Here is a 50,374-nt window from a genome sequence, read left to right as displayed (position 1 = left end):
CATTTGGGGGGGTTTGCGTGGTTTTGTGGGGTTGGGTCCGGGGCAGGGGCAGGGGTAGACAGGGCAGCGGCCCGGGAAACGCGGTGGCGGGCACTGTTGGGATCAGGAGCGGACTGCGCCTGTGCAGTCTCGACAGTGACGGCCAGTGCGGAAACGGAAAAGAGCCCCATCAGGACAGACCGCAGGTGTTCGGAACGGATTCGGGGAGAAGTCCGGGCGAAGGAAGCGAGTACAGTCATGAAGCGGGGATGGCCTTTTCAATGGGGTTGAGGAAACGGGAAACGGGCGGTCGTCCAGATCTCCGGAAGACGGTGAAGCCTTAGGAGAAACCACGGATATCGATATGCATTTCGTACGCGCAGACGGACCCGCAGCGCCAGTATCGAACGAAATGGATCGAACGAGAAGGTGCGCCAGGGCTTGGAAGTACTGAACGCATTGCGCCGGAAGATGTTCCTCCGACATGGCTCTAGGAGAGGATTTGCCAAAGCCGGTAAGTCCTGTAGCGTAAAAATCAGAGATTTTCTCATTTTTTTCATTACAGGAGATTGCCAGATGTCCCTTCGCTCCCTGTTGGTTCCCGGTTTCCTTGGCGTTTCGCTCGCCGCGGCAACTTTCACCGGACTGATTACCACCGGGCAGGCGCTTGCTGCCATCCCGGCGCCTACTGTTCCGCTAAAGTTGATGACGGTGGCCGTTCAGGGCAATCATCAGGTTCCGACGGCGGATATCCTGCAGGCTTTCGGTTATCATGCCGGTGAGACCGTCACGCGCAATGATCTGGCCGAAGCACAGAAGCGGGTGGGGGCCCTTTATTCGTCGCGGAATGTCGGGGCGAGTCTGGGGGAGCAGATGAAGATTGCCGGCAAGGGTGTTTCCGTCAAACTGATCCTTGAGGAACAGGCTGCGGCTGCTCCGGCCCAGCCAGTCGCTCTGGTGCTGGACAAGGTGGAGTTCCACGGAAACAGAAAGGTCTCGACCGCTGATCTGGAAGCGGCGACGAAGCTCCGCGCGGGTGGCCCTGTCTCGAACGAACTGCTTTCTGCTGACCAGCAGGCCATTCAGGCTCTGTACAAGGACAAGAAGGTGGGCGGTTCGATCCAGCCGCAGGCAACCTATCCCAACCATGACCAGCATGTGCTGCTGGTCTGGGAGATCCACGAGGAGGATAAGTCAGCGAACTGAAGGCACGCCCGCCATTGCCCGTAGCATCGCTCAGTCCAGCAAGTCCGGATCGAGCGGCTGCGGCGTGAGGACGGAGGGCAGATAGAGCGGATGCTCGGGGCGTCCGCTCTTGCTCAGGCGCAGGGCCGTAACCCTGATGCCGTGATGAGCAAGCATCCGGGCGACTTCGGTTCCGCGTGCGCGCAGTCCTCTGGCCTGTGGGGATCCATAAGCCAGCACGACCAGATCGGCCTGCCGGGCCATGCCCAGCAGATGGGCATCGTTTTCCGGACCGACGGGATCAGCAACCTCAAGGAGACGTTTCTGGTCCGTGCAGCGATAGGCGAAGCTGTTGCCGACGAACATGCCGCCGTAGCCCCAGGCGCGTGCATAGCGCTGGCATTTGGCGACTGTCCGGTCGTCGCCGAACTCGGTTGCCACGGAGGGATTCATCATCAGCCACATAATCATGGGGCGGCTGTCGTCCCAGACACGGCGCAGGGTGTAACGGTAACAGTCCTGCGGGCCGCCATAGATCGCGGTGCTGATGATGTCTTCAGCCAGCTTCAGGGGACGTGAATCGCCGACATGATGCTGTCCGAACAGGTCCGGACCTGCGGAGTGGGAACGTGTGCTCACGGGGTCTGCTTCAGGGCTTTCACTGCCGCAAGCGCACGTGCGACATGCTCGTCGGGAGACATTGAGGCATAGCTCATGGCGATATGGCCGTCCTTCGCGATGACGTAGGAAGTACGGCTGGCCATGTGAAGCAGGGGCATCTTGGCGGCATAGCTGCGGGTGATCTTGCCGGACGGATCAGCAGCAACGGCAAAGGTGCTGCGGCATTCGCTGACCGAGAAGCGGTCCAGCTTGTCGATCGGGTCCATGGAAACGCCGATGACGGTTGCGCCCTGGGCCTTGAACTCCGGAATCGCATCCGCAAATTCGTGGGCTTCGATCGTGCAGCCCTTGGTGAAGGCTGCCGGGTAGAAATAGAGGACGACAGGGCCGGTCTTGAGGGCATCGGCCAGATGGTAGGTGAACTCGTGTCCTCCGAGGCTGGCAGGCGCGGAGAAATCCGGGGCATGGGTTCCGGTTTCAAGAGCGGCATGCGCCGGAGAGAGCGTCAGGGCGCCGGAGAGGGCGACAGCACAGAAAGCGGTCGTTGCAGGAAAGCGGCGCATCGGGGTCTTGTATCCCTGTCAGAACAGCGGGCCCAACAGAGAGGCCCGACAAACGGATCAATATGCGCCGGGAGGAACCACGACGCAGGGGGAACCGTGCGACAGACGGCGGCACGCTGCAACCGCATTTTCATGCGTCAGGCCGGTCAGGCGGGCGCGATAGAGATGCGAACGGCCTCCCTTGACGCTTTCCACCTGCGGTTTTGCCGATGCCACCACGATGCCCCCCTTGCTGTGGGCGGCAGAGGTCGCGACGTTTGCCTGGCGGGCATTGGCGAAAGCGCCGACCTGAATGGCCCAGTTTCCTGTTGTCGCTGTGATTCGGGACGGGGTGGATGTCGCCGGAAGGGACATGTGATACTGCGGCCGGCCTGCAGGCATGACGGCCATGATCGGCTGGGGCTGCAGATGATGCCCGATCGGGATTTGCTGAGCCGTCACGCGGTTATCCGCAACCTCGTCGGCCGGAACGGATGTCTGCCGTACGGGAGGGCGGACGGGCGTCGGCGTATAGCCCCGCGCCGCCCAGGCTGCGCTGATGCTTGTCGGCGCGTCGGTGCCGGTTGCGGAGGCGATCTGGATAGGAGTGGTCTGGGTCGTCGACGGCGGTGTCTCGGTGTCTGAATTGTCCGACGAGGCTTCCGCTGCTTCCCGATGGTTCCAGGCCGCGCTGACAGCCTGTCGTTCGGAAGGCGAGGTAACCGGGGTCACGTCTGCGGATGCTGTGTTCTGGGCCAGCATGACCTGGGAGTTGGGATCGTGCTGGGCGACGAGAAGGTCAGCGGCCGAGCGGTTGTGCGGTGTAATGCCAGCGATATGGGGACCGATGGCCGCTACATAGCGGCGTGTTTCGCGGGGCAGCGCGCGTCCGCGACGGAGATAGCGGTCGAGGCTGCCGGGGCCATCGTTATAGGCTGCAAGGAAACCCGGTGAGCCGTAGATGTCGTACATCTGGCGCAGATAGGCCGTGCCAGCGAGGATGTTGTCGTGCGGATCGTAAGGGTCTTCACCCAGGCCGTACTGCTGGCGCATGTCGTCATAGGTCGGAGGCATGAGCTGAAGAAGGCCCATGGCGCCCGGAACCGATGTGATGAAATTGCCGTTATGATCGAACAGGTGTCCGCCGGATTCCTGCTGCATGACGGCCCGGATCCAGGCTTCGGGCACATCGAAGCGGCTGGAGGCTTCCTGAATGTAAGGCCCCCAGGGATCGCTGGGTGGGCCGGGAGGGGCGTAATAGGATTTCGCGTGGGCGCGGTAGTTGGCCGCTTCCTGTGACACCGGGAGTTCCGAAGAGGAGCCCATATCGGCATTGCCACCCGCGCAGGCGGCAAGCAGTCCAACCATACCGAGCGCAGCACCCGCACGGATGAAAGACAGCGTGCGGGGGATGGTCCGGGACGGAAAGACGGGTCTGGGCATCGGGTCTGGGCACCTGAGGAAAACTTGTCTCAATGAATCAAGCATACACGGGGATTACGGCGAAACTAGGAAAAAGGGTTCCGGAAGACAGATTTTCTGACGGAGAATTGTGCATATCAGGCAGTGTAGCGAAGATTCATTTCCCGAATATGAACTTCACGGTTACGCCTTCTTGCCGGAGTAGGGGGGATCGGGTAGGCGAACGATATGAGTATACCTTCTCCAGCTTCAGATGCCCTGCGGGACGAAGCGCCGCGCAGGCATACCAGTCGTGACAGTCCCCGCGGCAGTCCCGCTGCCAGGGCCTGGGCTGACTGGAAGGAAACGCGACGTCTGTGGCGGCTTGGAGTCAGGCTGGGATGGCTCGATATCCGTCTTCGGTATCGGGGATCCGCGCTGGGGCCGTTCTGGCTGACCATCACGTCCGCCCTGATGGTGGCCTCCATGGGTGTGCTCTACAGCAGGCTGTTCCATATGCAGCTTGCGACCTATCTGCCATTTCTGTCGCTGTCGCTTACGCTCTGGAGCGTCGGGCTTTCGAGCCTGATCCAGGAATCCTGTTCCTGTTTCCTTGATGCCGAGGCCATGGTGCGATCCGTCCAGCTACCGCTTCTGCTGTATGCGGTCCGGGTCGTGGTGCGCAATGCGATCGTGTTTGCCCATAATATCGTCGTGCCGCTCGGCGTGTTTGTCATCTATCATCTGTGGCCGGGGATAAATGCCATTCTGGCGATTCCGGCGCTTCTGCTCTGGGCGCTCGACGGGTTTGCCGCCTGCATGCTGTTCGGATCGCTCTGCGCCCGTTTCAGGGATGTGACGCCGATCGTGGCGGCGCTGTTGCAGATCGTGTTTTATGTGACACCCATCATCTGGATGCCGGAGCAGCTTGGAGCGAAGGCGTCCTTCCTGCTGTACAATCCATTCTATCCCCTGCTGGAAATCGTGCGCGAGCCTCTGCTGGGGCATGTGCCTGCCTTGCACATATGGGGAATTGCTCTGGCAACCAGCGCAGTATTCTGGGCGATTGCCGTACGGTCATTTATCCGGACGCGGGCGCGTCTAGTTTTCTGGATCTGACATCATGGCCCATATCCATCTTGAAGATCTTTCCCTGTCTTTCCCCGTCCTTCATGGCAGTTCCCGCTCTCTGAAAAAGACGCTTCTGGCGCGGGCCAAGAGCACCGTCGCCGCGAAGACAGGGGCCGTGGGCGGCAGAATGCGGATCAGTGGCGATACCTCCCAGGTCGTGGAAGTTCAGGCCCTCTCCAATGTCAGCTGCACGATTTCGGAAGGAGAAAGGGTCGGTCTGGTCGGGCATAACGGCGCTGGAAAATCGACATTGCTGCGTGTCCTGGCCGGTATTTATGAAACGGGTGAAGGAACGCTGGACATCGAGGGCGACACCCATGCCCTCATTGACCCGAACGCGGGTATGAACAGTGAACTGACAGGGCGGGAAAACATCCAGCTTTTTGCCTGCCGGATGGGAATGGGCCGGGCTGCGACGCAGGAACTGGAAAAGGATGTGGAGGCGTTCTCTGATCTGGGAGCGTTCTTCGATCTTCCGGTACGGCTTTATTCTTCGGGCATGTCCGTCCGGCTGGGGTTTGCGCTGGCAACGGTGCCGCGTCCGCGGATTCTGCTGATGGACGAATGGTTCATGGCGGGGGACCAGAAGTTTCAGGACAAGGCCAAGGCACGGCTGGAAGGTATGGTGGATGCCGCGGAAATTCTGATCGTGACATCCCATGCCCTGTCGGTCCTGCGGCAGTGGTGCACACGCATCATCTGGATGGAAAGCGGGGAAATCCGGATGGATGGTCCGACTGAGGACGTTCTGGATGCCTATGAGGCGGCAGTGGCGGTCATTCCGGTCTAGCCGGACAGCTTTCGGCTGGCGGAGTTGGTATCGAGGCGGGGGTGGAGTAGGCTCGCTACCGGTTTTTACATTCAGGGAGACAGTTCATGTCTTATGCCGCCATTGATGCCGCGCGTGTCGCCAAAGCGTCGGAGTCTGCCCTGCAGACCTTGTCGACCGTGAAGGAAACGTCCGAAGCGCATCAGCGCAAGACGATCATGATCGAACGCATCCATGCCCTTGCCAAGGCTGCCGCCGAGACGAAGGACTGCAACGCCATTACGCTGACCTCAGAAGAGTTCTGGCTGATTTCCAAAAACTGGTGATGCAGCGGGGCGGTGGAGCGTCTGCTTTGCCGTCCTTCAGCCGTTATAGGAGGCCAGTTCGATCAGATTGCCATCCGGGTCGCGGCAATAGACGGATGTAATCGGGCCAAGGGCACCCAGACGGGCAACGGGCCCCTCCACGATTTCCACCCCGCATTTTTCCAGATGCCGGATGATGTGTTCGCTGGCGATGGCTGTCGTGAAGCACAGATCCGAAGTTCCGGGAGCCGCATCGCCGGCCGTGTCCCAGCCTTCCGAGCCTTCGGGGCGCAGATTGATCTTCTGGCCGCCAAAGCTGAGGGCCACACGATTGTTGCGGCCGTATTCCTCGATATCCATGCCCAGAACACGCTGATACCAGGATGCGGACAGGGTCCGGTCCCGGACGGTCAGCACGATATGGTCAAGTCGATCGACGGTAAAGCGCATGGGGATCCCTCATGAGAGCGACATTGCGGTCAGTATAGGCCGGAAAAATCCTGTCTGGCCAATCCGATTTGTGAAATCCCCGAAGAACGGAAATCAGGTCGGGGGACGCTTGCGGAATGCTGCCAGACTGACGACTTCCGCATCTTTCTTCACATCGTCGGACGAGGCCGTTTCGGGCTGGACGTCCGGATGATGGGCCGGATCGATATCGTCGGGTTCCACGGCACCCTCGGGGATCTCGATGTCTTCGTCATCGTCGAGCGACGAGTGGTTGAAGCGCAGGGCCATGCGGATATGGGGGTCGGCAAAGGCCGTAATGGCATTGACAGGGATGCACAGGATGCTGCCAACGCCGCCAAAGGACAGACCTACAGAGATCACGTTCTTCTCACGGTCCAGCGCCAGATCCCAGAACTGGTGCTGCAGGACGATGGTCATCTCTTCCGGGTACTGCGCGCGCAGACGGGCAGGGATGATCACATCCGGACGGTTCGTGCGGAATGTCAGATAGAAATGATGGGCGCCCGGCAGACCTTCCGCCGCGACATGCTCGATCGCACGGAGCATGACTTCGCGGTAGGCGTCTTCCACCCAGTCATCATAGGGGAGAAGGCTCTCGGGAAGGTCGTGCTCGAAGCCGTCCTGGCCGTTGTGATCGTCGTCGCTCATGGTCGCAAGCCTGATGTTTCGGTCAACTTGCTCAAGGGATGCGACAGACGGGCGCATATGGCAAGCCGTCTTTGCAGAATGTCGGGGACATGATGAGGTGGGAGGGCTTCTGTTGCCCGGTGCCCTCCCGAACCGCGCTTATCGCTTATGCAGCGACAGCGAGCACCTCTGAGTTATCGTTGGCACTTGTAAGTTTAGCCCGATGACGGTGGTACAATGCCGGGCAAAAGATAAGTCTTTACCATGCGTGTCGAGCCTGTTTCGTCCCCACAGACCCCTTTTACGAGGGGTTGGTCTTGGTGGAGACGCCGGGCACTGCCCCCGGGTCCACAACACTTATTTCACTTACCGTTTATCGCCATAGCCGGGGACGAACCCCTTGCACTGCTGAACATAGGAGCGCCCATGCGGGACCGCAAGGGAAAAGGCGGTCGTGAAAAAAATTAAGCCTCCGGAATCGTGTCAATCCGATTCATTCGGATGACGGCGGGCGAAAGCGCATGCTAAAGCCGCCGCCATGGCACTGACATCCGAACAGCGCGCCGAGATCGAAGCGCAGCGTAGCGAACCCCAACTTACGTCCCGTCCGACCGTGGCGGCGATGGAAAACCTGCTTTTCACGCCTTTCGAGGTGCTGGATCATGGATTCCTGCGGGTTGTCGACTATATGGGCGACGATGGTGCGGTCGTGCAGGCGGCCCGGGTGTCTTATGGGCGCGGGACGAAGAAGGTGTCCGAGGATGCGGGGCTGATTCGCTATCTGATGCGTCACCGTCATTCGACGCCGTTCGAGATGTGTGAAATCAAGTTTCATGTGAAGCTGCCCGTCTTCGTGGCGCGTCAGTGGATCCGTCATCGCATGGCGAGCGTGAATGAGTATTCGGCGCGCTATTCCATTCTGGATCGGGAATTCTATCTGCCGGCGCTGGATCAGGTTGCTGCCCAGAGCAGTTCGAACCGGCAGGGACGGAGCGAGGCGCTTGATCCTGAAACGGCGCATCAGGTTCTGAAGATCCTGCGTCGCGATGCCAGCCAGTGCTACGACGACTACGAAAGCCTCCTGAATCCGGAAGGAACAGGTCTGGCGCGTGAACTAGCTCGGATGAACCTGACGCTGAACACCTATACCCAGTGGTACTGGAAGATCGATCTGCACAATCTGATGCACTTCCTTGCCCTGCGCGCTGATCCGCATGCGCAATACGAAATCCGCGTCTATGCAGAAAAGATGATTGAAATCCTCAAGGCCTGGGTCCCGGCGACTGCGGCCGCTTTCGAGGAATATCGGCTCGGTGCCTTCACGCTTTCAGCCGGAATGCTGAAGGTGGTGCGCCGGCGACTGGTGGGCGAAACCGTCACGCAGGAAAATTCCGGACTGACCAAACGTGAGTGGTCGGAGATGGCGGCGGTTCTGGATGGCGCATCCTGACTCCGGCCCCGGACCGGCCGGAAACGACCTTGAGCGTCTGATGCTTGAGGCGCGTGAAGCGCAGTCTGCCAATCCTGTTGAAGATATACCTGAAAAGGCGCCCAGTCTTCTGGTATGGGCTGGAATAGCCGTGGGACTTGTTCTGACGTCTATTGCCATTCATTTTTTATGGCCTGCTTCATAGAATATTCAATTTTGCAAACAGCAGGTAAAGGCAGGAATCTTTTCCTGTGTTTACTTGTGTGGGCTTTGTGAGAGATTCGGACCGAATGGGTGTGAATTTCGTCACAACGATCGCGGGTTTTTTTACGAACAGAGTTATCCACAAGGCTGAGGCCTCTGTTTAGAGCCCTCCGATTCGTGTTCTTGTTCGCGTATTTTCGGGTAAGTTATTGATTAAATTATGTAATTTAAATTCTCACCTTTGCGGCTGAACGGGATTTCAGTGGAAGGCTGTCAAGGAAATTTTTGGAATACCCACATTCCACCGCTCGCATATGCAATACTTGTGCATTATTCATTTCAGGTGGCGGATCCCTCTTTCAGAGGAGGGGTGAGCGGAAGATTTCGCCTGCAAGTCGCGGTTTGAACGGCATTTTCCGGCTCATATCGGAGACGAGCAGACATATCCGTCGGCGGGCGCTGCAATTTCTTGCTCGCCCATAATACGACTGCGCTTTGAGAGAATCTGGTGCCGGGTGAGGGATTTGAACCCCCGGCCTTCGGTTTACAAAACCGCTGCACTACCACTGTGCTAACCCGGCATCAGCAGTGCGGCTTTTTCCATGGCTGGGCCTGTCAGGTCAAGCGTCGGAAAACGATTCTCTGTTTCTGGTCGGGATTTTAGTGGGGAATGGGCGTGATCAGGTCAGCAGGGGGAGGAAGGTGCTGCGAATCCTGTGTGAAGCCGTAGCCGTCCTGAGAGAGGCCGCGATGCGTGACGGTCTGGGAGCAGGCCGTCAGCGTCAGGCAGGCACCGATGAGAAGAATACGGATCATGACGGCTCTTTCGGACTGTGTTCGGATGACAGGGCGCGGGCGACGGCCTGTGCGAGCCTCGTATAGGCGTGTGCGGCTTCGCTGCCGGGCGCGGAAAGGATGATCGGGGTTCCTTCATCGCCACTTGCGCGGATGTCGGCCAGGAGCGGGATTTCCGCCAGGAACGGAACACCCATCTTTTCCGCTTCCGCTTTGGCGCCACCATGTCCGAACAGTTCCGTACGGTGGTTGCAGTTCGGGCAGCAGAAATAGGACATGTTCTCCACGACGCCGAGGATCGGGGTTTTCATCCGCTCGAACATGGCCACGCCCCTGCGGGCATCCAGCAGCGCGATATCCTGCGGCGTGGATACGATGACCGCTCCCCCCGCCGCGAGCTTTGGTCCGAGCTTCTGGGCCAGCGTCAACTGGGCGTCTCCGGTGCCTGGCGGCATGTCGATCACGAGAACGTCGAGTTCGCCCCATTCAACTTCGCCCAGAAACTGCGTCAGTGCTCCCATGACCATGGGACCACGCCAGATCATGGCCTGGTTTTCATCCACCAGATAACCGATGGACATGCTTTTCAGGCCCCAGGCTTCGATCGGCAGGATCGTGCCATCCACGACTTCAGGACGGGTGTTCCGCCCCAGCATCCGGGGCAGGGAGGGCCCGTAGATATCGGCGTCCAGCAGGCCGGTTTTCAGTCCCTGCCGCGCGAGACCGACCGCAAGATTGACGGCCGTGGTGGACTTGCCGACGCCTCCCTTGCCTGACGCAACGGCAATGACGGCCCTGACACCGGGCAGCAGCGTGTCAGGGGCATGTCTGCTGGCGGCATTGCGGGGTTTTTTGTCTCCCAGATTGAAAGGACGGTGGCCTCCGCCCTGCGCAGGCGCATTGGCCGCAGCCGGCGTGGCGGGACGGTGAGATGTAAAGGACAGGGTCGCGCCTGTGATGCCCGGCAGACTTGCAATGGCGGCCTCGACGCGTGCCCGCAGCGGCTCTACGCGCGAGGCATTGTCGCGCGATGTGGCCAGTGAGACATGCGCATGACCATTCTGCACCGACACGCTCTCCAGAGACGCGAAAGACAGGACGTTCGAGCCCTGAGCATCCTGTTCGGATTTCAGGATGTCGGTGATGTGCGTTTCTGCACTGGAGGACGTTTCGGTGGGGCCAGGCGGCATGTCGTTCGGGGGCGTGGTGTCAGTCATGCCGGGCTCTCATCAGGGGAAATATCATGTCGGAAAGGACTCTGACCCTAGCATGGTCGGGTCGAAAACGCATCCTGAACGGCGGGATGGTGACGAAGGGCCACGTTCTGCGTTAGCGTGCGGGTATGAAAAACCTGTTCGTCCGTTCCAGCGCCCGTCGTATGGCCTGTCTTGCTGTTTCCGGTCTGGCTGTCTCCCTTGCCGGGGGATGGGGTGTGAGTGCCGTTCCGGCCTTTGCACAGAATGTACCGCCTGTTTCGAGCCAGCCGTCTTCGGTGCCGACACCGACCCCACGTTCCGTGCCGTCGAGTTTTGCGGATCTGGCGAACAGGCTGCTGCCGTCGGTGGTCAATGTTTCGACCTCCGCCGTGCTCAAGCCTGCGAAGACTGATGACAAAGGCCCCGATTCCAGCGATCCTGACGGTCCGCAGGTGCCGCCGTTCCAGCCGGGATCGCCACTGGAGAAGTTTTTCCACGATTATCTGAAGCACAAGCCCGCGCCGAACCATCCGCCACGGCGTCAGCAGGCGCTGGGCTCGGGTTTCATTATTGATGCTTCGGGCATCATCGTGACGAATAATCATGTGATCGAAGGGGCGGATCAGGTCAGCGTCACATTGCAGGACGGGACTGAGATGCCGGCACGGATCGTGGGGCGGGACAGTCAGGTCGATCTGGCCGTGCTGGAGGTCAAGCCGAAGCACCCGCTTCCGACGGTGCCACTCGGACGAAGCGACAGGGCGCAGATCGGAGACTGGGTTCTGGCGATCGGCAATCCGTTCGGGCTGAACGGAACGGTGACGGCGGGCATCATTTCCTCGCGCGGACGAAACGTCGAGCACGGTCTGTATGACGATTACATCCAGACGGATGCCGCCATCAATCGCGGCAATTCTGGTGGGCCGCTGTTCAACCTGTCCGGTGAAGTCATCGGCATCAACACGCTGATCTATGGCGGGGCGGGCGGCGATTCTATTGGCATCGGCTTTGCCATTCCAGCCGATGACGCGCGCGGGATCATCGACCAGCTCCGCCGTACGGGTCACGTCTCCCGTGGCTGGATGGGGCTGAAGTTCCAGGATGTGACGAACGACATTGCCGAGACGCTCGATTTTCACAAACCGGATGGCTCCAATGGCAAGGGCACGCTGATCTCGGAAATCGATCCGAAAGGCCCGGCTGCGAAGGCCGGGCTTGAGGTCGGTGACATCATTACGCGTGTGGGCGATCATGACGTCACCGGTCAGACCATGCCGCGGATCATCGCCTCCATTCTGCCGGGTGCGCAGGCGCAGTTGACGGTCTGGCACAAGGGTGCGCTCAAGACGCTGCCGATTACACTGGGCCAGTCGCCTACACCGCCGGATATGCCGCCATCGGATACGCATCAGCCTGAACATCGTCACGCCGCTCTGGGTGAGCTTGGGGTAACGGTCAGTTCGATCGATGCGGATGCACGCACGCAGTATGCGCTGTCGGACGATCAGCGCGGAGTTCTGGTATCGCGGGTCGAGACCGGAAGTCCTGCCGCATCCCGCGGGATTGCAGAAGGGAATGTCATCACGCAGGTTGGGCAGGACCAGATCAACACGCCGGACGATTTCGCAAAGGCCGTACAGCGCCTGCATGATCGTAAAAAGACGGAAGTGCTGCTGCTGGTTCAGGACGATGACGGTTTGCGCTGGGTGCCTGTGCCTTTCCTTGGGAACTGACGTCGTTTCCCTGCGCTGAAACCTGCCATGAGCGTTCTGACACGTCTGAGCCGGAAATGGCTGTCCGTGCCGCCCCGCAACAGCAACTGGCGCGAAGTGATGCGCCCTGCGACGCGCCAGACCATCCGCGTTCTGGTATCGGTCGTGGTGGCTTGGATCGTGGGTTCGCTCATGCATCTGCAGGAGACGATCTGGGCCTTGGTGACCGCCCTGATTGTCACGCAGTCCAGCATCAGCCAGACCATGACGACAGCGCGTGACCAGATCAGCGGCACACTGATCGGTGCGCTGGCGGGTGTCTGCGCGGTGGTGCTGGAAATCACGACGGGGCTGCGCTGGGTTCCATTCTGGCTGATGCTGGCGCCGCTGGTTTTCCTGACGGCCATCCAGCCGACGCTGCGTTTTGCCTGCATCACGCTGATGATCGTGTATCTTTTCCCCAGTCAGGGCAGTCCGTTCCTGCCCATGATCACGCGGCTTCTGGCCATTGTGGTGGGCGTGGTGGTCTCGATCGTGGTGTCGTTTTTCATCCTGCACAGTAGCGCGCGCAAACAGGCCTTCCATACGGCTGGACGTCTGCTGCGGCGCATGGATCAACTTCTCAAGAGTGCGCTCGATCAGAACACGGGGTGGACGGCGATCGAGCGTCAGAACGACGACTGTGTGGCTCTTCTGACGGAACTGGAAGATGCCGTGACCGAGGCCCGGCGCGAACGGCTGAAGGAACTGGAGAAGCGTGATCCGGTTCTGGCGGCCCTGCCACGGTTGATGCGGCGTCTGCTGAACGACACGATGCTGGTGGCGCGCGCCATTGCGACGGGGCGGGCGGCAGGGAATACGGGACTGTTGCCGCTGTACAAGGGGCTGAGCCATGCGCTCCGGGCCCTGGCGCATAGTTGTGAGGAGCAACTGCTCACGAAGCGCAACCGGCATGAACAGCAATCCGAAGACGAGGAAATCCTGGATCTCCTGCCGCGTCTGGAAGAGCAGACCCGGCCGGAAATGCGCTTTGTGATGTCCCTGTTCCGCGAAGACCTCGAGCGGGCCGTAGGGGTGGTCATGCGGGAAGATGCCAGCGCCGTGGAAGGGCTCTGAAGCGTCTTTTCAGGGCGCGTCTGTCGGTCAGGAAGGCCGGGAGCTGTTGAAACCGTCATTCGGCTTTTACGTTGTTCCGGGGCTATGATGGCACATGCCCGGCCTTATCGGTCCCCGACAGCGACCGGTCCGAAACCACGGAGAATTCCATGATTACGCGCGAAACCCTCAAGTCTCTTCCTGCCAGTGTCCAGGCCCCTCCCTATGACATCGACGGGATCAGGCCGGGAATTGTGCATTTCGGTGTGGGCAACTTCTTCCGGGCGCACGAAGCATTTTATGTCGAGCAGATCCTTGAGCATGCGCCTGACTGGGCGATCGTGGGTGTCGGCCTGACCGGCAGCGACCGCTCGAAGAAAAAGGCCGAGGAATTCAAGAAGCAGGACTGCCTGTATTCCCTGACCGAGACGGCTCCCTCCGGCAAGAGCACGGTACGCGTGGTGGGCGCGCTGCGCGATTACCTGCTGGCCCCGGCCGATCCGGAAGCCGTGCTGAAACATCTGGTCGATCCGGCGATCCGCATCGTCTCCATGACGATCACGGAAGGTGGCTACAACATCAACGAGACGACCGGTGCGTTCGATCTGGAGAATGCGGCGGTGAAGGCCGACCTTCAGAAGCCCGGAAAACCGTCCACCGTTTTCGGTTACGTCGTTGAGGCGCTCCGCCGCCGGCGGGAAGCAGGTGGCAAGGCCTTTACGGTCATGTCCTGTGACAACCTGCGTCATAACGGCAATGTCGCCCGCAAGGCTTTTCTGGGCTATGCGAAGGCGCGGGATCCGGAACTGGCAAAGTGGATCGAAGAGAACGCGACGTTCCCGAACGGGATGGTCGATCGCATCACCCCGACTGTTTCTTCAGAGATCGCCAGGAAGCTGAACGCGGCCAGCGGACTGGATGACGACCTGCCGCTGGTGGCCGAGGATTTTCACCAGTGGGTATTGGAAGACCAGTTTGCCGATGGTCGTCCGCCGCTGGAAAAAGCGGGCGTACAGCTTGTCGATGACGTGACGGACTGGGAACACGTCAAGATCCGGATGCTCAATGCCGGTCACATCACGCTCTGTTTTCCCGGGATCCTTGTCGGCTACGAGAACGTGGATGAGGCCATCGAGGACAGCGAGCTGCTCGGCAATCTGAAGAACTATCTCAACAAGGACGTTATCCCGACCCTGAAGGCGCCGCCGGGCATGACGCTTGAGGGCTACCGGGACAGCGTCATCAGCCGCTTTTCCAACAAGGCCATGTCCGATCAGACGCTGCGGATCGCGAGCGATGGCTGCTCCAAGGTTCAGGTTTTCTGGACGGAGACCGTGCGCCGGGCCATTGAAGGCAAGCGCGATCTCTCGCGGATTGCGTTCGGGATTGCGTCCTATCTCGAAATGCTCTGTGGTCGCGATGAGAAGGGCGGGACGTATGAATCGTCCGAGCCGACTTATGGCGAAGCCGAGTGGAAGCTGGCCAAGGCTGACGATTTCGAAAGTTCTCTGAAGCTCCCGGCGTTCGACGGATGGCGCGATCTGGACACATCGGAACTGGACCAGAAGGTCATCGCGCTCCGTAAGGTGATCCGCGAAAAAGGAGTGAAGGCCGCCCTACCGGCCTGATCCTCTTTCCCGAAGGAGATAAAAAAACCGCGCCCCTCACGGAGCGCGGTTTTTTTATCTGGGGGGATTTTTTGAGGTCAGATCTGTCCCATCAGGACAAGGATCACGACGATCACCACGATCAGGCCAAGGCCACCGGAAGGGTAGTAGCCCCATTTTGAACTGTACGGCCAGGACGGCAGCGCACCGATCAGCAGGAGGATCAGGATTACAAGAAGGATCAGTCCCATGGCACGTCTCTCTTGCCGGTTGAGACTGGTTTACGCTTCAGGATGACAGAAAGTTTCCACAGGATTGCGGAAGGTCAAAGCTGCCTGTCGCGCTTGATCCGGTCCCAGGCTGCATTGATGCGGGCGACCCGGTCCTGCGCGCGCTTACGCTCGACCTCTGTCATGGGTTTCTGCGCGAGAACGTCCGGATGGTGCTCACGGATCAGGGTGCGCCAGCGCACGCGGATTTCGGTATCGGTCGCGGTGCGCGTGATGCCAAGAATGCGGTAGGCATCGGGTTCGCTGGTACTGGCGGCGCGGCTGTTCCCGCTTTCCGCCCGGTCCCACGCGCCCGGTGGCAGACCGAAGGCGCGGTGCACGCGCTGCAGGAAGTCGATTTCCTTCGGGTGCAGTTCGCGGGTTGGGCCAGCATCAGCGCGGGCAATGCGGAACAGCGCCGTCATGAGATTTTCAAGGGGAGCCGTGTTGTCGGCATAGGCCTTGCCCATTTCGCGGGCATACATCTCAAAATCGTCCGTCCGGTCGCGGGCGCGATCGAACAGCATGCCAACTTCCTTGACGTTATCAGGTGGGAACTGGAAGCAGGTCTTGAAAGCGTTGATTTCGTACCGGTTCACCGGGCCGTCGATCTTGGCCATCTTGGCGCACAGGGCGACGAGTCCGATGGCGTAAAGCTGATCGCGCTTACCAAGGGCCGCGGCGATCTTGGCGGCGCCGAAAAAGGCCGCACTGTTGGGATCGGGTCGGCCGCGTGCGGGGAAACGCTCGCTCCAGCCGCCTGTGGACGGGTTGAGAAGTGAACCGTTATCGGCGGCATGCCCCAGAGCCGCGCCCATCAGTGCTCCGAAAGGACCACCAACCGCGAAGCCCGCGACACCACCGAACATCTTGCCCCAGATAGCCATGACCTCAATCTAGCACGCTCGCCAACCGCGGCAAATGACAGATCGCATTGGCACACCTGCTGAGGGGAGAATCATCCTGTTCTGCGTGTGGTATGGGTATCGGATTACGAACTGATGGCCGTCTCATGCTTTTGTAGCAGAGGCTCTTCAGATGGTTTCATGACGGATATTTTCATGCCCCCCCAGTCCACACTCGCTTCTTCCCCGTCCCGCTCCGACGATGAACTGATGGACCTGCTGATCCAGCGCCTGCCCGAGCGGTTGCAGAAAGCATTGAACTGGCTGCGGGAGCCGGACCGGAAGTGGGTGCGGATTCCAGCGGGGGTCCTGTTCATGCTGGGCGGTGTCCTGTCGATCCTGCCGGTTCTTGGGTTATGGATGTTGCCGATCGGCGTGATGCTGCTCTCGCAGGACATTCCGGTCTTTCGCCGGTTGCAGGGTTATGTTCTGCGCTGGATCGAGCGGAAACATCCGGACTGGCTGGGGCTGCAAGCTACTGGCGCGGGGAATTAGTCCGGGGCTTTGACGCTTTTCTGAAGATGCGTCAGGGCCGCGACCCGCAGGGCCGAGGCCAGCGGGCGTTCCGGGTCCCGTGTCGCATCCAGAGACGCGACCAGCGAGGCGAAGCTCTGCTGGCGTGCTAGCGCGATCCCGTCCAGCACCGCCCAGAACTCGGGTTCCAGCGCAACCGACGTGCGGTGACCTGACAGCGACAGGCTGCGTTTGACGAGATCACTCATGCAGATTGCTCCTCAAGGCGCGTTAAGGCCCATTGTGCTGTTTCCGAAATATCCGGGTCAGGGTCTGTCAGCAATTCCCGTGCGCAGGAGGCGAGCGCCTGATCGCCGGAATTGCCGATGGCGATCAGCACGTTGCGCACGAACCGGTTGCGACCGATCCGCTTGATCGGTGAGCCGGAAAAGACCTTCCGGAACGTCGCATCGTCCAGCCGGACCAGTTCGTCGAGTTTCGGGGCAATCAGTTCCGGACGGGGCTGGAGCTTGATGTGACGCGCCGCTTCGGCAAAGCGGTTCCAGGGACAGACGGCTAGACAGTCATCGCAGCCATAGATGTGATTGCCGATTTTCGGACGCAGTTCATGCGGAATCGGGCCTTTATGCTCGATCGTCAGATACGAGATGCAGCGCCTTGCATCCATTTTCCCGGGTGCCGTGAACGCATCTGTCGGGCAGGCGGTCAGACAGCGCGTGCAGGAACCACAACTCCCACCCGTGGGCTCGGACGGTGTCAGCTCCAGTGTGGTGTAGATTTCGCCCAGCAGCAGCCATGAGCCGTGGTCTCGTGAGACGAGGCAGGTGTGCTTTCCCGTCCACCCGAGGCGCGCTTTTTCCGCGAGTGCGCGCTCGGAGACGGGGGCTGTATCGACAAAGACCTTCACCTGAGTTTCCGCACCACCCAGTTTTACGACGAACTGCGCCAGATGCTTGAGCATGCCCTTGATGACATCGTGATAATCGCGGTTGCGGGCATAGACGGAAATATTGCCGCAGTCGGGGTCTCTGGTCGGCCCTTCGGCTGGAGCATAGGACAGGCCCAGCGAAATCACGCTCTGGACTTCGGGCCAAAGGGCCTTCGGATGGGCGCGCTCGTCGATCCGCGTTTCCATCCACTCCATGGTTCCATGATGGCCCTGCGCGACGAACTCCCGCAGACCCTGTGCCACTTCAGGTCCGAGTTCGGCTTTGCAGAACCCGACCGCATCGAAGCCGAGATGGCGGGCGTGGTCCGCAATCCGGTTTTCGAGCCCTGTGTCAGGTCGTGGGGAAACGGACATGGGAGGGACAGTCCTCTCCGGTGAATGGACGGCTGCGGGGGTGCGTTATGCCACCGGGCGGCCGACCCGGCCAGCTTTTCCAGTGATCGGACAGGGCATCTGCGGACAGGGTTTGTCACGATCTGAAAATGGCTTGCCACGTCCGAAACGGACCGGCATCGTCAGCCCATGCGATATTCTTTCTTCCGTATTCTCCCGGCCGCTTTTCTGGGAATGACTTCTGCTCTGGCGATGATCCCTGACGCGCGGGCCGAAGCGCCGTCTGCTGCGCAGGTTTACGACCATGTTCGGAACGATCCGGTCCGGCTGAACATGTTTCTCAGGACCTTTCCCAAAGGTGCGGATCTGCACAACCATCTGGTCGGGGCCATCTACGCCGAAAACATGCTGGACTGGGCGGCCAGAGACAATCTGTGTGTGTCCTTGAAGGAAAAACGCATCCTCGATCATGCCTGCACGCATCCGGGAGACGGGGAAGTTCCTGCCACCGAACTGTCGCATCACGCAGACTCGGAAAACGCTCTGATCGATGCGCTGTCCATGCGTGCTTTCGTACCCTCTCCCGGGGATGCTTCCGGACACGACCATTTCTTCGCGGCTTTCGCCCGTTTCAATGCAATCGCGGCCGCGCATGAAGGGGATATGCTGGCCGAGGCACAGGATCGTGCGGCCCGTGACCATGTGACCTATCTGGAACTGATGATCTCGCCCGGCATCGGCGCGATGATCGGGGCCGGATTTCATCATCCGCTGAAGGGCGATGACCTGCCCGCCGCGCATCAGGCGCTTGCACCGGAGATCCCGGCGCTGGTGCAGAAAGCCCGCGCCGAGACGGACCAGATGGAGGCTCAGGCACGGGGCGTCCTGAAATGCGGCACCGCGGAGGCCCATCCGGGATGTGCAGTGACGGTGCGCTACCTGTTCCAGACCCTGCGTACGCTCCCCGCGCCGGCTGTCTATGCGCAGCTCGACGCCGGTTATGCGACCGTGAAGGCTGATCGGCGCTTTGTGGGACTGAACATTGTCGCGCCCGAAGACGATCTGACGGCCATGGGTGATTATGACCTGCACATGCGGATGTTCCATTTCCTGAATGGCGTTTATCCGGGCGTGAAACTGAGCCTGCATGCCGGTGAACTCACGACCGGTCTGGTTCCGACGGAAGGGCTGCGGCACCATATCCGTGCGGCCGTCGAAGTGGCGGGAGCCAGCCGGATCGGACATGGCGTGGATGTGGCGCTTGAAGATGATCCTGCATCCCTTCTGGCCGAAATGGCAAAGCGTCATGTGATGGTGGAAATCAACCTGACCAGTAATGACGAGATCCTTGGCGTCAAAGGTGCGGCCCATCCATTCCCGCTCTATCGCCGGGCCGGCGTGCCGATGGCACTGTCTACGGATGACGAGGGCGTCTCACGTGGTGACCTGACGCAGGAATATGTTCGCGCGGCCCAGACCTATGACCTGTCCTATGCCGATCTGAAAACCCTGTCCCGCACCGGGCTGGAATATGCTTTCGTGCCGGGCGAAAGCCTTTGGGCCGATCATCATCCGGGGCAGTTCGTGTCCGCCTGTCGGACGCTGCCCGTCGTATCTGCTTCCTGCACAACTTTCCTAAAATCCAGCGAGAAGGCCCGTCTGCAATGGGCACTCGAACAACGGTTCGGCACGTTTGAAGCCACTGTCATACATGAGGGACTTTACCAGTGAAATCTGTCTCAACCGTTTTCGGGACTGCGCTCCTGTCCCTCTGCACCTTTGGTTCGGCAATGGCCCATGCGCCGATTCCCGTACGTGTCGTTGTCGTCACCACCTTCGAGATTGGCAAGGACACGGGCGACACGGCGGGTGAATACCAGAACTGGATCGAAAAACTGCCGTTACAGAAGACGATCCCCGCCCCAGGCACCGATCATGACGTGATGCACTACAATCCGGACCTGCATGTTCTGGGCATCGCGAGTGGCGAGGGGCCGGAGCATATGGCCTCCGCTATCACGGCGCTCGCACTCGATCCGCGGTTCGATCTGCGCCATGCGTATTTCGTGCTGGCCGGGATTGGCGGGATTGATCCGAATTTCGGCACCATCGGTTCGGCCGTCTGGGCGCCGCGCGTCATCAATGGGGGCCTGTCCCATCTGGTGGATCCGCGCGAAATCCCTGCGTCATGGCCGGATGGGTTCACGCCCGTTCAGGGCAGCACACCGGATGAAAAGCCCCGTCCTCCGCTCCATTCCGGTATGGGAGACATGGAATATACGCTCGATCCGGCGCTTGTGCAGTGGGCCTATGGCCTGACGAAGGACATCGCGCTGCCGGACAATGACGGCCTGAAGGCGTCCCGCCTGCGTTACACCGGTTTTGCTGCGGCCCAGAAGTCGCCTTCCGTGCAGCTTGGTGACACGATCTCGGGCGAAACCTTCTGGGTTGGCGCGAAAATGAACCAGTGGGCCGAGCGCTGGGTGAAATACTGGACGGATGGACAGGGTGTCATGGCCACGACGGCGGAAGAAGACGTCGCGTTCTGTCAGGCTCTGGCGCTTCAGGGAAAAGCCGGACGCGTTGATCCGAAGCGTGCGTTGATCCTGCGGACGGCCAGTAATTTCGATATGCAGCCACCGGGCACGACGGCTGCGCAGCTTCTGTCGGACGAAGCCCATGAGACCGGCTTTTCCGGGTTTCAGGCTTCGGTCGATGCCGCCTATACGGTAGGGAGCATGGTCGTGAAGGAACTGGCGACGCACTGGGACCGGTACGAAAAGACGATGCCGACAGCCCGGTAAATACGATGGCGTTCAGTCATGGTCAGGGTCGATTTTCCTGACTTCATGAACACCATCGATCGCGCCGAGCCCCGTGATGAGATGGGAGACAGGACGTCTGCCATGCACCAGCATGGTCAGCGTGACGAGGCGCGGGCACGGAGAAGTGGGGGTGGTGCCTTCGCGGTCTGCCTCGTCGAGAAGCTGTTCGGGGATCGGGGACTGCTCTTCGAGGCGCACCCCGTCGATGGCGAAGCGCAACTCCGTGCAACTCACCAGAATGGTTCGGAGCAGTCCCCGGCTGTCTTCGTAGGAAATCGTCAGTTCCGTGGACTGCTCGCCCGGTCTCGGAAGTTTCTTCAGCAGTTCGGGGAACAGGACCATCACGATGAAATGGGCGATCGTCGTGGCAATGGCGAGAATGGGCAGGCCCGCTCCGCAGGCCATGCCAAGGGCTGCGGTGAACCAGATGGAAGCAGCCGTTGTCAGTCCCTTGACGGCATCCCGGCGCATGAAGATCACGCCGCCCCCGATGAAGCCGATTCCCGAGACGATCTGTGCCGCCACGCGGGATGGATCGAGTACGATCCGACCGGCATCAATGACATCCATGAAGCCGTATTTGGAAATCAGCATGAACAGGGCGGCAGAGACACCCACCAGGGTATGTGTCCGCAGACCGGCACTTTTCTGGCGGATTTCGCGTTCCATCCCCACCAGGGATGACAGGATGAAGGCCAGGACGAGCTCTTCAAGCTGAAGCCGTCCTTCGCCCACCAGACCCTGCGCTGTCAGCGTGATGATGTTCTGCATGTCACTCCTGCCTTTTCTCCCGTGTTAACGCAGGGAAGGGCAGGAGCGTTGTGCGGGTTCGGTTCAGCGCTGGGGGATGTGATCTCGGTAGCGGTTCCAGTGGGTGGTGAGTTCACGCACCACCGGCTCTCCGGCCCGTTCGTTGTTGTCGTAAGCGACAGCCTGTCCCGGCCCTTCATCGCCCATGGAAGCCGTAACCGAAACGCCGGGCGGTGGCATGTCGAAATTGCTGCCTGAGCGCAGGACCATGATCCGCTCCGGATCGACATAACCCAGCCGGGCCAGCATTCGCATGTCGTACTGGTAGTGCTGGCTTTCCTCATTGGTCATGACGAAGCGCCCCTGACCCCTAGTCCACATCGTGACCCAGTTTTCGGCCCAGCGGTTGCGTTCCGCGCCGTGCCAGTAGCGTTCCGTGCCCAGCGTCTCGCCCATCAGAACCATCGGTGGCTTCTGGGCCTGCGGATATCCGTGCCATGCTTTCCGCCGTTCAGCGATGACCGGATCATCCGCCAGCGTCACGTTCTGGCTCAGGGCAAACGCCCAGCGCGCCAGCCCGCGATTGAGCGGATAGGCCTTGGTCAACTGCGCCACATCCGTCACCGAACCATAATGGTTCGGATTGTCGGGCAGGGTGTCCGGGCGGCTCGCGCCGATCGCGTAGAGTCCGTAAGGCCAGCCTTTCGGAATGGTCCGGTCGTCGATCTCCCGCAGGGCATCCGCGTCCACGACCCATTGTGCCCAGGCGACGCTGCCGACCGATGCCATGTTCGGATTGACGCCGGAAATGCCGGTAAACAGCCAGTAGGTGTGGTGCAGGTCAAAGCGCGGGTCGAGCGCCAGTGCGTGCAGGTCCATATCGCCATGTCGCAGGACGATGCCATACACGCCCTCCGCATTGTGGCGGAGCTGGTCCGGCACGCCGCGGATGGGGACGGTTTCGTCCAGATGCAGCCGCTCCACCCAGTCCTGATATTCGCCGGGCGCGTCTCCGGTGTCGTGTCCGACTTCAAAATTCGCCACGACCAGAACGCGGATTTCTTCCGGCGCGGCGAGGGCCGTTCCGGTTGCGAGAGCGGTGCTCAGAATAAAAGCGGAGACGATGTGGCGCATGGAAGGATCTTTCTGGGATGATGCAGGGCTCTGCCCTGCACCCGGAAGGGGTCTTGCCCCCTTCACCCCACTTCATGAATCGGGATCAAAGGGACCGCGTCCCTTTGTGGGGGCTGGGGCAAAGCCCCAGTTTACAGGGCCAGATCCGGCATAGGCCATTCGTCTTCGGTCCAGTCGCCCTTGGCCCAGTCTTCGCGCAGTTTCGTGGCCAACGCATTAAGGGTGCCGTCCACAATGGCGGCACGGATCTGTCGCATGAGGCGCTGGTAATAGGCCAGATTGTGCCAGGTCAGCAGCATCGGGCCGAGCATTTCGTTGGCGCGGAAAAGATGGTGCAGATAGGCGCGGCTGTAACGCCCGGCGACCGGTGTGTCGTCATGGGGCGTCAGCGGGCGGGTGTCGTCGGCGAAACGGGCGTTGCGCAGGTTGATCGTGCCGCGCTCGGTATAGGCGCGGGCGGTCCGGCCAGCACGAGAGGGCATCACGCAGTCGAACATGTCCACGCCGCGCATGACCGCACCCAGAAGGTCGTCCGGCGTGCCGACGCCCATAAGGTACCGTGCCTTATCCTGCGGCAGCATCGGTGTGGTGAAGTCCAGCGTCGAGAACATCAGTTCCTGACCTTCGCCCACGGCCAGCCCGCCGATCGCATAGCCTTCAAAGCCGATATCGGTCAGGGCCTTGATGGAGTATTCGCGTAAGTCCCGCTCGGTCCCACCCTGCACGATGCCGAACTGTCCATACCCTTCGCGTGCCACGAAAGCCTCGCGGGAACGGGCGGCCCAGCGCATGGACATTTCCATGGATTTCCGCAGCACTTCCGGCGTGGCGGGGAGGGCGGGGCATTCGTCGAACGCCATGGTTATGGTGGCATCGAGCTTGAACTGGATGTCGGTCGAGATTTCCGGTGTCAGGCGGTGCTTGCTGCCGTCGATATGCGAGCGGAACGTCACGCCGTCTTCGTCGAGCTTGCGCAGCGCACCAAGCGACATGACCTGAAATCCGCCGGAATCGGTCAGGATCGGGCCGGGCCAGTCCATCATTCTGTGCAGGCCGCCCAGCTTCTGCACGCGGTCCGCCGTGGGGCGCAGCATCAGATGATAGGTGTTGCCCAGAACGATACCCGCGCCTGTGGAGCGCACGGCGTCCATCGTCATGCCCTTGACCGTGCCGACGGTTCCGACCGGCATGAAGGTCGGGGTCGGGACCGTACCGTGGCGGGTGTGCAGATGGCCGGCGCGTGCCATGCCGCAGCTTGCTTCGGGCACCCAGGTCATTTTGGTGGCGTGATCGGTTTTATGATCGCTCATGGCGCGCGCTCCAGCAGGCAGGCATCGCCATACGAATAGAACCGCAATCCGTTGGCGATGGCGTAGGCATAGGCCTCACGCATGGTCTCGGTGCCGCTGAACGCGCAGACGAGCATGAACAGCGTCGAACGCGGCAGATGGAAGTTCGTCATCAGCACGTCCACTGCCTTGAAGCGGTATCCGGGCTTGATGAAAATGGAGGTCTCGCCGCGCCATGGGGCCACGGTGCCATCCTCGCGGGCCGCGCTTTCCAGCAGGCGCAGGGACGTGGTGCCAACGGCGACGATCCGGCCGCCACGCGCACGGGTCTCGTTGATGGCGGCCGCAGTTTCCGCATCGATCTCGCCCCATTCCGCGTGCATTTTGTGCTCGGCGATGGTGGAGCGGACGGGCAGGAACGTGCCGGCACCGACATGGAGCGTCAGCGTTCGGCGCTGGATCCCCTTTGCGTCCAGCGCGGCAAGCACTTCAGGCGTGAAATGCAGGCCGGCCGTGGGGGCTGCCACGGCGCCGCGATACTGCGAGAAAATAGTGCGGTAATCCGCATCGTCCTGCTTCGTCGGGCCGAAGGGGCGCTCGATATAAGGGGGCAGGGCCAGCGCTCCGACCCGTTCGAGAAACGCATCGAAGTCGTCTCCCTCGACCGAGAAGCGGATGCTGACCGCGCCGTCGCCTTCGTTTTCGACAACGGTGGCCGTGACCGGATCATCGCCGAAATGCAGGATGTCCTGCGGCTTCAGCTTGCGCGAATTGCGTGCCAGGGCATGCCAGCTTCCGTCTGCCAGAATGCGGTCGAGCGTCAGGCCGATCTTCGCCTCGCCGCGTGTGGCTGCAAGCTGGGCGCGGATGACGGCCGTATTGTTGGCAATCAGCAGATCCCCTTCACGCAGGAAATCCGGCAACTCGCGGATCACATGGGGATCGGGGGCCAGACCGGGCTGGACATGCAACAGCGTTGCACTGTCGCGCGGGCGGGCAGGTTCTGTCGCGATATGGTCGCGGGGGAGTTCGAAATCGAACGGGGCGAGATCATCCGTCATGGGGACGTTCTCTAGCAGGTTCGGGTCACATGAAAACGCCTTTTCGGGGCGATCATGACGGCTCGGGAAAATGCTGTGCCCTGATGGCGGGTTCGGGAGGAGAAGGATGGGCAGCGCCTGACGTCACCGGCTGCCCGCGGTGCTGGATCAGGCGGAGACGCTGAGCAGGTGGCTCGTGTCGCTGCTGGAACCGGAGTTCGAGGAGCCGCCGGAGGTCGTCTCGGAAATGATGTTGCCCTGGGCATCTTCGACGATGGTGGTCGTGGAGCCATCGGCGTTCAGCTTGGTCGTGGTCGTTTCCTGCGTCGAGGACGTGCCGCTGGACGACGAGGACGAACTGGAAGAGGACGCACTGCCTGAGCTGTAAAGGCTGCTCATGGCGGAAGAGCCGATGGAAGAAATGCCTGTCATGACGAAAAGACTCCGTATGGTGGGTACGGCCTTATTCTCGGTTCTGAAAGTTAACAAAGGATAAGGAGACCTGTAACCGAGTGATACGGATTGTATTCACTCGCAGTCGAAGTGTCTGTTACATTTGTATCGCCAAGAAGCACTCCATTCACAATGGATGCCTGTGCTTCGGGTGAAGTTTCATTTCATCCCGGGAAGTTTCTTCGCTTCCTGCCAGAGTGCTTCCATCGTCGGCAGATCCTGCTCGGCCATCGTTTGTCCTTTCGCGGCCAGCATGGCTTCCATGGCTTCGAAGCGGCGTGTGAACTTGGCATTGCTGCGACGCAGGGCAGCTTCGGGGTCGATATCCAGCTTGCGGGCCAGACTTGCGACCGTGAACAGGACATCGCCGAGTTCGTCCTCGATGCGGTCATGGTCTCCGCCAATTTCGGCCTTCAGTTCGTCGATTTCTTCATGGACCTTGTCGAGAATACCGGTGGCGGCGTCCCAGTCGAAGCCGACGCGGGCGGCGCGGCGCGTCAGTTTGGCGGCGCGCATGAGAGCGGGCAGGGGCAGGGCGACACCGGCCAGCGTGCCATACTCGGCCCTGCGCTGGCGCTCGGCGTCCTTTTCGCGTTCCCACGCATCGTCATCGGGGGCAGCGTTCCCGAACACATGAGGATGACGGCGCACGAGTTTGTCGGCAATCGTTCCCGCGACCGTTTCAAAGTCGAACTGTCCGGCCTCCTGCGCCATCTGGGCCTGAAAGACGACCTGAAGCAGCAGGTCACCAAGTTCGTCCGGAATGGCATTGCGGTCGTCACGGGCAATGGCGTCCATGACCTCGTAGGCTTCCTCGATGGCGAACGGGGCAATCGTGGCCGGAGTCTGCGCCACGTCCCAGGGGCAGCCGCTTTCGGGATCCCGCAGGCGCTTCATGATGTCCAGCAGGCGGTCGATCTGCCGGGGCTGCGGCTGGAGGGACGGCCGGTCGGACTGCGTCATGGGAAGATCCTGCTGTTGTCGTGCTGAAGGATTCATACCCGTGCTGCTCCCGGGATGAAAGCGCCGGGCATGGTGGTGACGGGTGACAGTCTGACATTCCCGACGTAAAACGACTGCCGGACGTTTCAGGGGACTGCCCGATATGAATGGGCGCCCGGATTTGCAGACAGGGTGGATGGCGCATGGCACGCATTTTCATTGATGGAGAAGCAGGCACAACAGGTCTGGGTATCCGCCAGCGCATCGAGGCGCTTCCGGCCTCTTATGGTCTGGAAATCCTGTCCATAGATCCGGCGCTGCGCAAGGACACGGCGGCCCGTCGCTCCATGCTTGAGCAGGCCGATGTCGCCATCCTGTGTCTGCCGGATGATGCTGCACGCGAGACCGTGGCACTGGCCGAAGGGTTGGATGTCCGGATTCTGGATGCCAGTACGGCGCACCGCATTGCCGATGGCTGGGTCTATGGTTTCCCTGAAATGGATGCGGAACAGGCTGCTGCGATCAAGGGTGCTCGGTTCGTGGCCAATCCCGGCTGCTATCCGACAGGTGCGATCGCCCTGATGCGCCCGCTGGTCCGGGCGGGGCTGCTTCCGGCCGACCATCCCGTTTCGATCAACGCCGTCTCCGGGTATAGCGGGGCAGGGCGCGTGGCGATCGAGGAGCATGAGAAGAACGGCGGTCCGGCTTTCTTCCTGTATGGACTGAACCTCAAGCACAAGCATCTGCCGGAAATCCGGCACTATTCCGGCCTGACGCGACAGCCGCTGTTCGTGCCGTCGGTCGGGCATTTCCCGCAGGGCATGATCGTCTCTATCCCGCTGCATCTGAAGGATCTGCCGGGGCAGCCCTCGGCCGCGGAACTCGAAGCCATGCTTCAGGACGCCTATGCCGGATGTGCCCATGTGCGTGTCGTTCCTGCCGAGACGCAGCTTGTGGCGGATACGCTCGCCAACACGGATGATATGGAACTTCGCGTCCACCATAATGGTGAGCAGGTTGTCCTGACCGCGCGGCTGGACAACCTGGGTAAGGGGGCTTCGGGGGCCGCGATTCAGAACCTGCTCCTGATGCTGGAGCTTTAAAGCCCTCATTCTGCGGCCCGGATTTTGCACTCTGGCACTTTTGCGGGGAATGCATTAGGGTTCGGGCCGCCCGCGCGAGAGTGGCGGAACGGTAGACGCAGTCGGCTCAAAATCGACCGCCGAAAGGCATAGGGGTTCGAATCCCCTCTCTCGCACCATGAGCGGTCATTCCCTGCCGGAATGGCCTCAGGACCGATCAGCCCGGAACGAGCATGTCCAAGCCGACTGTCAGACCCTCCCGCCCGTTCTTCTCCTCAGGTCCCTGCGCCAAGCGCCCCGGATGGTCACTCTCCGGTCTGGATCAGGCGCTGCTGGGCCGTTCGCACCGTGCGCCCGAAGGCCGCGCGCGGCTGAAAGAGGTCATTACCCGCTCGAAGGACGTGCTCGGCATTCCGTCGGACTGGCGCGTCGGCATCGTTCCGGCCTCCGATACCGGGGCTGTGGAAATGATCCTCTGGGCGCTTGCCGGTGAGCGCGGGATCGATGTCCTGTCCTTTGAAAGCTTCTCCGGTACATGGGCGCAGGATCTGCACGACGTCCTGAAAATCGGGGATTTGCGGGTTCTGGATGCACCATATGGTGAACTGCCTGACCTGACGAAAGTGGACTGGACCCGCGACGTCGTCCTCACATGGAACGGTACGACGTCGGGTGTCTGTATTCCGGACACCAGCGCCATTCCGCCCGAGCATGAAGGGCTGGTCATCTGCGATGCCACGTCTGCGGCGTTTGCAATGGATCTGCCCTGGGATCGGCTCGATATCGTGACCTGGTCCTGGCAGAAGGCGCTTGGGGGCGAGGCTGCGCATGGCATGGTGGCGCTGAGCCCGCGTGCCGCCGCCCGTCTGGCCCAGCCGTCTCCGCGTCCGCTGCCCAAGATTTTCCGTCTGGCCAACAAAAAGGGGCTGATCGAAGCCATTTTTGAAGGCGATACGATCAACACGCCGTCCATGCTTTGCGTTGAGGATGCGCTGGACGGTCTGCGCTGGGCCGAGCAGATTGGTGGTCTGAATGCTCTGAAGGCGCGGTCACAGCAGAATCTGGCTGCCGTGACGAAATGGATTGCGACAGCGGACTGGGTGTCATTCCTCTCTGCCAGGGAAGAGACGCGCTCCAGCACGTCGATCTGTCTGAAAATCACGGCTCCCTGGTTTGAAAGCCTGTCTGACGAGGCGAAGGGCAAGGCGGTCAAGCATCTGACCGGGCTCGTTGCGAAGGAAGAAGCGGGTTACGATTTGGCAGCCTATCGTGATGCCCCTGCCGGTTTGCGGATCTGGGGTGGTGCGACGGTCGAGACGGCTGATATCGAAGCGCTGCTACCCTGGCTCGACTGGGCTCATGAGCAGACACGTGCGGAGTTTTCAGGATGAGCCTGTATTCCGAGACCCCGAGCGCCGCCCTCCTGCCGTCCGGTTTTGCCGACCTTCTTCCCGGTGAGGCTGAAGCCGAAGCCCGTGGCATCGCCAGCGTGATGGAAGCCTTTTCCCGTCACGGTTATCAGCGCGTCCGGCCGCCCCTGCTGGAGTTCGAAACATCGCTTCTCGGCGGATCGGGTGCTTCTCTGGCCCCTCAGACTTTCCGGCTGATGGACCCGAACTCGCATCGCATGATGGCGCTGCGTCCGGACATGACCACGCAGATCGCGCGGATCGCGAGCATCCGCCTTCAGGACGCGCCGCGCCCCTTGCGTCTGTCCTATTCGGGAAGCTGCATCGTTGTCGGCACGCCGGGCCGTGAAGCGGATCGTCAGGTCTCGCAGGCCGGGATCGAACTGATCGGTCCTGACAGTGCGCAGGCCGATGCGGAAGTCATCGCGCTCGGCGCAAAAGCTTTGGCGGAACTCGGGATCGAGGGGGTCTCGTTCGATCTGTCCATGCCGGCTCTGGCGCTGGGTCTGATTGAAGGGGTCATTCCCGAAGCCGATCGTGAGCCCCTGCTTCATGCGCTGGATCGCAAGGATGCCAGTGCCGTGGCGGAACTGGGTGGTCCGATTGCCGGGATGCTGGCAGTGATGCTGCGGGCCGCAGGGCCTGCCGATCGTGCGCTGGATCTGCTGACGGAGCTGGATTACCCCGAAGAGATTGCCGGGCATTTTAAGCGTCTGGCGGCGTCCGTGGCGGCGATCCGCGAGCGCAGCCCGGATCTGCGTCTGACGATCGATCCTGTCGATTTCCGTGGATGGCGCTATCATACCGGGCTCTGTGTGACGGTCTTCTCCACCAGTTCGCGTGAGGAACTGGGACGTGGCGGACGCTATCTCGCAGGTCAGGAGCCTGCCTGCGGGCTGACACTGCGTCCGCAGGCTCTTCTGCGTGCAGCGCCCGCCTCGGCCTCCCGTCCACGCTGCTATGTGCCGGTCGATCTTGATGCGCGCAGCCTGTCCGGTCTGCACGAAGCCGGATATGCCACGGTTTCCGCCCTGTCGCACGATGGGGACCTGACCGCTCAGGCACGGCATCTGCTCTGCACCCATGTCTGGAAGAATGGCGCGGCCCAGCCGCTCTGATCTCCGGGTTTTCTTCATTTCATCCCTGCACCGTCAGTTCTAGGAAGTCAGCTCATGTCCAACGTCACCGTGATCGGAACCCAGTGGGGGGACGAGGGTAAAGGCAAGATCGTCGACTGGCTCGCCAGCCGCGCCGATATCGTTGTCCGTTTTCAGGGTGGTCACAACGCCGGTCATACGCTGGTCGTGGGCGATCAGGTCTACAAGCTCTCCCTGCTGCCGTCCGGTCTGGTGCGTGGAAAGATCGGCGTGATCGGCAATGGCGTCGTCGTGGACCCAAAAGCCCTGATGACCGAGATCGACCGCGTGACCGCACAGGGCCTCGTCGTTACACCCGAAACGCTGTGGATTGCCGAGAACGCCCCGCTGATCCTGCCGGTGCATGGCGCGCTCGACCGTGCCCGTGAAGCTGCGCGGGGTGACCACAAGATCGGGACGACCGGTCGCGGCATTGGCCCGGCCTATGAGGACAAGGTGGCCCGCCGCGCCATCCGCATCTGCGATCTGGCCGAGCCGGAGACGCTGGACTGGAAGCTGGACGAACTGCTCCTGCACCACAACACCCTGCTGGCCGGTCTGGGCGCCGAGACGTTCACCAAGGACCAGCTCAAGGATTTCCTGACCGAGATCACGCCGCGCCTTCTGGCGTTCTCCTGTCAGGTCTGGGATCGTCTGGATGAAGCCCGTCGTGCTGGTCGTCGCATTTTGTTCGAGGGTGCGCAGGCTGTCATGCTGGATGTCGATCATGGCACCTATCCGTTCGTCACGAGTTCCAACACGGTTGCGGCCGTGGCGGCTTCGGGCAGCGGTGTCAGCCCGTCTTCCGTCGGTTTCGTGCTCGGGATCGCCAAGGCTTACACGACCCGCGTGGGTGAGGGGCCGTTCCCGACCGAGCTTCACGACCAGACCGGTCGCACCCTTGGTGAGCGCGGTCATGAGTTCGGCACCGTTACCGGCCGTCCGCGTCGCTGTGGCTGGTTCGATGCGGTTCTGATCCGTCGTGCTGTCCGCGTCGGTGGCGTCAGCGGTATCGCCCTGACGAAGCTCGATGTGCTGGATGGTCTGGACGAGATCTCCATCTGCGTGGGCTACGAACTGGATGGCCGGAAGATCGAGACCTTCCCGTCCGCTCCGGGTGCACAGGCGCGCGTCAAGCCGGTTTACGAGACGATGCCGGGCTGGAAGGAAACGACAGCAGGTGCCCGCTCCTGGGCCGAACTGCCGGCACAGGCCATCAAGTATGTCCGCCGCATCGAGGAGCTGATCGAAGCGCCGGTGACGCTGCTGTCCACCAGTCCGGAACGCGACGACACCATCCTGATGCGCGATCCGTTCGAGGACTGATCTTTTCGGTTCTGGAATCGACCTTTGCATTAACGAAGTCTCAATCCCTGTCCGGCACAAAAGACCGGATAGGGAAACAACGGGATTTCAATGGCCGACACGCAGGCAGAGAATAGCCAGGAACTGCTCATTGCCGAGCGGTATCTGATCAGCCTGGACCGCAAGCAGCCTGATCTTGGGGGCTGCGCAACATATGGCGCCCAGGACACGACGGCAGGCGGCGCGTCCTATCTCGCTCTGGCGCCTTTTGCGCCCTCTGCCCGTCTTTCCGAAATCATGTTCTTTCGTCATGAGAGCCTGATTCCGATCCACGCCCATGAATACGCGCAGGGCGCCCTGTGGCTGCTCTGCCCACATCCTCCCGGCCCCTCCCTTGCGGAATCCCTCGGTCTCTGGACAGAAAGCCAACTGATCGACGGTGTCATCCGTCCGCTGGCCTCGCTCCTTCAGAATCTGGAAGCGGCGAAACTGACCTGCCGCAATATCCGGCCCGATAACCTGTTTGTCGGGCAGGGACTGCACAAGGTCGTTCTGGGGCCGCTGGGAGTTGGAGCACCGGCTGAGAAACAGCCTGTTCTTTTCGAGCCCCTGTCCTCCGCGGTCTGCCGCCCTTCCGCGCGGGGGGAGGGTACGACTGACTGTGATATTTTTTCGCTGGGTGTCCTCATCTTGGCGCTTTCCATTGGAAAACTGCCCCTTGAAGGGCTGTCCGATATGGATATCCTCAAACGGCGTTTTGAGATGGGAACCCCTGCGGCCTACATGGAGGGGCATAGCGTGCCCATCGGGCTGCGCTCCCTTCTGACAGCGATGCTGGCCGATGATCCTGTCAGCCGTCCTTCTCCGCGCGATCTGATCACGATTGCACCCAGCAAGCTCTTTACGGTCCGTCCGGTTATTCCCGCGCGCATTCCGCTCGTGATCGGGGGGAATGCCGTTCGGACGCCGCAGGCCCTGGCGTGGTATGCCGGGCGACATCCCGCCGAGTTTTCCGCGCTGCTGCAACGAAAGGTTGTCAGCAACTGGCTGCATCGCGAACTGGAACTGTCCGTCATGGCGAGCCTGATCGAGCAGGCAAGCGCCTCATTTTTCCCGGTGAGTGGAAGCAGGGCGGTCGATCCGGCCACGATGGTCATCACGCATGCGATTTCCGTCCTTGATCCTGCCGCGCCGATGTTCTGGGGCGGCCTATGGTTCTGGCCCGAAGCACTGCCTCAGATGCTGGTTCAGGCAACAGTCCAGCCCGCCGTTCCGGATGACGAGCGGACAATCCGCAATATCCTGAGTTTCATGTCAGGAAACCCGGATGCTTTCATGTCGGCGCATCTTCCCCAGCGACAGGGGCTGCAGATAACAGCATTATCCGTAGCGGCGCGGCGCACGGGTCTCAAGGGAACGGAACTGGTCCGGCGGCTTCCCTATGACATGAACGGCTTTCTTCCATGCCTTTCGAAGAAATGTCTGGAAGTCCGGATTTCCCTGCCGGAAGGTCTGTTGCAGTGGCTGAACCGGCATGTGGGAATCGAGGACCTGCCGGAGGATGTTCTGGGGCGTAGCGGTTTTCTGGATGATCAGATGCGCTCTTTCCTGGAATCAAATTGCGCCCGGCAGGGAATCGTTCCCCTTTCGCAGTCCCAGAAAGCCGGATTGCCGGGCTGGCTCGCGGATCTGACACTGCTTGCTGCCGTTCAGAGGAAATTCGATAGGACGCCGCTCAGTTTCCTGGCACAGCGGGCGTTGCCGCTGCTGGAAACGGAACTGCGCCAGTGGCGGAGCCGGACGTCGCGTGCCCGACGGCGTGTGCGTCTTGGCAAGGCCGCAGAAGAAGGAAATCTGGGAACGTTCCTGGCAACCGTCAACGACCCGACCGGCCTTCGGCTGGATCAGCGGCAGGCTCAGGACGCAGAGGCTGAGATCAGCAATCTGATGCGTGTTCTGGATGAAGCTCCCGAGCGAAAAGCGGCGAATGATCGTGAAGCGCGCAATTCTGGAGAATTCTTTTCACTTCTGACGGGCATCGCTGTGGCAATGGCGAGTGTCTGGCTGGAGTTCTGTCAGTGAGGAAAACTCATGGCATCCGCTAGACAGGCAGAACAGGGAACGCTTCGCGCTCCAGGATTTCGCTGGTGGCACGGGATCATTATCGGTCTGCTGCTCTCCTATGTCCCCGGCAGCCTGTTGGTTGCGGGGGTGCTGCTGCTTCCTCTCGTTGCCCTGCGCCTGTTTGATCCGAACGCGGATGGACAGCGCATCATGATTGTCCTGTTTTATGTGGGGGCCGCCATGGTTCACCCCCTGCATGAAGTCTGGGCCGCCAATGGGGACTGGGAGACCTGTATTGCGCAGATCACGCAGCCCCTCACTCTGGCGCTCGACTGGCTTGCGGCCGGGGCGGCCTGGCTTGTTGCGGAAGCCTCGGCCATTGGCGGACGACTCTGGAACGCGGACGTAGCGCGGCGCGAGCGCAAATCCATCGAAAAGCGTATCGCGTATCTTCAGGACGAATGGATGTCTTCGGACGATGAGCCCCCTGCCACCTGAGATATGCGCAGACCGGCAGGAGGGGATGTCTTACTCGGAAGCGGTGTCTTCGGTTGAGGTTTCCATCAGTCTGGCTGCCAGATCGTTGGAGCCTCCGACCAGTCCCTTTGCGTATTCCTGAGCTGAGAAGGGGCGCAGGTCTTCGGCCTGTTCGCCGACGCCGACCATGTGGACGGGCAGTTTGAACTGCTCTGCCAGTGCCACGACGATGCCGCCGCGGGCCGAGCCGTCCAGTTTGGTCACGATCAGTCCGGTCACGTTGACCAGTTCGCGGAAAACACGGACCTGTTCGATGGCGTTCTGGCCGGTTGTTGCATCCAGAACCAGCAGGACGGAATGGGGCGCTGTCTCGTCAAACTTCCGCATGACGCGGATGATCTTGGCCAGTTCCTCCATCAGCGCGCCCTTGTTGTGCAGGCGTCCGGCGGTGTCGATCAGGAGGAGGTCGGTTCCGGCTTCGGTGGCACGTTTGAGGCCGTCATAGGCCAGCCCTGCGGCATCGGCGCCGTGCTTGCCGGCGATGACGGGCACATTGGCCCGCTTGCCCCAGACTTCGAGCTGTTCGACGGCGGCGGCGCGGAACGTGTCTCCGGCCACCAGCATTACCGACTTGCCCTCTTCCGTGTAAAGGCGGGCCATCTTGCCGATCGTGGTGGTCTTGCCGACGCCGTTAACGCCGACAACCAGCACGACATGGGGTTTTTTCTTCGGATCGGGCTCGAAGGGAATGGCGACAGGTTCAAGAACACGGGCGATTTCGGTGGCGAGCGTTTCGCGGATCTCCTCGCTCGTAACGTCCTTGCCAAAGCGGGTGCTGCGGAAACTCTCGATGACGCGTTCGGCCACGGCCGGTCCGAGATCGGCGGCGATCAGTTCGTCCTCAAGCTCTTCAAGAGCTGTTTCATCCAGTTTGCGATGCGTGAAGACGGCGCCGAGACGCGAACTCGACCGCGAGAGACCCTGTTTGAGTCGTGAGAAAAATCCAGCCATGCATGGGAGTTCGGACAGGTCGGGCCGGACGTCAAGAGGACTGGAGGATTTGAAGGCGTTTCATCTGCGGATTTCCGCCAGAAGTGTCCCGTTTTCCAGCCCCGTGGCCCGTACCGGGACGAAACTTCCGCGGATTGGTGGGGGGGACGTTTGGGTCAGGCGCACGGCGGCGAACTCTGGTGAATGACCGCGATCCGTCGTCTCGGCCAGAATATCGAATTCGGTGCCGATGAGGCGTTCCAGAAAACGGTCACGGTTTGCATCGCCGATGTCGCGCAGACATGCCGCGCGTTTCTGGCGCTCGGCGTTGGGAACGGCTGGCATGCGGGCAGCGGGTGTTCCGGGGCGTTCGCTGTAGGGAAAGACATGCAGAAAGGGGATCTGCTGCTCTTCGATGAAGGCACGGGTTTCCTCAAAGAGAGCATCCGTTTCCGTGGGAAACCCCGCGATCAGATCGGCGCCGACGCCTGTTTCCGGGCGTATGGACCGCACGCGGCGGAGCGTGGCGGCGACCCCGGCCGTATCATGGCGGCGTTTCATGCGCTTGAGGATGAGGTCCGATCCGGCCTGCAGGGAGAGGTGCAGATGCGGCATTAGCCGGGGTTCGTTTTCCAGAAGCCACCACAGGTCCGCATCCCCGGTGCTGGCATCCAGAATGACCGGGTCGATGGATGAGAGGCGCAGGCGTCTGATGCCCTCGACACGGTGGAGCAGTTCACGGCACAGGGCGCCCAGCCCGGCCCCGTCAGGTCCCTGCCATGAGGCGATGTCCACGCCGGTCAGGACGATCTCCTGATGTCCTGCTTCGACGAGCGCTTCCGCCCGGGCGATGGTCTCTTCGGTGGACGTGGAACGTGATTCTCCCCGACCATAAGGGATGATGCAGAAGGTGCAGCGATGATCGCAGCCCTGCTGCACCTGCAGAAGGGCCCGGGCATGGCGCGAGGGAGGGAGACCCGGCGTGTTGTCTCCCCATGTTGCGGGTTTGAGCTTGTCCGCGTTGGGCACGATCTTGACCACGCCCGGCAGACCGGCCCAGCGGTCCGGTGCGATGTCGGAAGCGCAGCCGGTAACGACGATCCTTGCGTCCGGATTCTCACGATGAGCGCGGCGGATGGCCTGCCGGGCCTGTCGCTCGGCTGTGGTCGTCACGGCGCAGGTGTTGACGATGATGGTGTCATCCTGACCGCGCGCATGATGGGCCATACCGTCGCTCTCATGCGCGTTGAGGCGGCATCCGAATGTCAGGACGGAGGCTGTCACGCGGTTGTCCCGCGAAAGACGGTGACGGCGGGGCCGGTCATGAGGACATGCCCGTCCTCACGCCATGTGATGCGCAGGTCTCCGCCATCCATCGTCACGGTGCAGGTGCGTTCGGTCAGGCCACGGCGGACGGCGTTCACGACGGCCGCACAGGCGCCGGAACCGCAGGCGAGGGTCAGTCCCGCACCACGTTCCCAGACGCGCAGACGCATATGGGTCGGGGACAGGATCTGGGCGAAGCCGATATTGGCGCGTTCGGGGAAAAGGGCGTTCCGTTCGAGGTCCGGTCCCAGTGCTTCCGCCCGGGAGGCGTCACCGAACAGCGTGGCGTGCGGATTACCCATCGAGCAGGCGGCTGCGTCATGCAGGGGCAGATGCAGCGTGTCACAGGGCTGGGACAGGGGTATGTCCTGCCAGTCCAGACGCGGTGTGCCCATATCGACCGTGAAGAGATCGCCGTCGCGTGTTGTGGGGAGAAGGCCGGCGGCCGTCTGAAGGGTCGGATTGCCGCCGACGAACTTCGCCACGCAGCGCGACGCATTGCCGCAGGCTCCCGCTTCCGAGCCGTCCGGGTTGAAGAAGCGGACATGCACGTCGGCGCATTCCAGCGTTGGTGCTGTCAGGAGCACAAGCTGGTCGCAGCCGATTCCGAAGCGCCGGTCGCACAGATGGCGGATCGTTGCGGTCTCAAGGGCGGGATCGTCCTGACGGCCGTCGATCACGACGAAATCGTTGCCCAGGCCGTGCATTTTCGTGAAGGAGAGGGTCATGATGGGGCCTCTCATAAAGCATCGCGCGGGTTGACGCACGGGGAACATGCCCTCATCTCGGCTGCTGGACCAGAAGGAGTGGACATGAGCGGCCCGGAACAGATTGAAGGAATGCACGCAGCGGCGTTCACGCGCGCCAATAGCGAGCCTGACACGATTTTCCATGCCCAGCGTCTGCCGGATTCGCTGATGGACATGGGCGCCCGGACGGCTGTGACGGCGCTGTATCAGACGGCTCTGCCCGTTGGCGGCTCCGTGCTGGATCTGATGGCCGGAAGCCTGAGCCATTATCCCGAAGAAGCGACGTTCCAGCGTGTGGTGGGGCTTGGCGTCTCGAAATCCGCGCTGGATGCCAATCCCGTTCTGGGCGAGCGGGTGGTGCAGGACCTCAACGAGGTTACGACGCTTCCCTTCGAGGAGGACAGTTTCGACGCCGTGACGCTGTGTGACGGTCTGGCCTATCTGACGCAGCCTCTGGCCGTGCTGACGGAGGTGGTGCGTGTTCTCAAGCCTGGATCACCGCTGATCCTGACGTTTTCCGACCAGTTCCATGCTGCAAAGGCTGTTGCGATCTGGCAGGCGCTGGAGCCGGCCGATCGGGTGCGTCTGGCCAGTGTGCTGATGTCCCGCGCCGGACTGGCCGAGCTGGATACGGGTGAGGTCGTTCCGCCCGAGGACCTCACGGCCTGGCGCGATACCGTTCATGCCGTGATCGGTCGCAAGCCCAGAAACTGAACAGGGCAGGGGCTGCGTTCCGGGTGCCGGAGGTGACGGGCGGGACAAGAAAAAGCCTTCCATACGTTCTTTCTGGCATTTTCGGCTGGAAGTCTTTATGCAGCGGCATTCCAGCCGCCGCATCCTGTCGTCGGCGTGACGTTTGCCGAGTGTTCATAAAATATGCCTTTTCCCGATACCCATCCTGCCCTTAAGCGCGCCCTTGAGGCACGTGGCTACGAACAGCTGACTCCTGTTCAGGAAGCAGTTCTGCAGCCGGGGCTGGACGAGCGCGACCTGCTGGTTTCCGCGCAGACGGGGTCGGGCAAGACCGTCGCCTTCGGCCTGGCCATCGCTCCGACCCTGCTCGGAGATGCCGATCGCCTTCCGCCGTCCCCTCAGCCCATGGCGCTCGTGATTGCGCCGACGCGTGAGCTGGCGCTTCAGGTCCAGTCCGAACTCAAGTGGCTTTATGCCGAAACCGGTGCCCGTATCGCGAGCTGCATTGGCGGCACCGATGCCCGCAGTGAAGCTCGCGAACTCAATCGCGGCGTCCATATCGTTGTCGGCACGCCGGGCCGTCTGTGCGACCATCTGTCGCGCGGCTCCCTCGATCTGTCCGCCCTTCGTTGCGTCATCCTTGATGAAGCCGACGAAATGCTGGACATGGGTTTTCGTGACGAGCTCGAAAAGCTGCTCGACGCCGCTCCGACTGAGCGTCGCACGCTGCTGTTCTCCGCGACGATCGCCCGCGAGATCGCCTCGCTGGCACGCCGTTACCAGAAGAATGCCGAGCGGATCGACACGGTGTCGGGCGCCAAGCAGCATTCCGACATCACCTATCGCTGCGTCATCACGCAGCCGCAGGAAATCGAGCGTTCGCTCGTCAATGTGCTTCGTTTCTACGAAAGCCCGACGGCGATGGTGTTCTGCAACACCCGTATGATGGTCAATCAGGTTCAGGCGACTCTGCTTGAGCGTGGTTTCGCGTCTGTCGCCATTTCCGGCGAGATGGGCCAGAACGAGCGCAGCCGTGCGATCGAGAGCCTGCGTTCCGGTCAGGCCCGTGTCTGCGTTGCAACGGACGTTGCCGCCCGCGGCATTGACGTGCCGGCACTGAACCTCGTGATCCATGCCAGCATCCCGACGGCTGCCGAGACCCTGCTGCACCGTTCGGGCCGTACGGGCCGTGCGGGACGCAAGGGCACCAGCGTGTTGATGGTTCCGCTGAACCAGCGTCGCCGGGCCGAGCGTCTACTTCAGATGGCGAAGATCCAGGCCGAGTGGGAAGCTGTTCCCACGGCGGACGCCATTGCCGAGCAGGACAAGACGCGCCTGATGCACGATCCGATCCTGACGAACGCCGTGGACGACATGTCCGACGAACTGGTCAACCAGCTTGTCGAGACGTACGACGCCACGAAGCTCGCCGCGGCGCTGGTTGGTCTGTACCGTGCACGCCTCCCGAAGGTCGAGCAGATCCGTCCGATGTCCGTCGAGGCTCCGCGCCGCACGGAACGTGGCGAGCGCCCCGAGCGCGCGCCGCGTGAAGAGCACGTCATGGCGGGTGAGTGGTTCAAGATGAGCGTCGGTCGCACCGAGCGCGCCGATCCGAAATGGCTGATCCCGCTGATCTGCCGTCTGGGTGGCGTGCAGAAGCGCGAGATCGGCAGCATCCGCATCGATCAGGAACAGACCTATTTCCAGATCGCGGATGAAAGCGTTGCCCGCTTCAAGTCCTGCCTCGCCGGTGCGGAAGCCGACGAAGTGACGATCGAGCCCTCCGAAGCGCCCGCCGGTGGTATGGGCCCTCGTGGTCGCAATCCCGGTGAAGGCAAGCGCTTTGGCGGCGGTGGCCGTTCGGGCGGTGGCTTCAAGGGGGGGCCGCGTGGTGGCGCCGGTGGCGGTTACAAGGGCCGTGGCGGTTCGGGCTATGGTCGCCCCAAGCCCGCAGCCGGTGATGGCCCGAAGGGTGATGGTTCGAGCCGCAAGCGCCGGTCCTGATCCTTCTTCAGGGATCCGAGAAGCAAAACCCCGCCGGAGCAGGTCTCCGGCGGGGTTTGTTTTTTCAGGCGCTGGGCAGGAGTGCGATCAGGTCGCGGACCCGGTCGAGAATGTTTTGGACCGGGAGCGGGATGGCGGCATTGTCCGTATGGTTTTCCTGCGCGGCCCCTGTCTGGAAGACATCGGCCCAGTATTGCAGGTCTCCCTGTGTCGCCATGGCGGCAAAGCAGGGGTTGATATGGTGGGACGGAACGAGTTCGTAGATGAGCGTCCCCGACTGGCACCAGGCGATGTTGGCCATCCCGGCCCCCAGCATGCCCATGACCATCCCGGCTTCGCTGAAAAGGTGGATCTGTTCGGTCAGGGACAGGGTTTCGGGACGGACGCGCTCAAAGCCGAGTTCTTCCAGCGCGTCCGCAAGTTCGGCTTCATTGGGGACATGCCGGTTGGCCGAACTGCCACGCTCGATATAAAGCCGTCGCCCCGCCGGTTTTGTCGCGGCGCCTGTGGCCTTCCGCAGCCGGGCATAGGCAGTACGGGAGAGTTCCGAGACGGCGAAGTCGGCGCTGCCATTGACGAAGGTGATGTAGTTTAGCGCCCTGAACGCATACTGACGGCCCTGTTGCAGGCGGATATGGGCATCAGAGGCCAGGCCGAAAAGCTCCAGCGTCTCGAACTGCCAGGGGTGCATGTGTTCGGGCAGCACAAGCCGCACCGGCTCGTTCAGTTGGGACAGGGCATGCAGGGTCGGGATCGTATGGGCGACCCAGTGATAGAAGTTCGAGGCCCAGTGATCGACACAGCTTGCCGTGATGCCCTTGAAGGGGGCGCAGCGGATGACATCCGCAGGGCGGATCTGCAGGGCGCGGACGGCTTCGGGATCCTGAACATAGGCCGTATCCGGTACTGTCTGCCCCGCATGCAACAGCGTCATCAACGGCTGGTCCAAGACGATATCGCGCAGAGCAAACCGACTGATCGTGACTGGCATGCTTTCCCAGTCCCGGAACGGATTTCGCTCTGGATGAGGCAAATCAGACGCGCAGAGCAGGGAAACCGGTCGGCTGGGACAGGTTTCGAGAACGGTCCTGCTCCGGGCGATTTCCGCCAGATCACATGGTCTGGCGGAGGGAGACAGAAAGCGCCTGAGACGGGAAAGAAGCGGCATGGTCGGGATCAGACGGTCTTGGCCGCTCCTTTGAGCAAAGCCTGCTGGGCCTCTTTGAGCGGATCGGACAGTTTCTGTTCCGGCTCCTTGAGGTGCAGATTCTCAAGCGTATCCAGCAGGGCCTCGGCCACCAGCACGCGGGCGAGCCATTTATGGTCCCCCGGGATCACGATCCAGGGCGCATCCGGCGTCGCGGTTGCGCGGATGGCTTCCTCGTAGGCTGCGGTATAATGCGGCCAGAACTCGCGTTCCTTCAGGTCTGACGGGCTGAACTTCCAGCGTTTTTCAGGATGGTCGAGCCGCTTGAGCAGCCGCAGGCGCTGCTCTTCCGGCGAGATATGCAGAAACAGTTTGAGGACGATGATGTTCTGCCGGCGCAGATAGCTTTCGAAATTGCGCAGATCGCCCAGACGGTGATCCCAGAAATCCGGAAGATCGGGATTGAGACCGCGGGCACGCACCATGTCCGGATGTACGCGCTCGACCAGAACATCTTCGTAATGACTACGGTTGAAAATGCCGATCTCGCCGCGTGAGGGCACGGCGAGGTGGATGCGCCACAGGTCGTCATGACGCGTTGCGATACCGACCGGCGCCTTGTAGGACGTGACATGCACGCCCTGCGGGTTCAGGCCGGAAAAGGCATGACGGATCGCACCGTCCTTGCCGGCGGTGTCCATGCCCTGAAGCACGACAAGGATGCCGTGCGTGGCATAGGCCGCAAGCCGCTGTTGCAGGATCGACATCCGGTCCACGCAGTCGCGGATACGGGTGCGGGAGGCACTTTTCTGGCGGCCGAGCTTGTCGTTCGTGGCGATGGAAGACAGACGGAAGTTTTTCCCGTCCGTAATGCGAAGCTGGGAAGGGAGACCGGTTTCAGCCGACATGACGGTTTACCGCCAGCCCACCCGATGCCTGACAGACCGGCATCATCTCCAGATAGTTGACGTTTACGTGCCAGGGCAGGCCGATGAGCCAGGAGACGGTCCCGGCGATGTCTTCGGGCGTGAGCGGGGTTGTGTCCTTGTAGACGGCCGCCGCCTTGGCATCGTCGCCCAGACGCACATTGCTGAACTCGCTGCCGCCACACAGGCCGGGCTCGATATTCGTCACGCGGATGCGGGTGCCGAGCAGGTCCGTCCGCAGGTTCTGGGTGAACTGGTGCACGAAGGCCTTGGTCGCGCCATAGACGTTTCCGCCCGTATAGGGATAGGTCCCGGCTGTACTGCCCAGGGCGATGATGTAGCCCGTATTGCGCTGGACCATGCCCGGCAGAAGGGCACGCGTCAGTTCCACGACGCCCGAGACATTCGTCGCGATCATCGATTCCCAGTTGTCGGGTTCAGCGTCCTGTGCGGGCTCCATGCCGAGTGCGAGACCGGCGTTGTTCACGAGGACGTCGATGTCCTGCCATTCCTCGGGCAGGGCGGCCGGCAGGGCGCGCAAGGCGTCGCGGTCGGTCATGTCGAGCGTGAAGGGCAGGACGCTTTCGCCCAGTTCATCCTTGAGGGCTTCCAGACGTTCCTTGCGGCGGCCGGTGGCGATGACGCGGTGGCCTTCGCGGACAAGGCGGGTTGCGATGGCGTGGCCGAAGCCTGCGGTGGCGCCGGTGACGAGGACGGTAAGAGGCATGACAATCTCCTGACAGACGGTCCGCACCCGGCAGGGGCGGTTCGGGATACCCGGGTCAATGACATTGGATGTCATTAACACTCCTGAAGGCAAACGCTTGCAATACGGGAAGGGATGCACCCATGTTGGCAGGCATGAAGAAAACACTCGACGGACGGAATGACAACCTGACAGACGCCGGTCGCATGGAACTCGGTCTTACGGGAAAACTGCTCGTGGCCGCGCCAGCACTGGCGGAGACGTTCTTTGAACGGACGGTGATCTATCTCTGCGCCCATTCGGAGCAGGACGGAGCGATGGGGCTGATCGTCAACAAGCGCCTGTCCCAGCCGGGGCTGGATGACCTGTTTGCGCAACTGGGAATCGAGCCCAGCCCTCCCGAGCGGCGGATCGGTGTGTGCATGGGTGGCCCGGTCGAGCACTCCCGGGGCTTTGTCCTGCATTCGGCGGACTGGGCCGGGGAAGGCAGTCTGGACGTTGATGGCCACACGACCCTGACCGCCAGTCTGGATATCCTGCGTGAACTGGCAGCCGGGCAGGGGCCGAAGCAGGCCATGATGGCGCTCGGGCATGCTGCCTGGGCTCCGGGGCAGCTCGAACAGGAAATCCTGCGTGACAGTTCCTGGTTTGTGGCACCCGCGACTGACGAGATCGTGTTCGGGACCGATCACGCGAAAAAATGGCGTCAGGCGCTCGTTGCCATAGATATTGACCCCCTTCTTCTTTCATCATCGGTCGGGGAAGCCTGAATAAGGCGTTCTTTCAGGCCGATGGTCCGTTAGACACAGGAAGACAGCATGAGCGCACCCTATATTCTCTATGTTTATGAACACTGCCCGTTCTGCACCAAGGCGCGGATGATCTTCGGACTGAAGAACATCCCGTATGAGCAGCATATCCTGCTCAATGACGATGTGGAGGGGCCGGTTCGCATGGTCGGGCGCAAGGTTGTCCCGATTCTTGAGGAAGACGGCCACTTCATGCCCGAAAGCATGGATATCGTTGCCCATATCGATGCGATCGGGACACCTGTCCTGACGGGCGCAACGAACCCCGAAATCCCTGCATGGCTGAAGAAGGCGGGAACGCCGCTCTATCGTCTGTTTCTTCCGCGTGCCGCTGCGGCACCGCTCCCGGAATTCGCGACGACTTCCGCACGTGCAGGCTTCATCCATCGCAAGGAGCCGTCCGTTGGATCGTTCAGTGCCCTGCTGGAAGAAAAGACCGACGAACTGGCGCAACTGAACGCGCTGCTGAAAGAGCTGGCTCCGCTGATCCGCTCGCCTGAAGCCGTGAACGGTGAACTGTCTACCGATGACATCCATCTCTATGCGCATCTGCATAGCATGTCGCTGATCCGGGGGGTGGTTTACCCGCCGGAGGTCGAAGCTTACCGGCAGGCCATGGCCGTTCGGTCCGGTGTGGGGCTGTTCGACGACATCGCTGTCTGATGACGGGGACAGGGTGCAAAAAAAGGGGCCGGATCATGTGATCCGGCCTCTTTTTTCATGGCGGCACGAAATACATTACTTTCCCGGATGAAGGACTGCGCTCAGGAACTGTACCCGTCGCTGGGCCACACGGGCGCGGATGACAGGATCGGGCAGCATATGCGTGCCCGGCAGCAGCAGCAGGTCATAGGGTTTGCCGGCATGAAGCAGGGCCTGCGTCAGCTTCATGGTATTCTCGAAATAGACGTTGTCGTCCGTGATGCCGTGCATGAGCAGCAGGGGCTGTTTCAGCGTCTCGGCATAGGTCAGGACGTTGCTTTTGCGATAGCCTTCCGCATCGTCCTGCGGCGTACCGAGATAACGCTCGGTATAGGCCGTGTCATAATCCGCGAAATCTACGGGCGGCGCGCCTGCGACGCCGACTTTGAATACGTCCGGACGGCGGATGGTCGCCATCGCGGTGAAATAGCCGCCGAAGGACCAGCCATGCACGCCGATGCGGGAGAGATCCATTTCACGATGGCGTTTTCCGAGAGCCTGAAGTCCATCGATCTGGTCCTGAAGCGGCAGGTCGATCAGGTTGCCCTTGATGGCGCGTTCAAAATCATGATCGCGTCCCGGCGTTCCCCGTCCATCGAGCGTGACGACGATGTAGCCCTGATTGGCGAGGCACTGATCATCCAGAAAGGACGTCGGTGTATCGCGCACCAGCTTTACACCCGGCCCGGCATAGACCGACAGCACGACCGGATAGCGCTTTGAGGTGCTGAAGTTCTCCGGGCGAATGATGGCCGCGTCGAGATCGCGCGGGCCTGCTGTGGTGAACTCCACATGGACGGGCAATTTCGGCGGTTGCGCCATGCTCGGGAGCGTTGCGATCACCCGGCCGTTCGCATCCCGCACCAGCGTCTGGCGCGTGCCCGCCGCGCTGGCAAACGTGTCCACCATGGCCGTGTGCGTGCCATTCGTGACATGGACATTATGAAGGCCGCGCTCCGTCACAAACGGCGTTACGGCACCGGTTGCAAGGTCGATATGCACGACCTCATTGTCCAGCCGGTTGGCCCGGACCGTCACGGTGATCGTGTTGTGTTCGGCGTCGTAATCGTTGAAGGCGACATAGGACAGGCCCGGCGGTGTCAGGACACGCTGGAGCTTTCCATCGGGGGTATGGAGTTCGAGCTGCCAGTCCTTGCCCCGGTCCGCTGCCCAGAGGAAGCCTGCGTTATTGTCCAGAAAGACGGGCAGGTTGTGGCCGCCGGAAGCCGCGCGGGGGTCCAGCTCGATCCAGGCCGGGTCGGACTGGGCCAGCAGGAGATGGGTGGCGCCGGTTGCGGGGTCAATCGTGAGAAGCTGTTCCTGCGTCTGGGCGCGGTTGAGCAGCACAACAGACAGAGGTCCATTCTTCCGCCAGACGACGCGGCCGAGATAGGGCCATGCCTCGTGATCCCAAGAAATCCACCGGACCGCGCCGCCTTTTGCATCCACCAAGCCGAAGCGCGTTTTCGCGTTGTTCGTCCCGGCACGGGGATAGCGGAACGAGACGGGTTCAGCCTGAGGAGCTTCGGGATTGGTGATGTAGTGCTTTTCGACGGCGCTGTTATCGGCTTCCTCGAACAGGATGGTTTTGCTGTCGGGGGACCACCACGCGCCATCTGCGCGCTCCAGTTCTTCAGCGGCAGCAAATTCAGCAAGACCGTGCGTCAGGGTATCGCTGCCGCCGGTTGTCAGACGTGTTTCACGCCCGCTGAGGAGATCGACGCTGTACAGGTCATTGTCCCGCACCGCGGCAAGGGTCAGGCCGTTCGGGGACAGGCGCGGTGCGATCCACTGACCTTCAATCGGCGTGACCCGGCCGTCATCCGTGGCGATACGTTCGAGCTGCCCACCCTGTGAGGCGAGAACCGTACCGCCATCTTCACTCATCTGATAGTCGGTAATGCCCGACATGATCTGGCGTGCCCGTTCGCGCCGGGCCTTTTCCTCGACCGACAGATGCTCTGGACCCGAGGCCGGGGCTGCCAGTTCGTGCAGTGAATGGTCCGGCAGGTCGTAGCGGTAGAGATGCAGATGAGTGTCGAATGGTCCCGAGCGCAGGAACAGGACAGAATGACCATCCGGTGTGACTTCGGCATGGTTCGGCAGGCCAAGTGCGCCGTTCCGGGTCTTTGCGAGATCGACCATGCAGGCGGCAGGTTCGGCCCCATCGGCGATCCCGGCGGACAGCAGCGGAGAGATGAAGGCGCAGGCCCAAAGGGCACGACGCAGGAAATGTGACGGCATTGCATCTCCGTAAGAATGACAGCGGACAGGATTTTGACGTCGATCATGGACCGGCGCGCCATTTGTGAACAGGGTTTCCACGCGGGATGACGCAGCGGTCTCACGTTTTCGGGAGTGGGAGCGTTTTTACCGGGACCGATCCCAGGCTCGGGTGTTCTGTATCACGGTATGTCTCAGCAAGAAGGAGTCTGATGGATATGCAGTATCGTCAGCTTGGTCGCTCGGGCCTCAGGATTTCAGCACTCAATTTCGGATCGGTCACGTTCGGGGGGCAGGGGAATTTTGCCGCTACCGGAAAGGTGGATGTCGCGGAAGCAACGCGGATGGTGGATATCTGTGTGGAGCATGGCGTGAACATGTTCGACACGGCGGACGCCTATTCCGGCGGTGAGGCGGAAGAAATCCTTGGCCGTGTCCTTCAGGGACGCAGCCGGGAACTGCTTGTCACCAGCAAGGTGCGTTTCCCGACGGGGAAGGGGCCGAACGAAGAGGGCCTGTCGCGCCATCACATCCTCAATGCCTGCGACGATAGTCTGCGTCGTCTGGGGCGGGACCATATCGATCTCTATTACCTGCATGAATGGGACGGCCTGACGCCGGTCGAGGAAACGCTTGAGGCGCTCCAGGCCCTGCGCGATCAGGGCAAGATCCGTTATGCGGGGATTTCCAATTTTGCTGGCTGGCAGGCCATGAAATTACTGGGGGCTGCAGAGCGGGGCCGTCTGGTCGCACCGGTCAGTCAGCAGCTCTACTATTCCCTTGAAGCGCGGGATGCCGAATATGAACTGCTTCCGCTGGCTGTGGATCAGGGGCTGGGCGTTCAGGTGTGGAGCCCGCTGGCCTGTGGTCTGCTGACAGGGAAATACCGGCGCGGCAAGACGGCTCCAGAAGATTCCCGGCGTATCTCGGGGTGGCCTGAACCCGAAGTCCGGAATCTCGACAAGCTTTACGACACGATCGAGGTCCTGGTGCAGATTGCGGAAGAGCATAATGTGTCCGCAGCCCGCGTGGCGCTGGCCTGGACGCTGCACAAGCCGGGGATCACGTCTCTGGTTCTGGGAGCGCGCAAGGAGAGCCAGCTTCTGGACAATCTGGCGGCCGCGTCGCTCCGTCTGACGCAGGAACAGGTTCGTCGGCTTGATGATGTCAGTGCGCCGGATCTGATCTATCCGTACTGGCATCAGAACCGGAATGCCTTTGATCGTCTCTCCAAGGCCGATCTGGTTCTGCAGGGACCGGCAAAACGTCTTCGGGAGGCCCTTGAAACGAAAAAATGACTGCCTAAATATTAATCACAGGCCGTTGCCTCCGGGGGCGGCCAAGCACATCAATGCCGCCGTAACGGGGCATCAGAGGAATTTGAGAGAATGGACATTCAGAATTTCACCGAACGCAGCCAGGGCTTTCTTCAGGCAGCACAGACCATTGCGCTTCGGGATTACAACCAGCAGTTGACGCCGGAGCATCTGCTCAAGGCCCTGCTGGACGATGAACAGGGTGCGGCATCTGGCCTGATCCGCGCCGCAGGTGGTGATCCGAAAGCCGTTCAGACCGCCAATGATGCCGCTCTTGCAAAACTGCCGAAAGTGCAGGGCGCCGGGGCCGGGCAACCGCAGATGACGCCGGATCTCGGCCGGCTGCTCGACGCTGCCGAGTCTGCTGCGAAAGTCGCTGGTGACAGTCACGTTGCTCAGGATCGTCTGCTTGTGGCGATTGCCGCCAGCAATACGCCGGCGGGCAAGGCGCTGGTGGACGGCAAGGCCAGTGCTGGGGCTCTGGAACGCGCCGTGGCGGAAATCCGCAAGGGGCGCACCGTGACGAGTGCCTCGGCGGAAAATACGTTTGACGCGCTCAAGAAATATGCCCGTGATGTGACGGCGGTCGCCCAGGCTGGCAAGCTCGATCCGGTCATCGGTCGTGACGAGGAAATCCGCCGGACCATTCAGGTTCTGGCGCGCCGGAGCAAGAACAATCCGGTCCTGATCGGTGAGCCGGGCGTGGGTAAGACGGCTATTGTCGAAGGGCTGGCGCAGCGCATTGTCAATGGCGATGTGCCCGAGGCTCTGCGTAACAAGAAGCTGTTGTCGCTCGACATGGGTGCGCTGATCGCCGGTGCGAAATATCGCGGTGAGTTCGAGGAACGTCTGAAGGCTGTTCTCAAGGAAATCGAGACGGCTGAAGGCGAGATCATCCTCTTCATCGACGAAATGCATACGCTCGTCGGGGCCGGTCGTTCCGATGGTGCGATGGATGCGTCCAACCTCATCAAGCCGGAACTGGCTCGTGGCACGCTGCACTGCGTGGGTGCGACGACGCTCGACGAGTACCGCAAGTATATTGAAAAGGACGCGGCTCTGGCCCGTCGTTTCCAGCCGGTTTTCGTGGGTGAGCCGTCCGTTGCCGACACGATCTCGATCCTGCGTGGCATCAAGGAGAAGTACGAACTGCATCATGGTGTCCGCATTACGGACAACGCCATCGTTGCAGCCGCGACCCTCTCCAACCGCTATATCACGGACCGCTTCCTGCCGGACAAGGCGATCGACCTGATCGACGAGGCTGCCAGCCGCCTGCGGATGCAGATCGACAGCAAGCCGGAGGCGCTGGACGAACTGGATCGTCGTATCATCCAGCTCAAGATCGAGCGTGAAGCCATCCGCAAGGAAGACGACACGGCTTCGAAGGATCGTCTGGTCGCGCTTGAGGCCGAACTGGCCGATCTGGAAGAGCAGTCCGATGCAATGGGTGCCGAATGGCATGCTGAAAAGGATCGGGTGAATGCGATCCAGAAGCTGAAGGAACAGCTCGACACAGCGCGCTCCGATGTGGAAGTCGCGCAGCGTCAGGGCAATCTCGGCAAGGCGTCCGAGCTGATGTACGGCCTGATCCCGAATCTTGAGGCACAGATCGCTAAGGCTCAGGAAGAAGAAGATGCCTCCTCGAGGAGCGGCCTGTTCGCCGATACCGTGACGGATCAGGGTGTGGCTTCGGTCGTCTCCCGCTGGACCGGTGTTCCGGTGGACCGGATGCTTGAAGGCGAGCGCGCCAAGCTGCTCCGGATGGAAGACACGCTGCGGGAGCGTGTTGTCGGTCAGGAGCAGGCGCTGGTTGCCGTGTCGAATGCTGTCCGTAGGGCACGCGCCGGTCTTCAGGACCCCAACCGTCCGATCGGTTCGTTCCTGTTCCTCGGTCCGACGGGTGTTGGCAAGACCGAGCTGACCAAGGCTCTGGCACAGTTCCTGTTCGATGATGAGAAGGCCCTGCTGCGGATCGACATGAGCGAATTCATGGAGAAGCATGCGGTCTCCCGTCTGATCGGTGCTCCTCCGGGCTATGTCGGTTACGATGAAGGCGGTGTGCTGACCGAGGCCGTTCGCCGTCGTCCTTATCAGGTGATCCTGTTTGACGAGGTGGAGAAGGCCCATGAGGACATCTTCAACATCCTGCTTCAGGTTCTCGATGATGGACGTCTGACAGACGGGCAGGGACGTGTGGTGGACTTCCGCAACACGATCATCGTGCTGACCAGCAATCTCGGGTCTGACGTTCTGGCCAATCTGCCGGACGGTGAATCCGTGGACGAAGTTCGTCCGCAGGTCATGCAGGTGGTGCGCAATCACTTCCGGCCGGAGTTCCTGAACCGTCTGGATGAAATCATCCTGTTCTCCCGTCTGCAACGCAAGGACATGGACCGGATCGTCAAGATCCAGATCAGTCGCCTCCAGAAGCTGCTGGAAGATCGTAAGATCAACCTGGAACTGGACGAGAAGGGAACCGAGTGGCTGGCCGCGGCAGGATATGATCCTGTTTATGGTGCCCGTCCGCTCAAGAGGGTTATCCAGCGTAGCCTGCAGAACCCGTTGGCCGGTCTGCTGCTGGAAGGCAGCATCCATGATGGGGAAACGATCAAGGTTTCGGCCAATGACAAGGCCCTCACGATCGACGGGAAAGCTGTTTCGGCAGACTGACCCCCGTCAGAACCGGCTTCGGCCAGGAAAAAGCGCCTGCGAGGCGCTTTTTTCTGGTTTTTATCATTACGAAATTCGAATGGGTAACGGGGATAAGTGGGTTTTGTGGGGGATTTTTGGGTGTTGGGAATGTGGACAAGTGCGAGTCTGATTCTGTTTGACACTATGCTGAGGTCCCCGTATAAGCCCGTTCACCGACGCGGCG

47 protein-coding genes, 2 tRNA genes, 1 other RNA gene and 1 pseudogene are annotated in these 50,374 nt (G+C 61.3%); 24 read left to right on the top strand and 27 right to left on the bottom strand.

Annotated elements, in window-relative coordinates:
- Positions 1–239 (bottom strand): annotated as a pseudogene (locus ABF859_RS11980) (carbohydrate porin); the annotation flags it as partial.
- 316 nt (positions 240–555) lie between these two features.
- On the opposite strand from ABF859_RS11980, the gene ABF859_RS11975 reads away from it, so the two are divergent.
- The gene (locus ABF859_RS11975; RefSeq protein WP_415528009.1) at positions 556–1,185 is read left to right on the top strand and encodes a POTRA domain-containing protein; all 630 of its coding nucleotides are present in this window, start codon (positions 556–558) and stop codon (positions 1,183–1,185) included.
- 30 nt (positions 1,186–1,215) lie between these two features.
- Here ABF859_RS11975 and ABF859_RS11970 read toward each other — a convergent pair whose 3' ends face one another.
- The 3 genes from ABF859_RS11970 to ABF859_RS11960 are packed head-to-tail and all read right to left on the bottom strand — an operon-like array spanning position 1,216 to position 3,770.
- On the bottom strand, positions 1,216–1,803 hold the full coding sequence (locus ABF859_RS11970; RefSeq protein ID WP_415528008.1) for a DUF1643 domain-containing protein: 588 nt from the start codon (positions 1,801–1,803) through the stop codon (positions 1,216–1,218).
- The gene (locus tag ABF859_RS11965) at positions 1,800–2,348 is read right to left on the bottom strand and encodes a peroxiredoxin (RefSeq protein ID WP_415528007.1); all 549 of its coding nucleotides are present in this window, start codon (positions 2,346–2,348) and stop codon (positions 1,800–1,802) included. The genes ABF859_RS11970 and ABF859_RS11965 overlap by 4 nt, the downstream gene beginning before the upstream one ends.
- Positions 2,349–2,405: 57 nt before the next feature.
- A complete protein-coding gene (locus tag ABF859_RS11960) occupies positions 2,406–3,770 on the bottom strand; it encodes a transglycosylase SLT domain-containing protein (protein WP_415528006.1) in 1,365 nt (454 codons plus the stop codon).
- Between the two features lie 207 nt (positions 3,771–3,977).
- On the opposite strand from ABF859_RS11960, the gene ABF859_RS11955 reads away from it, so the two are divergent.
- The 3 genes from ABF859_RS11955 to ABF859_RS11945 all read left to right on the top strand — a co-directional run bounded on the left by ABF859_RS11955 (position 3,978) and on the right by ABF859_RS11945 (position 5,954).
- Positions 3,978–4,847 (top strand): ABC transporter permease, encoded by an 870-nt coding sequence (locus tag ABF859_RS11955; protein WP_415528005.1) that lies wholly within the window; start codon positions 3,978–3,980, stop codon positions 4,845–4,847.
- A gap of 4 nt (positions 4,848–4,851) precedes the next feature.
- Complete coding sequence (locus ABF859_RS11950) at positions 4,852–5,649, top strand: ABC transporter ATP-binding protein (protein WP_415528004.1); 798 nt, start codon at positions 4,852–4,854, stop codon at positions 5,647–5,649.
- 86 nt (positions 5,650–5,735) lie between these two features.
- On the top strand, positions 5,736–5,954 hold the full coding sequence (locus ABF859_RS11945) for a hypothetical protein (protein ID WP_011252962.1): 219 nt from the start codon (positions 5,736–5,738) through the stop codon (positions 5,952–5,954).
- 36 nt (positions 5,955–5,990) lie between these two features.
- Here ABF859_RS11945 and ABF859_RS11940 read toward each other — a convergent pair whose 3' ends face one another.
- The 3 genes from ABF859_RS11940 to ssrA form a co-directional block, all read right to left on the bottom strand.
- On the bottom strand, positions 5,991–6,383 hold the full coding sequence (locus ABF859_RS11940) for a VOC family protein (RefSeq protein WP_415528003.1): 393 nt from the start codon (positions 6,381–6,383) through the stop codon (positions 5,991–5,993).
- A gap of 93 nt (positions 6,384–6,476) precedes the next feature.
- Complete coding sequence (locus ABF859_RS11935) at positions 6,477–7,052, bottom strand: SspB family protein (protein WP_415528002.1); 576 nt, start codon at positions 7,050–7,052, stop codon at positions 6,477–6,479.
- A gap of 96 nt (positions 7,053–7,148) precedes the next feature.
- Positions 7,149–7,475: a transfer-messenger RNA gene (gene ssrA / locus ABF859_RS11930) on the bottom strand.
- Between the two features lie 94 nt (positions 7,476–7,569).
- On the opposite strand from ssrA, the gene thyX reads away from it, so the two are divergent.
- Positions 7,570–8,481: an FAD-dependent thymidylate synthase gene (thyX, locus tag ABF859_RS11925; protein WP_415528001.1), complete on the top strand. Its 912-nt coding sequence runs from the start codon at positions 7,570–7,572 to the stop codon at positions 8,479–8,481.
- Between the two features lie 689 nt (positions 8,482–9,170).
- Here thyX and ABF859_RS11920 read toward each other — a convergent pair.
- From ABF859_RS11920 to ABF859_RS11910, 3 genes are all read right to left on the bottom strand, one after another.
- Positions 9,171–9,245, bottom strand: a tRNA-Thr gene (locus tag ABF859_RS11920).
- Between the two features lie 79 nt (positions 9,246–9,324).
- A complete protein-coding gene (locus ABF859_RS11915; RefSeq protein WP_415527999.1) occupies positions 9,325–9,480 on the bottom strand; it encodes a hypothetical protein in 156 nt (51 codons plus the stop codon).
- On the bottom strand, positions 9,477–10,676 hold the full coding sequence (locus tag ABF859_RS11910) for a P-loop NTPase (protein ID WP_415527998.1): 1,200 nt from the start codon (positions 10,674–10,676) through the stop codon (positions 9,477–9,479). The genes ABF859_RS11915 and ABF859_RS11910 overlap by 4 nt, the downstream gene beginning before the upstream one ends.
- A 125-nt stretch (positions 10,677–10,801) precedes the next feature.
- On the opposite strand from ABF859_RS11910, the gene ABF859_RS11905 reads away from it, so the two are divergent.
- From ABF859_RS11905 to ABF859_RS11895, 3 genes are all read left to right on the top strand, one after another.
- Positions 10,802–12,388, top strand: a complete 1,587-nt coding sequence (locus tag ABF859_RS11905) for a Do family serine endopeptidase (protein WP_415527996.1) — start codon at positions 10,802–10,804, stop codon at positions 12,386–12,388.
- A 27-nt stretch (positions 12,389–12,415) separates the two neighbouring features.
- Positions 12,416–13,483: an FUSC family protein gene (locus ABF859_RS11900; RefSeq protein ID WP_415527995.1), complete on the top strand. Its 1,068-nt coding sequence runs from the start codon at positions 12,416–12,418 to the stop codon at positions 13,481–13,483.
- Between the two features lie 149 nt (positions 13,484–13,632).
- The gene (locus ABF859_RS11895) at positions 13,633–15,090 is read left to right on the top strand and encodes a mannitol dehydrogenase family protein (RefSeq protein ID WP_415527994.1); all 1,458 of its coding nucleotides are present in this window, start codon (positions 13,633–13,635) and stop codon (positions 15,088–15,090) included.
- A gap of 77 nt (positions 15,091–15,167) precedes the next feature.
- On the opposite strand, the gene ABF859_RS11890 is transcribed toward ABF859_RS11895, so the two are convergent.
- Complete coding sequence (locus ABF859_RS11890) at positions 15,168–15,320, bottom strand: DUF3309 family protein (RefSeq protein WP_080504750.1); 153 nt, start codon at positions 15,318–15,320, stop codon at positions 15,168–15,170.
- A 74-nt stretch (positions 15,321–15,394) separates the two neighbouring features.
- Positions 15,395–16,225, bottom strand: a complete 831-nt coding sequence (locus tag ABF859_RS11885) for a TerB family tellurite resistance protein (RefSeq protein WP_415527993.1) — start codon at positions 16,223–16,225, stop codon at positions 15,395–15,397.
- Positions 16,226–16,399: 174 nt separating this feature from the next.
- Here ABF859_RS11885 and ABF859_RS11880 point away from each other — a divergent pair, with 174 nt between their 5' ends.
- On the top strand, positions 16,400–16,738 hold the full coding sequence (locus tag ABF859_RS11880) for a hypothetical protein (protein ID WP_415527992.1): 339 nt from the start codon (positions 16,400–16,402) through the stop codon (positions 16,736–16,738).
- Here ABF859_RS11880 and ABF859_RS11875 read toward each other — a convergent pair.
- Both ABF859_RS11875 and queG read right to left on the bottom strand, forming a co-directional pair.
- A complete protein-coding gene (locus ABF859_RS11875; protein ID WP_415527991.1) occupies positions 16,735–16,965 on the bottom strand; it encodes a ribbon-helix-helix domain-containing protein in 231 nt (76 codons plus the stop codon). The genes ABF859_RS11880 and ABF859_RS11875 overlap by 4 nt on opposite strands.
- On the bottom strand, positions 16,962–18,020 hold the full coding sequence (queG, locus tag ABF859_RS11870; protein WP_415527990.1) for a tRNA epoxyqueuosine(34) reductase QueG: 1,059 nt from the start codon (positions 18,018–18,020) through the stop codon (positions 16,962–16,964). The genes ABF859_RS11875 and queG overlap by 4 nt, the downstream gene beginning before the upstream one ends.
- A gap of 168 nt (positions 18,021–18,188) precedes the next feature.
- Here queG and ABF859_RS11865 point away from each other — a divergent pair, with 168 nt between their 5' ends.
- Together ABF859_RS11865 and ABF859_RS11860 are read left to right on the top strand one after the other, a co-directional pair.
- Positions 18,189–19,730, top strand: coding sequence for an adenosine deaminase family protein (locus ABF859_RS11865; protein ID WP_415527989.1), 1,542 nt, complete (start codon positions 18,189–18,191; stop codon positions 19,728–19,730).
- A complete protein-coding gene (locus tag ABF859_RS11860; RefSeq protein WP_415527988.1) occupies positions 19,727–20,803 on the top strand; it encodes a purine nucleoside permease in 1,077 nt (358 codons plus the stop codon). The genes ABF859_RS11865 and ABF859_RS11860 overlap by 4 nt, the downstream gene beginning before the upstream one ends.
- 12 nt (positions 20,804–20,815) lie before the next feature.
- Here the strand turns inward: ABF859_RS11860 and ABF859_RS11855 are convergent, their stop codons facing one another.
- The 6 genes from ABF859_RS11855 to mazG all read right to left on the bottom strand — a co-directional run bounded on the left by ABF859_RS11855 (position 20,816) and on the right by mazG (position 26,453).
- Positions 20,816–21,595, bottom strand: a complete 780-nt coding sequence (locus tag ABF859_RS11855; protein WP_415527987.1) for an MgtC/SapB family protein — start codon at positions 21,593–21,595, stop codon at positions 20,816–20,818.
- A gap of 63 nt (positions 21,596–21,658) precedes the next feature.
- Complete coding sequence (locus tag ABF859_RS11850) at positions 21,659–22,708, bottom strand: purine nucleoside permease (RefSeq protein ID WP_415527986.1); 1,050 nt, start codon at positions 22,706–22,708, stop codon at positions 21,659–21,661.
- 131 nt (positions 22,709–22,839) lie between these two features.
- The gene (gene tgt, locus ABF859_RS11845) at positions 22,840–23,985 is read right to left on the bottom strand and encodes a tRNA guanosine(34) transglycosylase Tgt (RefSeq protein ID WP_415528012.1); all 1,146 of its coding nucleotides are present in this window, start codon (positions 23,983–23,985) and stop codon (positions 22,840–22,842) included.
- 29 nt (positions 23,986–24,014) lie between these two features.
- Positions 24,015–25,058, bottom strand: a complete 1,044-nt coding sequence (gene queA, locus ABF859_RS11840; RefSeq protein ID WP_415527985.1) for a tRNA preQ1(34) S-adenosylmethionine ribosyltransferase-isomerase QueA — start codon at positions 25,056–25,058, stop codon at positions 24,015–24,017.
- A 147-nt stretch (positions 25,059–25,205) separates the two neighbouring features.
- Positions 25,206–25,469 carry a hypothetical protein gene (locus ABF859_RS11835; RefSeq protein WP_415527984.1) on the bottom strand — a complete coding sequence of 88 codons (264 nt, stop codon included), beginning with the start codon at positions 25,467–25,469 and terminating at the stop codon, positions 25,206–25,208.
- A gap of 180 nt (positions 25,470–25,649) precedes the next feature.
- Positions 25,650–26,453, bottom strand: coding sequence for a nucleoside triphosphate pyrophosphohydrolase (gene mazG, locus ABF859_RS11830; RefSeq protein ID WP_415527983.1), 804 nt, complete (start codon positions 26,451–26,453; stop codon positions 25,650–25,652).
- Positions 26,454–26,635: 182 nt separating this feature from the next.
- Here mazG and argC point away from each other — a divergent pair, with 182 nt between their 5' ends.
- From argC to ABF859_RS11795, 7 genes are all read left to right on the top strand, one after another.
- Positions 26,636–27,535 (top strand): N-acetyl-gamma-glutamyl-phosphate reductase, encoded by a 900-nt coding sequence (gene argC / locus ABF859_RS11825; protein ID WP_415527982.1) that lies wholly within the window; start codon positions 26,636–26,638, stop codon positions 27,533–27,535.
- Positions 27,536–27,609: 74 nt separating this feature from the next.
- Positions 27,610–27,693, top strand: a tRNA-Leu gene (locus tag ABF859_RS11820).
- 54 nt (positions 27,694–27,747) lie between these two features.
- The gene (locus ABF859_RS11815) at positions 27,748–28,905 is read left to right on the top strand and encodes a phosphoserine transaminase (RefSeq protein ID WP_415527981.1); all 1,158 of its coding nucleotides are present in this window, start codon (positions 27,748–27,750) and stop codon (positions 28,903–28,905) included.
- Entirely contained in the window at positions 28,902–30,041 is a 1,140-nt protein-coding gene (locus ABF859_RS11810) for an ATP phosphoribosyltransferase regulatory subunit (RefSeq protein ID WP_415527980.1), read from the top strand. Before ABF859_RS11815 ends, ABF859_RS11810 begins: the two co-directional genes overlap by 4 nt.
- Positions 30,042–30,095: 54 nt before the next feature.
- Positions 30,096–31,385, top strand: a complete 1,290-nt coding sequence (locus ABF859_RS11805) for an adenylosuccinate synthase (RefSeq protein ID WP_415527979.1) — start codon at positions 30,096–30,098, stop codon at positions 31,383–31,385.
- 90 nt (positions 31,386–31,475) lie between these two features.
- Positions 31,476–33,446 (top strand): hypothetical protein, encoded by a 1,971-nt coding sequence (locus ABF859_RS11800; protein WP_415527978.1) that lies wholly within the window; start codon positions 31,476–31,478, stop codon positions 33,444–33,446.
- Between the two features lie 9 nt (positions 33,447–33,455).
- Positions 33,456–33,926 (top strand): hypothetical protein, encoded by a 471-nt coding sequence (locus ABF859_RS11795; RefSeq protein ID WP_415527977.1) that lies wholly within the window; start codon positions 33,456–33,458, stop codon positions 33,924–33,926.
- Between the two features lie 30 nt (positions 33,927–33,956).
- On the opposite strand, the gene ftsY is transcribed toward ABF859_RS11795, so the two are convergent.
- Genes ftsY through dapF form a run of 3 tightly spaced genes read right to left on the bottom strand, consistent with a single transcriptional unit; the run spans position 33,957 to position 36,949 of the window.
- Complete coding sequence (ftsY, locus tag ABF859_RS11790) at positions 33,957–34,916, bottom strand: signal recognition particle-docking protein FtsY (protein ID WP_415527976.1); 960 nt, start codon at positions 34,914–34,916, stop codon at positions 33,957–33,959.
- Between the two features lie 60 nt (positions 34,917–34,976).
- Positions 34,977–36,179 (bottom strand): MiaB/RimO family radical SAM methylthiotransferase, encoded by a 1,203-nt coding sequence (locus ABF859_RS11785; protein WP_415527975.1) that lies wholly within the window; start codon positions 36,177–36,179, stop codon positions 34,977–34,979.
- Positions 36,176–36,949 (bottom strand): diaminopimelate epimerase, encoded by a 774-nt coding sequence (gene dapF / locus ABF859_RS11780; protein ID WP_415527974.1) that lies wholly within the window; start codon positions 36,947–36,949, stop codon positions 36,176–36,178. The genes ABF859_RS11785 and dapF overlap by 4 nt, the downstream gene beginning before the upstream one ends.
- An 84-nt stretch (positions 36,950–37,033) precedes the next feature.
- Between dapF and ABF859_RS11775 the strand changes: the two genes are divergently transcribed.
- Both ABF859_RS11775 and ABF859_RS11770 read left to right on the top strand, forming a co-directional pair.
- A complete protein-coding gene (locus ABF859_RS11775) occupies positions 37,034–37,684 on the top strand; it encodes a class I SAM-dependent methyltransferase (protein WP_415527973.1) in 651 nt (216 codons plus the stop codon).
- A gap of 162 nt (positions 37,685–37,846) precedes the next feature.
- Positions 37,847–39,667, top strand: coding sequence for a DEAD/DEAH box helicase (locus ABF859_RS11770; protein WP_415527972.1), 1,821 nt, complete (start codon positions 37,847–37,849; stop codon positions 39,665–39,667).
- A gap of 64 nt (positions 39,668–39,731) precedes the next feature.
- Here the strand turns inward: ABF859_RS11770 and ABF859_RS11765 are convergent, their stop codons facing one another.
- The 3 genes from ABF859_RS11765 to ABF859_RS11755 form a co-directional block, all read right to left on the bottom strand.
- Entirely contained in the window at positions 39,732–40,658 is a 927-nt protein-coding gene (locus ABF859_RS11765; protein ID WP_415527971.1) for a glycosyltransferase family 61 protein, read from the bottom strand.
- A 185-nt stretch (positions 40,659–40,843) separates the two neighbouring features.
- Complete coding sequence (locus ABF859_RS11760; protein ID WP_415527970.1) at positions 40,844–41,722, bottom strand: polyphosphate kinase 2 family protein; 879 nt, start codon at positions 41,720–41,722, stop codon at positions 40,844–40,846.
- On the bottom strand, positions 41,712–42,467 hold the full coding sequence (locus ABF859_RS11755) for an SDR family NAD(P)-dependent oxidoreductase (RefSeq protein WP_225199216.1): 756 nt from the start codon (positions 42,465–42,467) through the stop codon (positions 41,712–41,714). Before ABF859_RS11755 ends, ABF859_RS11760 begins: the two co-directional genes overlap by 11 nt.
- A 134-nt stretch (positions 42,468–42,601) precedes the next feature.
- Between ABF859_RS11755 and ABF859_RS11750 the strand changes: the two genes are divergently transcribed.
- Together ABF859_RS11750 and grxB are read left to right on the top strand one after the other, a co-directional pair.
- Entirely contained in the window at positions 42,602–43,216 is a 615-nt protein-coding gene (locus ABF859_RS11750) for a YqgE/AlgH family protein (RefSeq protein WP_415528011.1), read from the top strand.
- Between the two features lie 48 nt (positions 43,217–43,264).
- Positions 43,265–43,918, top strand: a complete 654-nt coding sequence (grxB, locus tag ABF859_RS11745; protein ID WP_415527969.1) for a glutaredoxin 2 — start codon at positions 43,265–43,267, stop codon at positions 43,916–43,918.
- Between the two features lie 75 nt (positions 43,919–43,993).
- On the opposite strand, the gene ABF859_RS11740 is transcribed toward grxB, so the two are convergent.
- Positions 43,994–46,201, bottom strand: coding sequence for a DPP IV N-terminal domain-containing protein (locus tag ABF859_RS11740; RefSeq protein ID WP_415527968.1), 2,208 nt, complete (start codon positions 46,199–46,201; stop codon positions 43,994–43,996).
- A gap of 197 nt (positions 46,202–46,398) precedes the next feature.
- Here ABF859_RS11740 and ABF859_RS11735 point away from each other — a divergent pair, with 197 nt between their 5' ends.
- A complete protein-coding gene (locus ABF859_RS11735; RefSeq protein ID WP_415528010.1) occupies positions 46,399–47,478 on the top strand; it encodes an aldo/keto reductase in 1,080 nt (359 codons plus the stop codon).
- Positions 47,479–47,568: 90 nt separating this feature from the next.
- The gene (gene clpB, locus ABF859_RS11730) at positions 47,569–50,169 is read left to right on the top strand and encodes an ATP-dependent chaperone ClpB (protein WP_415527967.1); all 2,601 of its coding nucleotides are present in this window, start codon (positions 47,569–47,571) and stop codon (positions 50,167–50,169) included.
- The last annotated feature ends 205 nt before the right edge of the window (positions 50,170–50,374 follow it).

It is taken from the genome of Gluconobacter sp. (assembly GCF_047722525.1).
Lineage (GTDB): Bacteria > Pseudomonadota > Alphaproteobacteria > Acetobacterales > Acetobacteraceae > Gluconobacter.
Note: the sequence above shows the minus strand (reverse complement) of the source record. Positions and strands in the feature narration are given on the sequence as shown.

What these genes read in the sequence shown, in the direction of transcription:
- ABF859_RS11975 (WP_415528009.1), top strand. Translation starts at nt 556, where the DNA reads ATGTCCCTTCGCTCCCTGTTGGTTCCCGGTTTCCTTGGCGTTTCGCTC.
- ABF859_RS11965 (WP_415528007.1), bottom strand. Translation starts at nt 2,348, where the DNA reads ATGCGCCGCTTTCCTGCAACGACCGCTTTCTGTGCTGTCGCCCTCTCC.
- ABF859_RS11960 (WP_415528006.1), bottom strand. Translation starts at nt 3,770, where the DNA reads ATGCCCAGACCCGTCTTTCCGTCCCGGACCATCCCCCGCACGCTGTCT.
- ABF859_RS11955 (WP_415528005.1), top strand. Translation starts at nt 3,978, where the DNA reads ATGAGTATACCTTCTCCAGCTTCAGATGCCCTGCGGGACGAAGCGCCG.
- ABF859_RS11950 (WP_415528004.1), top strand. Translation starts at nt 4,852, where the DNA reads ATGGCCCATATCCATCTTGAAGATCTTTCCCTGTCTTTCCCCGTCCTT.
- ABF859_RS11945 (WP_011252962.1), top strand. Translation starts at nt 5,736, where the DNA reads ATGTCTTATGCCGCCATTGATGCCGCGCGTGTCGCCAAAGCGTCGGAG.
- ABF859_RS11940 (WP_415528003.1), bottom strand. Translation starts at nt 6,383, where the DNA reads ATGCGCTTTACCGTCGATCGACTTGACCATATCGTGCTGACCGTCCGG.
- ABF859_RS11935 (WP_415528002.1), bottom strand. Translation starts at nt 7,052, where the DNA reads ATGAGCGACGACGATCACAACGGCCAGGACGGCTTCGAGCACGACCTT.
- thyX (WP_415528001.1), top strand. Translation starts at nt 7,570, where the DNA reads ATGGCACTGACATCCGAACAGCGCGCCGAGATCGAAGCGCAGCGTAGC.
- ABF859_RS11915 (WP_415527999.1), bottom strand. Translation starts at nt 9,480, where the DNA reads ATGATCCGTATTCTTCTCATCGGTGCCTGCCTGACGCTGACGGCCTGC.
- ABF859_RS11910 (WP_415527998.1), bottom strand. Translation starts at nt 10,676, where the DNA reads ATGACTGACACCACGCCCCCGAACGACATGCCGCCTGGCCCCACCGAA.
- ABF859_RS11905 (WP_415527996.1), top strand. Translation starts at nt 10,802, where the DNA reads ATGAAAAACCTGTTCGTCCGTTCCAGCGCCCGTCGTATGGCCTGTCTT.
- ABF859_RS11900 (WP_415527995.1), top strand. Translation starts at nt 12,416, where the DNA reads ATGAGCGTTCTGACACGTCTGAGCCGGAAATGGCTGTCCGTGCCGCCC.
- ABF859_RS11895 (WP_415527994.1), top strand. Translation starts at nt 13,633, where the DNA reads ATGATTACGCGCGAAACCCTCAAGTCTCTTCCTGCCAGTGTCCAGGCC.
- ABF859_RS11890 (WP_080504750.1), bottom strand. Translation starts at nt 15,320, where the DNA reads ATGGGACTGATCCTTCTTGTAATCCTGATCCTCCTGCTGATCGGTGCG.
- ABF859_RS11885 (WP_415527993.1), bottom strand. Translation starts at nt 16,225, where the DNA reads ATGGCTATCTGGGGCAAGATGTTCGGTGGTGTCGCGGGCTTCGCGGTT.
- ABF859_RS11880 (WP_415527992.1), top strand. Translation starts at nt 16,400, where the DNA reads ATGCCCCCCCAGTCCACACTCGCTTCTTCCCCGTCCCGCTCCGACGAT.
- ABF859_RS11875 (WP_415527991.1), bottom strand. Translation starts at nt 16,965, where the DNA reads ATGAGTGATCTCGTCAAACGCAGCCTGTCGCTGTCAGGTCACCGCACG.
- queG (WP_415527990.1), bottom strand. Translation starts at nt 18,020, where the DNA reads ATGTCCGTTTCCCCACGACCTGACACAGGGCTCGAAAACCGGATTGCG.
- ABF859_RS11865 (WP_415527989.1), top strand. Translation starts at nt 18,189, where the DNA reads ATGCGATATTCTTTCTTCCGTATTCTCCCGGCCGCTTTTCTGGGAATG.
- ABF859_RS11855 (WP_415527987.1), bottom strand. Translation starts at nt 21,595, where the DNA reads ATGCAGAACATCATCACGCTGACAGCGCAGGGTCTGGTGGGCGAAGGA.
- ABF859_RS11850 (WP_415527986.1), bottom strand. Translation starts at nt 22,708, where the DNA reads ATGCGCCACATCGTCTCCGCTTTTATTCTGAGCACCGCTCTCGCAACC.
- tgt (WP_415528012.1), bottom strand. Translation starts at nt 23,985, where the DNA reads ATGACCTGGGTGCCCGAAGCAAGCTGCGGCATGGCACGCGCCGGCCAT.
- queA (WP_415527985.1), bottom strand. Translation starts at nt 25,058, where the DNA reads ATGACGGATGATCTCGCCCCGTTCGATTTCGAACTCCCCCGCGACCAT.
- ABF859_RS11835 (WP_415527984.1), bottom strand. Translation starts at nt 25,469, where the DNA reads ATGACAGGCATTTCTTCCATCGGCTCTTCCGCCATGAGCAGCCTTTAC.
- mazG (WP_415527983.1), bottom strand. Translation starts at nt 26,453, where the DNA reads ATGACGCAGTCCGACCGGCCGTCCCTCCAGCCGCAGCCCCGGCAGATC.
- argC (WP_415527982.1), top strand. Translation starts at nt 26,636, where the DNA reads ATGGCACGCATTTTCATTGATGGAGAAGCAGGCACAACAGGTCTGGGT.
- ABF859_RS11815 (WP_415527981.1), top strand. Translation starts at nt 27,748, where the DNA reads ATGTCCAAGCCGACTGTCAGACCCTCCCGCCCGTTCTTCTCCTCAGGT.
- ABF859_RS11810 (WP_415527980.1), top strand. Translation starts at nt 28,902, where the DNA reads ATGAGCCTGTATTCCGAGACCCCGAGCGCCGCCCTCCTGCCGTCCGGT.
- ABF859_RS11805 (WP_415527979.1), top strand. Translation starts at nt 30,096, where the DNA reads ATGTCCAACGTCACCGTGATCGGAACCCAGTGGGGGGACGAGGGTAAA.
- ABF859_RS11800 (WP_415527978.1), top strand. Translation starts at nt 31,476, where the DNA reads ATGGCCGACACGCAGGCAGAGAATAGCCAGGAACTGCTCATTGCCGAG.
- ABF859_RS11795 (WP_415527977.1), top strand. Translation starts at nt 33,456, where the DNA reads ATGGCATCCGCTAGACAGGCAGAACAGGGAACGCTTCGCGCTCCAGGA.
- ftsY (WP_415527976.1), bottom strand. Translation starts at nt 34,916, where the DNA reads ATGGCTGGATTTTTCTCACGACTCAAACAGGGTCTCTCGCGGTCGAGT.
- dapF (WP_415527974.1), bottom strand. Translation starts at nt 36,949, where the DNA reads ATGACCCTCTCCTTCACGAAAATGCACGGCCTGGGCAACGATTTCGTC.
- ABF859_RS11775 (WP_415527973.1), top strand. Translation starts at nt 37,034, where the DNA reads ATGAGCGGCCCGGAACAGATTGAAGGAATGCACGCAGCGGCGTTCACG.
- ABF859_RS11770 (WP_415527972.1), top strand. Translation starts at nt 37,847, where the DNA reads ATGCCTTTTCCCGATACCCATCCTGCCCTTAAGCGCGCCCTTGAGGCA.
- ABF859_RS11765 (WP_415527971.1), bottom strand. Translation starts at nt 40,658, where the DNA reads ATGCCAGTCACGATCAGTCGGTTTGCTCTGCGCGATATCGTCTTGGAC.
- ABF859_RS11760 (WP_415527970.1), bottom strand. Translation starts at nt 41,722, where the DNA reads ATGTCGGCTGAAACCGGTCTCCCTTCCCAGCTTCGCATTACGGACGGG.
- ABF859_RS11755 (WP_225199216.1), bottom strand. Translation starts at nt 42,467, where the DNA reads ATGCCTCTTACCGTCCTCGTCACCGGCGCCACCGCAGGCTTCGGCCAC.
- ABF859_RS11750 (WP_415528011.1), top strand. Translation starts at nt 42,602, where the DNA reads ATGAAGAAAACACTCGACGGACGGAATGACAACCTGACAGACGCCGGT.
- grxB (WP_415527969.1), top strand. Translation starts at nt 43,265, where the DNA reads ATGAGCGCACCCTATATTCTCTATGTTTATGAACACTGCCCGTTCTGC.
- ABF859_RS11740 (WP_415527968.1), bottom strand. Translation starts at nt 46,201, where the DNA reads ATGCCGTCACATTTCCTGCGTCGTGCCCTTTGGGCCTGCGCCTTCATC.
- ABF859_RS11735 (WP_415528010.1), top strand. Translation starts at nt 46,399, where the DNA reads ATGCAGTATCGTCAGCTTGGTCGCTCGGGCCTCAGGATTTCAGCACTC.
- clpB (WP_415527967.1), top strand. Translation starts at nt 47,569, where the DNA reads ATGGACATTCAGAATTTCACCGAACGCAGCCAGGGCTTTCTTCAGGCA.